Annotated in this window: 57 protein-coding genes and 4 tRNA genes (2 of these 61 only partly in view); 27 read left to right on the top strand and 34 right to left on the bottom strand. The window is 67.1% G+C overall.

Annotation, left to right across the window (positions count from 1 at the left end):
• The 3 genes in view from A5784_RS03325 to A5784_RS03315 are tightly spaced (at most 57 nt apart) and all read right to left on the bottom strand, a layout consistent with a single transcriptional unit that may run on beyond the window.
• A protein-coding gene (locus A5784_RS03325) for a universal stress protein (RefSeq protein ID WP_064942279.1) crosses the window boundary here: on the bottom strand, window positions 1-479 show its 5' portion. The gene continues 424 nt to the left of window position 1, outside the view; only the first 479 of its 903 coding nucleotides appear in the window; it begins with the start codon at window positions 477-479; the stop codon falls past the left edge of the window.
• 25 nt (window positions 480-504) lie between these two features.
• On the bottom strand, window positions 505-1,395 hold the full coding sequence (locus A5784_RS03320) for a universal stress protein (protein ID WP_064942277.1): 891 nt from the start codon (window positions 1,393-1,395) through the stop codon (window positions 505-507).
• A gap of 57 nt (window positions 1,396-1,452) precedes the next feature.
• A complete protein-coding gene (locus A5784_RS03315; protein WP_064942275.1) occupies window positions 1,453-2,535 on the bottom strand; it encodes a CaiB/BaiF CoA transferase family protein in 1,083 nt (360 codons plus the stop codon).
• Between the two features lie 18 nt (window positions 2,536-2,553).
• On the opposite strand from A5784_RS03315, the gene A5784_RS03310 reads away from it, so the two are divergent.
• Window positions 2,554-4,230, top strand: a complete 1,677-nt coding sequence (locus tag A5784_RS03310; RefSeq protein ID WP_064942273.1) for an alpha-keto acid decarboxylase family protein — start codon at window positions 2,554-2,556, stop codon at window positions 4,228-4,230.
• Window positions 4,231-4,315: 85 nt separating this feature from the next.
• Window positions 4,316-4,801: a carboxymuconolactone decarboxylase family protein gene (locus A5784_RS03305; RefSeq protein WP_064942271.1), complete on the top strand. Its 486-nt coding sequence runs from the start codon at window positions 4,316-4,318 to the stop codon at window positions 4,799-4,801.
• On the opposite strand, the gene A5784_RS03300 is transcribed toward A5784_RS03305, so the two are convergent.
• Window positions 4,802-5,245 (bottom strand): SRPBCC family protein, encoded by a 444-nt coding sequence (locus A5784_RS03300; protein WP_064942269.1) that lies wholly within the window; start codon window positions 5,243-5,245, stop codon window positions 4,802-4,804.
• Window positions 5,246-5,277: 32 nt separating this feature from the next.
• Here A5784_RS03300 and A5784_RS03295 point away from each other — a divergent pair, with 32 nt between their 5' ends.
• The gene (locus A5784_RS03295) at window positions 5,278-5,625 is read left to right on the top strand and encodes a UBP-type zinc finger domain-containing protein (RefSeq protein ID WP_064942266.1); all 348 of its coding nucleotides are present in this window, start codon (window positions 5,278-5,280) and stop codon (window positions 5,623-5,625) included.
• Window positions 5,626-5,861: 236 nt separating this feature from the next.
• The gene (locus A5784_RS03290) at window positions 5,862-9,131 is read left to right on the top strand and encodes a protein kinase domain-containing protein (RefSeq protein ID WP_064942264.1); all 3,270 of its coding nucleotides are present in this window, start codon (window positions 5,862-5,864) and stop codon (window positions 9,129-9,131) included.
• 3 nt (window positions 9,132-9,134) lie between these two features.
• Here the strand turns inward: A5784_RS03290 and A5784_RS03285 are convergent, their stop codons facing one another.
• Genes A5784_RS03285 through A5784_RS03275 form a run of 3 tightly spaced genes read right to left on the bottom strand, consistent with a single transcriptional unit; the run spans window position 9,135 to window position 12,389 of the window.
• A complete protein-coding gene (locus A5784_RS03285; protein ID WP_064942262.1) occupies window positions 9,135-10,112 on the bottom strand; it encodes a cytochrome c oxidase assembly protein in 978 nt (325 codons plus the stop codon).
• 48 nt (window positions 10,113-10,160) lie between these two features.
• Window positions 10,161-11,723 carry a phytoene desaturase family protein gene (locus A5784_RS03280; RefSeq protein WP_064942260.1) on the bottom strand — a complete coding sequence of 521 codons (1,563 nt, stop codon included), beginning with the start codon at window positions 11,721-11,723 and terminating at the stop codon, window positions 10,161-10,163.
• A gap of 48 nt (window positions 11,724-11,771) precedes the next feature.
• A complete protein-coding gene (locus A5784_RS03275; RefSeq protein ID WP_064942258.1) occupies window positions 11,772-12,389 on the bottom strand; it encodes a TetR/AcrR family transcriptional regulator in 618 nt (205 codons plus the stop codon).
• A 69-nt stretch (window positions 12,390-12,458) separates the two neighbouring features.
• On the opposite strand from A5784_RS03275, the gene A5784_RS03270 reads away from it, so the two are divergent.
• The 5 genes from A5784_RS03270 to A5784_RS03250 all read left to right on the top strand — a co-directional run bounded on the left by A5784_RS03270 (window position 12,459) and on the right by A5784_RS03250 (window position 17,383).
• Window positions 12,459-12,929: a DUF2834 domain-containing protein gene (locus A5784_RS03270; protein ID WP_064942256.1), complete on the top strand. Its 471-nt coding sequence runs from the start codon at window positions 12,459-12,461 to the stop codon at window positions 12,927-12,929.
• A 128-nt stretch (window positions 12,930-13,057) separates the two neighbouring features.
• The gene (locus tag A5784_RS03265) at window positions 13,058-14,395 is read left to right on the top strand and encodes an MFS transporter (RefSeq protein WP_064942394.1); all 1,338 of its coding nucleotides are present in this window, start codon (window positions 13,058-13,060) and stop codon (window positions 14,393-14,395) included.
• 10 nt (window positions 14,396-14,405) lie between these two features.
• Window positions 14,406-15,071: a response regulator transcription factor gene (locus tag A5784_RS03260; RefSeq protein WP_064942254.1), complete on the top strand. Its 666-nt coding sequence runs from the start codon at window positions 14,406-14,408 to the stop codon at window positions 15,069-15,071.
• A complete protein-coding gene (locus tag A5784_RS03255) occupies window positions 15,072-16,451 on the top strand; it encodes a sensor histidine kinase (protein ID WP_064942252.1) in 1,380 nt (459 codons plus the stop codon). It begins immediately after the preceding gene.
• On the top strand, window positions 16,448-17,383 hold the full coding sequence (locus A5784_RS03250; protein WP_064942250.1) for a TAXI family TRAP transporter solute-binding subunit: 936 nt from the start codon (window positions 16,448-16,450) through the stop codon (window positions 17,381-17,383). Before A5784_RS03255 ends, A5784_RS03250 begins: the two co-directional genes overlap by 4 nt.
• A 3-nt stretch (window positions 17,384-17,386) precedes the next feature.
• Here A5784_RS03250 and A5784_RS03245 read toward each other — a convergent pair whose 3' ends face one another.
• The 4 genes from A5784_RS03245 to A5784_RS03230 form a co-directional block, all read right to left on the bottom strand.
• Window positions 17,387-18,241 (bottom strand): SDR family NAD(P)-dependent oxidoreductase, encoded by an 855-nt coding sequence (locus tag A5784_RS03245; RefSeq protein ID WP_064942248.1) that lies wholly within the window; start codon window positions 18,239-18,241, stop codon window positions 17,387-17,389.
• A complete protein-coding gene (locus tag A5784_RS03240) occupies window positions 18,238-19,122 on the bottom strand; it encodes an alpha/beta fold hydrolase (protein ID WP_064942246.1) in 885 nt (294 codons plus the stop codon). Before A5784_RS03240 ends, A5784_RS03245 begins: the two co-directional genes overlap by 4 nt.
• Complete coding sequence (locus tag A5784_RS03235; protein ID WP_064942244.1) at window positions 19,119-20,471, bottom strand: cytochrome P450; 1,353 nt, start codon at window positions 20,469-20,471, stop codon at window positions 19,119-19,121. Before A5784_RS03235 ends, A5784_RS03240 begins: the two co-directional genes overlap by 4 nt.
• A 167-nt stretch (window positions 20,472-20,638) precedes the next feature.
• Window positions 20,639-21,424 carry an IclR family transcriptional regulator gene (locus A5784_RS03230; RefSeq protein ID WP_232005922.1) on the bottom strand — a complete coding sequence of 262 codons (786 nt, stop codon included), beginning with the start codon at window positions 21,422-21,424 and terminating at the stop codon, window positions 20,639-20,641.
• A gap of 153 nt (window positions 21,425-21,577) precedes the next feature.
• Between A5784_RS03230 and A5784_RS03225 the strand changes: the two genes are divergently transcribed.
• From A5784_RS03225 to hxlB, 5 genes are read left to right on the top strand one after another with little or no spacing between them, the layout of a single operon-like run.
• Complete coding sequence (locus A5784_RS03225) at window positions 21,578-22,882, top strand: MFS transporter (protein WP_064942242.1); 1,305 nt, start codon at window positions 21,578-21,580, stop codon at window positions 22,880-22,882.
• A complete protein-coding gene (locus tag A5784_RS03220; RefSeq protein ID WP_064942240.1) occupies window positions 22,879-23,649 on the top strand; it encodes a fumarylacetoacetate hydrolase family protein in 771 nt (256 codons plus the stop codon). The genes A5784_RS03225 and A5784_RS03220 overlap by 4 nt, the downstream gene beginning before the upstream one ends.
• Window positions 23,649-24,650, top strand: coding sequence for a sugar kinase (locus A5784_RS03215; RefSeq protein WP_082944636.1), 1,002 nt, complete (start codon window positions 23,649-23,651; stop codon window positions 24,648-24,650). The genes A5784_RS03220 and A5784_RS03215 overlap by 1 nt, the downstream gene beginning before the upstream one ends.
• Window positions 24,635-25,264: an orotidine 5'-phosphate decarboxylase / HUMPS family protein gene (locus tag A5784_RS03210; RefSeq protein ID WP_064942238.1), complete on the top strand. Its 630-nt coding sequence runs from the start codon at window positions 24,635-24,637 to the stop codon at window positions 25,262-25,264. Before A5784_RS03215 ends, A5784_RS03210 begins: the two co-directional genes overlap by 16 nt.
• Window positions 25,261-25,818 carry a 6-phospho-3-hexuloisomerase gene (gene hxlB / locus A5784_RS03205; protein ID WP_064942236.1) on the top strand — a complete coding sequence of 186 codons (558 nt, stop codon included), beginning with the start codon at window positions 25,261-25,263 and terminating at the stop codon, window positions 25,816-25,818. Before A5784_RS03210 ends, hxlB begins: the two co-directional genes overlap by 4 nt.
• Window positions 25,819-25,830: 12 nt before the next feature.
• On the opposite strand, the gene A5784_RS03200 is transcribed toward hxlB, so the two are convergent.
• From A5784_RS03200 to A5784_RS03190, 3 genes are read right to left on the bottom strand one after another with little or no spacing between them, the layout of a single operon-like run.
• Window positions 25,831-26,418, bottom strand: a complete 588-nt coding sequence (locus tag A5784_RS03200; RefSeq protein WP_064942235.1) for a TetR/AcrR family transcriptional regulator — start codon at window positions 26,416-26,418, stop codon at window positions 25,831-25,833.
• Window positions 26,419-26,451: 33 nt separating this feature from the next.
• Window positions 26,452-26,715, bottom strand: coding sequence for a hypothetical protein (locus tag A5784_RS03195; protein WP_232005921.1), 264 nt, complete (start codon window positions 26,713-26,715; stop codon window positions 26,452-26,454).
• 46 nt (window positions 26,716-26,761) lie between these two features.
• Window positions 26,762-27,340, bottom strand: a complete 579-nt coding sequence (locus A5784_RS03190) for a YdcF family protein (RefSeq protein WP_064942233.1) — start codon at window positions 27,338-27,340, stop codon at window positions 26,762-26,764.
• Window positions 27,341-27,444: 104 nt separating this feature from the next.
• On the opposite strand from A5784_RS03190, the gene A5784_RS03185 reads away from it, so the two are divergent.
• From A5784_RS03185 to A5784_RS03175, 3 genes are all read left to right on the top strand, one after another.
• The gene (locus A5784_RS03185; protein WP_064942386.1) at window positions 27,445-28,686 is read left to right on the top strand and encodes an MgtC/SapB family protein; all 1,242 of its coding nucleotides are present in this window, start codon (window positions 27,445-27,447) and stop codon (window positions 28,684-28,686) included.
• A 117-nt stretch (window positions 28,687-28,803) separates the two neighbouring features.
• Complete coding sequence (locus tag A5784_RS03180; RefSeq protein ID WP_064942231.1) at window positions 28,804-29,196, top strand: hypothetical protein; 393 nt, start codon at window positions 28,804-28,806, stop codon at window positions 29,194-29,196.
• A 227-nt stretch (window positions 29,197-29,423) separates the two neighbouring features.
• The gene (locus A5784_RS03175; RefSeq protein WP_156750347.1) at window positions 29,424-30,059 is read left to right on the top strand and encodes a hypothetical protein; all 636 of its coding nucleotides are present in this window, start codon (window positions 29,424-29,426) and stop codon (window positions 30,057-30,059) included.
• Here the strand turns inward: A5784_RS03175 and A5784_RS03170 are convergent.
• Window positions 30,043-30,972: an NADP-dependent oxidoreductase gene (locus A5784_RS03170; RefSeq protein WP_064942384.1), complete on the bottom strand. Its 930-nt coding sequence runs from the start codon at window positions 30,970-30,972 to the stop codon at window positions 30,043-30,045. The genes A5784_RS03175 and A5784_RS03170 overlap by 17 nt on opposite strands.
• 11 nt (window positions 30,973-30,983) lie before the next feature.
• Entirely contained in the window at window positions 30,984-31,394 is a 411-nt protein-coding gene (locus tag A5784_RS03165; RefSeq protein ID WP_064942227.1) for a cupin domain-containing protein, read from the bottom strand.
• A gap of 96 nt (window positions 31,395-31,490) precedes the next feature.
• On the opposite strand from A5784_RS03165, the gene A5784_RS03160 reads away from it, so the two are divergent.
• Window positions 31,491-32,378 carry a LysR substrate-binding domain-containing protein gene (locus A5784_RS03160; RefSeq protein ID WP_064942225.1) on the top strand — a complete coding sequence of 296 codons (888 nt, stop codon included), beginning with the start codon at window positions 31,491-31,493 and terminating at the stop codon, window positions 32,376-32,378.
• Window positions 32,379-32,460: 82 nt separating this feature from the next.
• On the opposite strand, the gene A5784_RS03155 is transcribed toward A5784_RS03160, so the two are convergent.
• From A5784_RS03155 to A5784_RS03135, 5 genes are all read right to left on the bottom strand, one after another.
• Entirely contained in the window at window positions 32,461-32,844 is a 384-nt protein-coding gene (locus A5784_RS03155) for a VOC family protein (RefSeq protein WP_064942382.1), read from the bottom strand.
• Between the two features lie 79 nt (window positions 32,845-32,923).
• The gene (locus A5784_RS03150; RefSeq protein WP_064942223.1) at window positions 32,924-33,298 is read right to left on the bottom strand and encodes a hypothetical protein; all 375 of its coding nucleotides are present in this window, start codon (window positions 33,296-33,298) and stop codon (window positions 32,924-32,926) included.
• 175 nt (window positions 33,299-33,473) lie between these two features.
• Window positions 33,474-33,547 (bottom strand) — tRNA-Phe (locus tag A5784_RS03145).
• Between the two features lie 40 nt (window positions 33,548-33,587).
• Window positions 33,588-33,664, bottom strand: a tRNA-Asp gene (locus A5784_RS03140).
• Window positions 33,665-33,700: 36 nt separating this feature from the next.
• Window positions 33,701-33,773 (bottom strand) — tRNA-Glu (locus tag A5784_RS03135).
• A 156-nt stretch (window positions 33,774-33,929) separates the two neighbouring features.
• Between A5784_RS03135 and A5784_RS03130 the strand changes: the two genes are divergently transcribed.
• Window positions 33,930-34,002: transfer RNA gene (locus A5784_RS03130), tRNA-Lys, on the top strand.
• Between the two features lie 180 nt (window positions 34,003-34,182).
• On the top strand, window positions 34,183-35,781 hold the full coding sequence (locus tag A5784_RS03125) for a class I SAM-dependent methyltransferase (protein WP_064942221.1): 1,599 nt from the start codon (window positions 34,183-34,185) through the stop codon (window positions 35,779-35,781).
• Between the two features lie 18 nt (window positions 35,782-35,799).
• Here the strand turns inward: A5784_RS03125 and A5784_RS03120 are convergent, their stop codons facing one another.
• From A5784_RS03120 to A5784_RS03100, 5 genes are all read right to left on the bottom strand, one after another.
• Entirely contained in the window at window positions 35,800-37,407 is a 1,608-nt protein-coding gene (locus A5784_RS03120; RefSeq protein WP_064942219.1) for a gamma-glutamyltransferase family protein, read from the bottom strand.
• A gap of 39 nt (window positions 37,408-37,446) precedes the next feature.
• Entirely contained in the window at window positions 37,447-38,232 is a 786-nt protein-coding gene (locus A5784_RS03115; protein ID WP_064942217.1) for an amino acid ABC transporter ATP-binding protein, read from the bottom strand.
• A gap of 13 nt (window positions 38,233-38,245) precedes the next feature.
• Complete coding sequence (locus A5784_RS03110; RefSeq protein WP_064942215.1) at window positions 38,246-39,025, bottom strand: amino acid ABC transporter permease; 780 nt, start codon at window positions 39,023-39,025, stop codon at window positions 38,246-38,248.
• A 14-nt stretch (window positions 39,026-39,039) separates the two neighbouring features.
• Complete coding sequence (locus tag A5784_RS03105; RefSeq protein WP_064942213.1) at window positions 39,040-39,882, bottom strand: ABC transporter substrate-binding protein; 843 nt, start codon at window positions 39,880-39,882, stop codon at window positions 39,040-39,042.
• A gap of 151 nt (window positions 39,883-40,033) precedes the next feature.
• A complete protein-coding gene (locus A5784_RS03100; RefSeq protein ID WP_064942211.1) occupies window positions 40,034-40,711 on the bottom strand; it encodes a TetR/AcrR family transcriptional regulator in 678 nt (225 codons plus the stop codon).
• Between the two features lie 107 nt (window positions 40,712-40,818).
• Between A5784_RS03100 and A5784_RS03095 the strand changes: the two genes are divergently transcribed.
• Window positions 40,819-41,163: a DUF732 domain-containing protein gene (locus tag A5784_RS03095; protein WP_064942208.1), complete on the top strand. Its 345-nt coding sequence runs from the start codon at window positions 40,819-40,821 to the stop codon at window positions 41,161-41,163.
• 15 nt (window positions 41,164-41,178) lie between these two features.
• On the opposite strand, the gene A5784_RS03090 is transcribed toward A5784_RS03095, so the two are convergent.
• Window positions 41,179-42,189, bottom strand: a complete 1,011-nt coding sequence (locus tag A5784_RS03090) for an oxygenase MpaB family protein (RefSeq protein WP_064942206.1) — start codon at window positions 42,187-42,189, stop codon at window positions 41,179-41,181.
• Between the two features lie 81 nt (window positions 42,190-42,270).
• Between A5784_RS03090 and A5784_RS03085 the strand changes: the two genes are divergently transcribed.
• Window positions 42,271-42,855: a TetR/AcrR family transcriptional regulator gene (locus A5784_RS03085; protein WP_064942205.1), complete on the top strand. Its 585-nt coding sequence runs from the start codon at window positions 42,271-42,273 to the stop codon at window positions 42,853-42,855.
• 5 nt (window positions 42,856-42,860) lie between these two features.
• On the opposite strand, the gene A5784_RS03080 is transcribed toward A5784_RS03085, so the two are convergent.
• Window positions 42,861-43,325, bottom strand: a complete 465-nt coding sequence (locus A5784_RS03080) for a hypothetical protein (RefSeq protein WP_064942203.1) — start codon at window positions 43,323-43,325, stop codon at window positions 42,861-42,863.
• Window positions 43,326-43,507: 182 nt separating this feature from the next.
• Between A5784_RS03080 and A5784_RS03075 the strand changes: the two genes are divergently transcribed.
• The 4 genes from A5784_RS03075 to phoU all read left to right on the top strand — a co-directional run bounded on the left by A5784_RS03075 (window position 43,508) and on the right by phoU (window position 48,860).
• On the top strand, window positions 43,508-44,509 hold the full coding sequence (locus A5784_RS03075) for an acyl-ACP desaturase (protein WP_064942201.1): 1,002 nt from the start codon (window positions 43,508-43,510) through the stop codon (window positions 44,507-44,509).
• Window positions 44,506-45,681, top strand: a complete 1,176-nt coding sequence (dusB, locus tag A5784_RS03070; protein ID WP_156750346.1) for a tRNA dihydrouridine synthase DusB — start codon at window positions 44,506-44,508, stop codon at window positions 45,679-45,681. Before A5784_RS03075 ends, dusB begins: the two co-directional genes overlap by 4 nt.
• 209 nt (window positions 45,682-45,890) lie before the next feature.
• Window positions 45,891-48,119 (top strand): LCP family protein, encoded by a 2,229-nt coding sequence (locus A5784_RS03065; RefSeq protein WP_064942199.1) that lies wholly within the window; start codon window positions 45,891-45,893, stop codon window positions 48,117-48,119.
• A 72-nt stretch (window positions 48,120-48,191) separates the two neighbouring features.
• On the top strand, window positions 48,192-48,860 hold the full coding sequence (gene phoU / locus A5784_RS03060; RefSeq protein ID WP_064942197.1) for a phosphate signaling complex protein PhoU: 669 nt from the start codon (window positions 48,192-48,194) through the stop codon (window positions 48,858-48,860).
• Between the two features lie 6 nt (window positions 48,861-48,866).
• On the opposite strand, the gene A5784_RS03055 is transcribed toward phoU, so the two are convergent.
• Entirely contained in the window at window positions 48,867-49,373 is a 507-nt protein-coding gene (locus A5784_RS03055; protein ID WP_064942196.1) for a MarR family winged helix-turn-helix transcriptional regulator, read from the bottom strand.
• An 80-nt stretch (window positions 49,374-49,453) separates the two neighbouring features.
• On the opposite strand from A5784_RS03055, the gene A5784_RS03050 reads away from it, so the two are divergent.
• Window positions 49,454-50,428 carry a quinone oxidoreductase family protein gene (locus A5784_RS03050; RefSeq protein ID WP_064942194.1) on the top strand — a complete coding sequence of 325 codons (975 nt, stop codon included), beginning with the start codon at window positions 49,454-49,456 and terminating at the stop codon, window positions 50,426-50,428.
• Window positions 50,429-50,449: 21 nt separating this feature from the next.
• On the opposite strand, the gene pstB is transcribed toward A5784_RS03050, so the two are convergent.
• The 5 genes from pstB to mshD form a co-directional block, all read right to left on the bottom strand.
• Window positions 50,450-51,226 carry a phosphate ABC transporter ATP-binding protein PstB gene (pstB, locus tag A5784_RS03045; RefSeq protein WP_064942192.1) on the bottom strand — a complete coding sequence of 259 codons (777 nt, stop codon included), beginning with the start codon at window positions 51,224-51,226 and terminating at the stop codon, window positions 50,450-50,452.
• Between the two features lie 9 nt (window positions 51,227-51,235).
• The gene (pstA, locus tag A5784_RS03040; protein WP_064942378.1) at window positions 51,236-52,150 is read right to left on the bottom strand and encodes a phosphate ABC transporter permease PstA; all 915 of its coding nucleotides are present in this window, start codon (window positions 52,148-52,150) and stop codon (window positions 51,236-51,238) included.
• Window positions 52,151-52,178: 28 nt separating this feature from the next.
• Window positions 52,179-53,237: a phosphate ABC transporter permease subunit PstC gene (gene pstC, locus A5784_RS03035; protein WP_064942190.1), complete on the bottom strand. Its 1,059-nt coding sequence runs from the start codon at window positions 53,235-53,237 to the stop codon at window positions 52,179-52,181.
• Window positions 53,238-53,280: 43 nt separating this feature from the next.
• Entirely contained in the window at window positions 53,281-54,420 is a 1,140-nt protein-coding gene (gene pstS / locus A5784_RS03030; protein WP_064942188.1) for a phosphate ABC transporter substrate-binding protein PstS, read from the bottom strand.
• A gap of 112 nt (window positions 54,421-54,532) precedes the next feature.
• Window positions 54,533-55,370: the 3' portion of a mycothiol synthase gene (gene mshD, locus A5784_RS03025; protein ID WP_064942186.1), read on the bottom strand. It continues 107 nt past the right edge of the window; only the last 838 of its 945 coding nucleotides appear in the window; the start codon falls outside the window, past its right edge — the gene reads right to left on this strand; its stop codon occupies window positions 54,533-54,535.

Below are 55,370 nucleotides of genomic sequence, written 5' to 3'. Positions count from 1 at the left end.
ACGACGACCGGTGCGTCGTCCGCGGGCTGGGAGTCACCGTGGATGACCGCGACGGGGCACTCCGCGTGCCGGACGAGGCTCGCGCTGACCGAGCCGAGCACCCGCCGGCTCCACTTGCCCAGACCGCGGCTGCCGACGACCAGCAGATCGGCGCCGCGCGATCGGTCGATCAGCGTGCTCACCGTGTTGCCGGACACCACGTCGGCGTTCAGCTGCAGGCGTTCTTGCCCGGCTGTGGCCTTGTTGGCGATGTCGCGGGCCAACGCCACGATCTCGTGTCCACGCTTTTGCTGCCAACCCCAGTAATCGTCCGGCAATCCCATGTCGAGGTACGCGGGCCCGGCGGCCATGGGCAGCACATGGATGAAGGTCAGTGGCACCCGACGCAGTGCGGCGTCGCGGGCAGCCCATGCCACGGCAACATCGGACGACGGCGACCCGTCGACACCGACCACGATGCCGTGCCGCTCCTCAGACATCCGAATCTCCTTCCCTCGCAGCTGTTTACGACTCGGAACTGCGGCAGATGAGCACCGGCACCGGGCTGTGGTGCAGCATGTTCAGGCTCGTCGATCCGAGCAGTGTGCCGACCACGGCGCCCCGGCCCCTGGTTCCTACCACGATCAGTTGAGCATCGGAAGCGTGCCCTAGGAGCGCTTTTCCCGGGGATTGCAGTTCGACGAAGCACTTCGCCTCGACCGACGGGTGCTTGGTGTTCTCGGCGTCGACGGCTGCGGCCAGTGACACCAGCTCGGCGGCTTGCAGCCCCTCCCAGTCGATCAGGAACGGAATCGTGACACCGGCTTCGGCCGGCGGCGTCAACGACAGTGATCGCACCGCCGTGATGCTCGCGCCGAACCGGTCCGCGAACGCGAAGGCCGCGGCCAGCGCCGCAGCCGCCGCAGGGCCGTCGTCGACTCCCACCACGACACGCCCATCCCCCGGTGCGACCGTGTCCCCGCGGAATGCGACGACGGGGCACTCGGCCCGCGTCGCCACCGCCAGCGACACCGAACCCAGCAACAACGCCGCCGCAGGCGTGACCGATTTGCCGCCCAGCACCACCAACTGCGCCGTTCGGCTGGCTGCGATGAGCGCGGTGTCGGCGGGTTCGTTCACCGAAGCCGTCGTGACCGCCAGTCCTGGCCGGTCGGACCGGACCGCGTCGGCGGCGGCCTTGAGGTACAGATCGGCGCTGTCGCGCTGGTAGGACATCACCGCCGCGGTCATCGCCGCCGCCGTCTGCGTCAGGTTTGCGCCGAGGGTCGGCAACGCATAGACGATGTGCAGGGGCGCGCCGAACTTGTCGGCTACGCCACCTGCCCAGCGGGCGGCGTTGATCGCCGAGTCACTGCCGTCGATTCCAACTACTACCGGCTTGTCCGAGGAAGTCATACCTCGATACTGGCCGGTGATCGACAGGTTCTACAGGGCCGAAAGTCCTCGGGCCGATCAGGTCCAGCCGATGTCCTCGATCGCCGTGGTGCCCTTCGGCGGTGTGCCCGGGGTGCCCGCCGGTGTTCGGGAGAACCGCGGTGCGGGTGCGGCCTGGTCGACGCCGTCGACCGACAGCAGCGTCGAACGGGCCCGCAGGTGCTCGTTGTCCGCGGCCTCACCCCAGGTCAGCACGGGCGTCACGCAGGCGTCGGTGCCCGCGAAGATCTCGGTCCACTCGGTGCGCGTCTTGGTCGCGAACCGTTCGGTGAGGATCGCCCGCATCTCGTCGTACCGGGCCAGCTCGAACTGTCCGGGGATCTCGTCGGCGGACAGCCCGAGCCCGGCCAGCAGCTGCGCGAAGAACTGCGGCTCGATCGATCCCACCGCCATGTAGCCGCCGTCGGAGGTCTCGTAGGTCCGGTAGTACGGCGCACCACCGTCGAGCAGGAACGACTCCCGTTCATCGCGCAGTGAACCGGTGGCCCGCATGGTCCACATCATCTGCGCCAGCATGCTGACGCCATCGACCATCGCCGCGTCGATCACCTGCCCCTTGCCGGACTTCTCCCGCTCATACAGCGCGGTGACGATGCCGATGACCACGAGCATCGATCCGCCGCCGAAGTCGGCGACCAGGTTCAGCGGCGCGACCGGCGGGCGGTCGCGGTAGCCGATGGCGCTGAGCGCACCGGTCTGCGACAAATAGTTGATGTCGTGTCCGGCCGTCTGTGCCAGCGGACCGTCCTGACCCCAGCCGGTGATGCGGGCGAAGATCAGTCGTGGGTTGACCGCGGCGCATTCCTGCGGGCCGATGCCCAGCCGCTCGCAGGTGCCCGGCCGGAAACAGTCCAGCAGCACATCGGCTTTGGCGGCCAGCTCAAGCAACTTGTCCGGTTGCGCCTTGACGTCCAGATCCACGATGCGCTTGCCCCGGTGCAGCAGATCCACGTCCTCGGCGGGCATGGTCAGCCCGCCCGGGCGGCGCACCCGCACCACGTCGGCACCCAGATCGGAGAGCATCATCGCCGCGTGCGGGCCGGGGCCGATACCACCGAGTTCGACAACTCTCACGCCATCCAAGGGGCCGGTTTGGGTCATGCGAGGCACACTAGCGGCATGTCCGAAAACGCCTACACGGTCGGTGACTATCTACTGGACCGCCTCGCCGAGCTGGGGGTGACCGAGATCTTCGGCGTACCCGGCGATTACCAGCTGGAGTTCCTCGACCACATCCTGGCCCACCCCCGTGTGCGGTGGGTGGGTGGCGCGAACGAACTCAACGCCGGGTACGCCGCCGACGGGTACGGGCGGTTGCGCGGCATGGCGGCGCTGGTAACGACATTCGGTGTTGGCGAACTGTCGGCCGCCAACGCCGTGGCGGGCAGCTACGCCGAACACGTACCGGTCGTGCACATCGTCGGCGCCCCGTCCAAAGACGCCCAGGGCGCCCGCCGCATCGTGCACCACACGCTGGGCGACGGCGACTTCGACCACTTCCTGCGGATCAGTCGCGAAATTACCTGCGCCCAGGCCAATCTGGTACCTGCCACGGCGACGCGGGAGATCGACCGAGTGCTCTCGGAGGTGCGCGAGCAGAAGCGTCCGGGCTATCTGCTGATCGCCACCGACGTGGCCCGCTTCCCCACCGAGCCGCCCGCCGCAGCGCTGCCCCGCTACACCGCGGGCACCAGCCCGCGGGCACTGGCACTGTTCACGGCGGCCGCGGCCGAACTCATCGGAACCCACCGCCTCGCGGTGCTCGCCGACTTCCTGGTGCACCGGTTGGGCTGCGTCAAGGAACTCAATGCGCTGCTGGCCGCCGACACCGTGCCGCACGCCACCCTGATGTGGGGCAAGAGCCTGGTGGACGAGAGTTCGCCGAACTACGTCGGCATCTATGCCGGTGCGGCCAGCGAGGATTCGGTGCGCGAGGTGATCGAGGATGCGCCGGTGCTGGTGACCGCGGGGGTACTGTTCACCGACATGGTCAGCGGGTTTTTCAGCCAGCGCCTGGACCCGGCCCGCACCATCGACATCGGCGCCAACCAGAGCGTGATCGCCGGGCAGGTGTACGCGCCACTGGACATGTCGGCCGCCCTGGAGGCGGTCACGGCGATCCTGTCCGAACGCGGCGTCAGCTCACCGGAGCTTGCGCCCGCACCGCCGGGGACCCCGGCCCAAACCCCGGGCAGGGACGCCGCATTGACCCAGGAGGCGTTGTGGGACAGGCTTTCTCAAGCGCTGACGCCGGGCAACGTGGTCCTGGCCGATCAGGGCACGTCGTTCTACGGCATGGCGGGGCACCGGCTTCCGTCAGGCGTGACGTTCATCGGCCAACCACTGTGGGGCTCTATCGGCTACACCCTGCCCGCCGCGCTGGGGGCCGGGCTGGCCGACCGCAGCAGGCGCACAGTGCTGCTGATCGGTGACGGCGCAGCACAATTGACGATCCAGGAACTCGGCACCTTCGGCCGCGAAGGCCTGGCGCCCGTCGTCGTGGTCGTCAACAACGACGGCTACACGGTGGAGCGCGCGATCCACGGCGCGACCGCGGAGTATAACGACATCACCGCTTGGCACTGGTCGGATCTGCCCGCCGCGCTGGGCGTGGCCGACGCCCTGACCTTCCGGGTGTCCACGTGCGGCGAGCTCGACGACGCACTCACCGCGGCAGCCGCCACCGGTGATCGCATGGTGTTCATCGAGGCCGTGCTGGCCCGGATGGACATCCCGCCGCTGCTGACCGAACTCGCACAGTCGGCGTCAGAGGCCAATTCCCGTGGGGCGTCGTAGCGACTGCCACTATGCCGACGCGATGTCACATTCCGTCGATTCGCGGTGTCTAGAGGGCGTAACCCGATCGACGAAGGAGCGCACCATGGATGCCCGACTGAACATCTTCGCCAACCCGACCGCCGCCAAGATGCTCAAGCACGTCACCTCGGCAGGCAAAGTCGTTACGACCTCGACTTTGCCTGCGGCAACACAACAATTGGTGGCCTCGCGGATCAGCCAGATCAACGGCTGCGCGTTCTGCACCGACATGCACACCAAGGACGCCACGCTCGCCGGGGAGACCCCGACCCGGCTTCACCTGGTGGCGGTCTGGCGCGAGGCCACCGTGTTCACCGAAGCCGAACGTGCCGCATTGGAATTGGCCGAGCAGGGCACTCGCATCGCCGACGCAGCAGGCGGCGTGTCCGATGAGGTCTGGGAGAATGCCGTCAAACACTACGACGAGGACCAACTCGTCGCGTTGGTGTGCCTCATCGCGTTCATGAACACCGTGAACCGGCTCAACGTCATCATCCAGCAGCCGGCAGGCGACTACCAGCCCGGACAGTTCGACGCACAGGCGTCCTAGCTAGCCGCCTTTCTTGACCTTCAACACCTGCTTGCGCAGGCCGTCGGTGGCGGTTTCGGTGCCGCCCTTCATGGCCCGCTTGAGGATGAAGCCCGGCAGCGGCACGGCCAGATCGATGGTGATGTCGAACTTGACCCTGGTCTTGTCGCCGTCGGGCGTCAGGGTGTAGCTGGCGTCCTGTTTCTTGAGCTGCGTCGCCCTGATCAGCGTCCAGCTCACCTTGTTCTCGGCCCAGGTGTATTCGATCACCTGGGTGTCGGTGATCCCGGCGGCCTTGATGGTCATCTTCACCCGACGTGGTCTGCCGTCCTCGTAGGTGTCCATGACCTCAGCGCTCTGGTACTGCGGGGACCATGACGGGGTCGCGTCGATGTCGGCCACGACGTCGAGGATCTCCTGCGGGGTCGCTTCGATCACTACTTCGCGGGAATCGCTGGTTGCCATGCGGGGAGGGTACTCGGACTACGCTCGCCGACATGACAAGTGCCGTCGATCCGACCGTGCCCCCAAGTGGCTCCGGATGTGTGGAATGCGATGCAGCGGGCGGTTGGTGGGTGCACCTGCGTCGGTGCACGGCCTGCGGGCACATCGGATGCTGCGACGATTCCCTGTCGCGCCACGCGTCGGCGCACTGGCAGGAGACCGGTCATCCCATCATCCGCTCGTTCGAGCCGGGCGAAGACTGGTTCTGGGACTACTCGTCCAACCAGTACTACGACGGTCCGGAACTCGCCCCGCCCGAACACCACCCCACCGATCAGCCCGTGCCCGGGCCCGCGGAACGGGTGCCTGCGGACTGGGTGCACCAGCTGCGGGCCCGCTAGCCCCTACGTCCCCGAAATCGCTTGCCCCACAGGCATTTCACAGCCGATGGTGAACGCTCGTCGAGTCCGGCGGGCAGCTCGGCCAAATCGGCTCGACGCAGTGCGTCAACGGTTATGGTGCGGAGGGTTTGCCCACGCTGCCGGAGATATGCTTAGGCGTAGATCCATCGCGGATCCATCGCGATATTTGCTGATGTTGCAGCTGGGCCCGGTGTCTCGGATGAATCGAGGTAACGATGGCCGATGTCGATCCGTTCGCGACGCAGCACGACGTTTCGGGCTCCGTCACGGCGGATTTGGCAGCGGCCGGCTTCGAAGACGCCGTCGAGATCGGCCGCGGTGGTTTCGGCGTCGTCTACCGCTGCACCCAGCCCTCGCTCGACCGCACCGTGGCGGTCAAGGTCCTCACGGCCGACCTGGATGAAGAGAACTGTGCGCGGTTCTACCGCGAGCAGCGTGCGGTAGGCCGCATGACAGGACATCCCAACATCGTCTACGTCCTCGAAGTAGGCACCACCGACAACGGCCATCCGTACCTCGTCATGCCGTACCACCCCCAGGATTCGCTGCACTCGCGGATCCGTGGTCACGGTCCGCTTCCGCTGAAAGACGTGCTGCGGCTCGGGGTGAAACTGGCAGGCGCCCTGGAAACCGCGCACCGGCTGGGCATCGTGCACCGCGACGTCAAGCCGGGGAACGTCCTGCTCACCGATTACGGCGAGCCGGCGCTGACCGACTTCGGCATCGCCCACGTCGCGGGAGGTTTCGAGACCGCCAGCGGTGTCGTGACGGGCTCTCCGGCCTTCGCCGCACCCGAGACCATCTTGGGCCATCCGCCCACCCCGGCCGCCGACGTCTACGGCCTCGGCGCGACCTTGTTCGCGGCGCTCACCGGTCACGCCGCCTACGAACGGCGTAGCGGAGAACAAGTGGTGGCCCAGTTCATGAGGATCACCAACGAGCCCGTCCCGAACCTCCGGGACCACGGCATTCCCGAGGACGTCAGCGCGATCATCGAACACGCGATGTCCACCGACCCGCAGCGCCGGCCATCGGCTGCGGAACTGGGCCACGAGCTGCGTGAGGCCCAACGCCACCACGGCTTCAGCGTCGACGAGATGCCCGTGCAGGCCGAACTGGGGGCGGCCGGGCAGGACACGATGTGGAAAGCCGAGTCGCCGTCGGGTGCCCGCCCGAAAGGCAACCTTCCCGCCGAACTGACCAATTTCATCGGACGTCGACGTGCGATCGCCAAGATCAAGCGGCTGCTCTCGACGTCGCGGCTGGTCACCCTCACCGGGGTCGGCGGCGCAGGCAAGACCAGGCTGTCTCAGCGGGTCGCCGCGGATCTGCAACGCACATTTCCCGACGGCGTGTGGTTTGTCGAGCTGGCAGAACTCAAGGACGAGGCTCTGCTCGCCCAGACCATCGCGAGCACGCTCGGGCTGCACAACCGCAGCGGGCGATTGCCGACACCCGCCCTGGTGGAGTACCTCTCGGACAGAAACCTGCTGCTCGTGTTGGACAACTGCGAGCACTTGCGCGACGCCTGCGCCGCGATCGCCGAGGCGGTGCTGCACGGCGCGGCCGGGGTCCGCATCCTCGCCACCAGCAGGCAGGCCCTGGGACTGACCGGGGAACACATCTTCCAGATTCCGACGATGTCCATGCCCGACGAGGTGCGGCTGCCACCGGAAGCGCTCGGCCAATACGAGTCGGTGACCCTGTTTGTCGACCGGGCAACCGCGGTGCAGCCGGAATTCGCGCTCACCGAGGACAACGCCGAGACGATCTCGCGCATCTGCCAGCGGCTGGACGGCATTCCGCTGGCGATCGAACTGACGGCGGTGCGGCTGCGCGCCCTCTCGCCCACCGAGATCCTGCATCGGCTCGAGGACCGCTTCCGCCTGCTCACCGGGGGCAGCCCCAGGGTGCTGCCGCGGCATCAGACGCTGCGGGCGTCGCTCGAATGGAGCCATGCGCTGTGCTCGGAGCAGGAGAGGCTGCTGTGGGCGCGGCTGTCGGTGTTCGCGGGCGGATTCAGCCTGTCCGCAGCCGAGGCGATCTGCTCGAGCGACGAGCTCGACGAGTGGGACGTGCTCGGTGTGCTGGAAACGCTGGTGGACAAGTCGATCGTGATCGCCGAACAGGTCGGCGATCACCAGCGGTACCGATTGCTGGACACCATCCGCCAGTACGGACTGGAACGGCTGCGTGCCGGCGACGGCGAACCAGCGCAGCGCCGACGCCACCGCGACTACTTCGCCGGCCTCGTCGAACAGGCCCACACGCACTGGCTGGGCCCCGATCAGGCGATACGGCTCAGCGCGCTGCAGCACGAACACGGCAACCTCCGCGCTGCGCTCGAATTCTGCTTCACCGACCCGGACGAGGCCGCCGCCGGTCTGCAGATGGCCAGCGCGTTGTGGTTCTTCTGGATCGCGACAGGGCTGACCAGCGAGGGACGCCGCTGGCTGGAACGCGGGCTCGCGCTGGACAAGCAGCCCACGAGTATTCGCGCCCGCGCGCTGTGGGTGGCCGGATATCTGTCCACACTCGAAGAGAACATGGTCGCGGCCAGAACGATGCTCGACGAGTGCGCGCCGCTCGCCGCGCAGCTCGGCGACGCCGACGCTGCCGCGTGGGCAGTGCAACTGGACGGTATGACGAAGATGTCCGAGGGAGACCTGCCTGCGGCGCGACGCCTGCTCGCCGAGGCGCTGGACCTGCATCGCGCCACCGGCAGCAGGCTCGGCATCCTCGACACCAGCTTCTACCTGGTCGGCGTCACCGCATTGCTCGGCGACACCGAGACAGCCATGCAGGTCTGCGCGGACGCAGTCGAACTGTGCGACACGCTCGGCGAGCGTTGGCTGAAGTCCTACATGCTGTGGGACCGCGCGCTGGTCGCGTGGCTGCACGGCGACGTCGCTGGGGCCGCCGACTCGGCGCGCGACAGCCTGCGACGGGCCCGGGAGTTCAGTGAGCAGTGGGTGATCGCCTTCTGCCTGGAGATCCTGGCCTGGGCGGCCGGTGGCGAGCCGGCGCCCGGGCGCGCGGCCCGCCTGCTCGGCGCCGCCGACCGGCTGTGGCGGCGGACCGGCGCACCCCTGTTCGGCATACACCACCTTGTCTCGGTGCACGAACAGCAGCAGCAGCGGGTGCGGGAAGCGCTCGGGAGCAAGGCGTTCGACGCGGAGTTCGGGCGCGGGCACCAGATGCAGACCGACGGCGCGATCCGGTACGCACTCGACGAACGCGCGCCGTCACCGGCCGCGACTACCTCACCGCGGCCGGACAGTGCGCTGACCCGACGGGAAAACGAGGTCGCCGCCCTGATCGCCGAAGGCAAGACGAACAAGGAGATCGCCGCCAAGCTGTTGATCGCGCGCCGCACCGTGGAGGCCCACATCGAGCACATTCTCGACAAGCTGGGCTTCATCTCCCGGACCCAGATCGCCGTATGGGTCGTCGAGCAGCGCGAACAGAGTCTCAGGACGCCCTGACCGTCAGCGACGCCGGAACCGTTGCGCCAGTTGCTCGTCGGCTTCCCACCACAGCGCGGGCCGAGCCGGCTTCTCGGCAGGCTTGGGTTCCCCGGGTTCGTCGGCCTTGTCGGCTTCCTCGACTCCCTCGGCTTCGACGGCTTCGGCCCGGTCCAGCTCGGCGTCCACCTCGGCAGCGTGCGCCTTCTCGTCCGCCGACAGTGCCCGCATCAACACGATGAGGAACGGCACCCCCAGCACGTCACCGAGGATCCACAGCACACCAGCGCCGATCACCTGGTCCATCCGCGCACTCGGGCCCCAATCCCGTTGCAGCGCGGCGTAGTACGCGGGGGCGATCAACGGCCCGAGCCACAGCACGATGCCGAGCACGCCGTCGCCGATCGACTCCACCACGCTGATCAGCAGCGAGATCAGCTGGGAGTACCGCCGCGGCACCGGATCGGCCTGCAGGCGGGCATAGAAGTAGCCGAATCCGATGAGCACCAACAGTATTCGAGTGCCCGCTGCCACCGCGGGCTGCTGCAACGCGGCGGTGTACCACGGAGTCAGGTACAGCAGCCAGGGCGTGCCGAGCATGGCGATCGACGTGGTGGCCGGGTGCAGCAGCACCCGCGCCAACCGTCCCGCCAGCAACCGGTCCAGCCTGTCTCGTCCTGCGGAGGGCAGGGCGGCACGCAGGGCGGTGACCGGCGTCGCCGAGGCCAGGAAAAACGGGACCACCAGCAGCAGGAGCACCACTTGCAGAGCGCGTACCCAGAACAGCACGTAGGCATAGACCCCGATCATGCTGACCGTGGCCAGGAGCCAGAGCACCATGGAGACGCCGAAACACCACACGGGCCTGCCGCGCAGACCGCTGCGCCGCACACACCACCCGTAACCGACCGCCAATGCCAGAACCACGACCACCGACACCGCGTCGAACTGCCACGACGTCAGGACGGCCTGCAACGTCAGGGGTCCGACCTCGGTTCGCATGGGCGACAGTATGCGACCGGTACCTGTCAGTCGGCCGTGTGTCGACTGTCAGGCGGTGTCGGCGAGAACAGCTTTGGCGGCGTTGTAGCCGGGGATGAACGTGATGCCCGGCCCACCGTGGCAACCGGCGCTGCCCAAGTAGAGGCCGGCGACGGGAATCGGCTGATCGACGTGGCCACGCGGGCCTGGGCGGTTGCGGCCCATCTGTTCGGGATGGATCAGGCCGTGGCAGTAGTCCCCGCCCGGTGCGCCGAACATGGTGCCCATGTGGCGGGGCGTGAAGGTGGTGTGCAGCATGATGCGGCTTTCGAAATCGGGGGCCAGCCGGGTGATCTTGTCGATGACCCGCTTACCCATCTCCGCCTTCATCTCGCCGTAGCTCGACGCGGATTCCTCGACCGGGAACCACAGGGCGAACGCCGACGCCGCGTGCTTGCCGGCCGGCGCCAGGGCCGGGTCATGCGCGGACGGAATCTGGAAGGCGATGGCCGGATCCTCGGGGACGATGCCCTTCCTGGCGTTCTGCCACTGCTGCTGCAGATCCTCCGGTGTGCTGAAAATGCCGATGGCCGCCTGCATTTCGGGATCGTTGAGCAACTCGTACGGCGCGGCGAAAGTGGGTGCCCCGTCGAGCGCGAAGTGCATCTGCAGGTAGCTGCCGCGATGGTCGATACGGGCGAACCGGTCCCGCATCTCGCTGGGTACGGACTCGGAGGGCAGCAGTCGGTTGATGGTGAGATCCGGGGCGACGGCGGAGACCACCACGGGTGCGGTCAGCGTCGACCCGTCCGCCATACGTACGCCGGTGACGCGACCGGCGTCGACGAGGATCTCCGCGACCGAGGCATTGAGCCGCACTTCACCGCCACCGTCGGTGAGCAGCCCGTGCAGATGTTCGGTGAGCGCACCGATACCGCCCGCGAGTTTCTTCATCAGCATGGCGTTCTCGTCGGGTACCGCGAGCCCGTACGCCAGTGCCGCTGCACTGCCCGGAGTTTCAGGGCCCCGGTAGGTGGTGTTGACGGCCAGGAAGGCCAGCATGCCGCGCAGCGCGCCGTGTTTCTCACGGTCGGGCAGGTAGCGGTCCAGCACATCGCTGACCGACCCGAACAGCAGATCGTCGATGGCCGACCGTTCGAGTTCGGTTGTGGCGCAGGCATACATCTCGTCGACACTGCGCGGCGGACGGGCGGCGTCGAAGCGACCCAACGCGCGCGTCGGGGCCTGGCTCCACGCCATCAGCCCGGCCATACCCATGACCGCGTCGGCGCCGTGCACCTCGCCGAGGTGGGTGAGCATCCTCATCGGGTCGGCGTAGTAGATGACCGGGGGATCTCCGGTGCCGCGCAGCGACACCGACATCACTTCGAGGTCGACGGTCGGCAGCGTGTCCAGGCCCAGTTCGCGGCTCACCACCGCCGAGGTGGGGAATTGCAGCGAGCCGGCGATCTCGAACCGGTAGCCGTCGAACAATTCCACCGTGGACGCCATCCCGCCGGCGTAGCGCTTGGCCTCCAGGCACACGGTGTGCAGCCCGGCGCGTTGTAGCAGCGCCGCGGCCGTCAGCCCGTTGTGTCCGGAGCCGATGACGATCGCGTCGAAGTCCGCCATCGGCTGAGGCTGACATGGTCACAATGTTTTGTCAATAATGACAAAACATCAGCCGGAGGCGGGGATGACGCCGTTCCGCAACGACTCCAATGCAGCCCGGCACAGCCGCGCCAGCTCGGGCAGCGACCGCTCCCCCGACTCGTCACCGAGCATCCAGAACTCCATCGCCCCGAACACCGCTGCGGCGATGCACCGCGCGGCGACCGTGAGCCGCAGCTGATCGTCCACACCCGGGCCCGGCGGATCGTCGCGCGCGAGCCGCTCACGGACCGCCTCGGCGAAATCCACCTCGACCTGCCGGATGTGCCGCACGATCCGGCCTGGGTCCAGCTCGGCCGCCCGCATCGCGGCGATCTTGGTCACCGCGTCAACGTCGTAGGGAAAAGCCAGGATTGCCGATTGCACGGAGTCGATCACCGATTCGCCGGGCGGACGGTCGGCCAGCGCGGCGCGAAACCAGTGCAGGCCGGCGTCGTAGTCGGCGAACAGGAGATCGTGCTTGGAGGTGAAGTGCCGGTAGAACGTCCGCAGCGATACCCCGGCGTCGGCGGCGATCTGCTCGGCCGAGGTCTCCTCGACGCCCTGGGCCAAAAACCGCACCAGCGCAGCCTGGCGCAGCGCCTCACGGGTACGTTCGCTGCGCGCGGTCTGTGCCGGGCGGACCATGCGGGTAACCTACCGCATCCCAGTAATGTCAATATTGACAAAACTTTCCTGCCGTGGTGACACTCGGCTATGGTCTCGCTGATCGTCCACGCGGTTTTGGGCATCGTCACCATCGTGCTGATCGTGCGGCTGAACCCGGCGGTCTTCAGCCGCGTCCCCATCGGCCCGAAAGTGTCGACGCTGGAGGCCGTGTTCTACGTCGTCGGCATCGCGTCACTCCCGCTGACCTGGTACTTCAACATTCGCTACGTCTACGAATACGCCGCCAACCCCTTCTTGGGGCAGGGCTCCTGGGGCGAATTCCTGCGCCTCGGGTACGCCAACCCAGCCGCCGGCTCGGCAAGCTCCGACTACACCGTCGGCAACGTGATCCTGCTTCCGCTGTTCACCATCATCGACGGCCGCAGGCGTGGAATCCGTTATCCCTGGCTGTATTTCATGTCGAGCCTGTTCACCAACTTCGCCTTCGCCTGGGCGTTCTACCTGGCCACCGCCGAACGGCAACGCCGCCACCAGGAATCGGGCGTTTCCGTCCGCTGAGCAGTCCGGCACCCTGCCAATCTGTGGATCGTGCAAGGAAACGCCGGGATCCGGGCCTTGCCCCTTCACCCGCAGGTGATCGCCCTCACATCATGGGCAGCACCAACAACCGGCGGGGAGGCCCGACAATGACGTCAAGATCTGTAGCAGGCAACGTGATTCGCGGATCACTCGGCAATCTCATCGAGTGGTACGACTGGTACGCCTATGCGGCGTTCAGCATTTACTTCGCCAGCGTGTTCTTTCCGTCGGGTAATCCGACGGCACAGCTGTTGAACACCGCGGGCATCTTCGCCGTCGGCTTCCTGGTCCGCCCGCTCGGGGGCTGGATGTTCGGCCGCTACGCCGACCGATTCGGCCGGCGCGCCGCGCTGACCCTGTCCGTGACCCTGATGGGCGCAGGCTCGCTGGGCATCGCGTTCCTGCCCGGATACGCCCAGATCGGCGCGCTCGCGCCGATCCTGCTCGTGGTCGCCCGGCTGCTGCAGGGCCTGTCACTCGGCGGCGAATACGGGACGTCGGCGACCTACCTCAGCGAGGTCGCCACGCCGCACCGGCGCGGCTTCTACTCGTCGTTTCAATACGTCACGCTGACCAGCGGCCAGCTGCTCGCGCTCGGGGTGCAGATCATCCTGCAGCAGGTGCTCACGGCTGAGCAGCTGCACTCGTGGGGCTGGCGGATCGCGTTCGTCATCGGCGCCGTGGCGGCGGTGACCGTCATGTGGCTGCGCCGCACCATGGACGAATCGCCGAACTACGAATTGGCCGTGCGAGAGAACGCCGCGGGCGCTGAGCGCGGCAGCTTGCGCGTGCTGCTGCAGTATCCGCGGGAATGCCTGACCGTGGTGGGTCTGACGCTGGGCGGCACCATCGCGTTCTACACGTTCACGACCTACATGCAGAAGTTCATGATCAACACCGCGGGACTGCCGAAAGAGGAGGTCACCTTGATCAATTTCGTCGCGCTGCTGATCTTCGTGGCACTGCAGCCGCTGGTGGGCGCGCTGTCGGACCGCATCGGCCGTCGCCCCCTACTCATCGCGTTCGGGGTGGGTGCCACGCTGGGCACCGTTCCCCTGCTCACCGCGGTGGCCCACGTGGAATCGGCAGTGGCGGCGTTCGGCCTGATGATGGTCGGCCTGGTCATCGTGTCGGGGTACACGTCGATCAATGCCGTGGTCAAAGCCGAAATGTTCCCGGCTCGCATCCGCGCGCTCGGCGTCGGCCTGCCCTACGCGCTGACCGTCGCGATCTTCGGCGGCACCACCGAATACGTGGCATTGGGGCTCAAGAACATTGGCCACGAGAACTGGTTCTTCGTCTACGTCGCCGCAGCCGCGCTGGTGTCGCTGCTGGTGTACGTCTTCATGGGCGAGTCGTCGCGGCGTTCGCAGCTGGAACGCGAAACCCGCGAATTGAACACCGGCATCGGCGAATCCGTCGCGGTTTCGCCTACGGGTTCATAGCATCAGCGTCATGCAAGTCCTGCTCGTCGAGGACGACGACGGTGTCGCGTCGGCGCTGGCCGAGCTGCTCGGCCAGACCGGCGCGACCGTGGTGCGCGCCGGGCGCGGCGCTGACGCGCTCAACCGGGTCAAGGGTTGCGATCTGGTGCTGCTGGACCTGGGGCTCCCGGACATGGACGGCCTCGACGTACTGCGTACGCTCCGGCGGGCCTCGATGGTTCCCGTCATCATCATGACCGCCCGTGACGGCGACGGCGCGGTGGTGCTCGGCTTACGCGCAGGCGCCGACGATTATCTGGTGAAACCCGTTCGAAAGGCTGTGCTGCTGGCCCGGATTCAAGCGGTCATGCGCCGGGTGCAGCGGGTCGGCGGCGCTGCGGCAGCACCCGCCGAACCGGTCATGGCCGGGCCCGTGCTGATCGACCGCGAACGCAGGGAAGTCAGCGTGGCAGGCACGCCACAGTCCTTGACCAAGACCGAGTTCCAGATCCTGGCGACGCTGGCCGCTCAGCAGGGCGAGGCCGTCAGCCGCGAAGAGCTCATGCTCGAGGTGTGGGGCACCGCGGTGGTCGGGCGGTCGAGGTCGCTGGACTTCTTCATCGGGCAGATCCGGGCCAAACTCGCGGGGTTGCCGCTACATACCGTGCGCGGCTTCGGTTTTCGGCTGGACAGCTAGATGGGTATCCGGGTCCGGGTCATCCTCGTCGTGCTGTCGCTGCTGGCGATCGCGGCACTGGCCGTACCCTTGGCCCTGAGTCTGGCCGACCGACGCTCGGCAGCGCTGGCGGCCGAACGGGGACGGCAACTGGCCGCCCTGGCCGACGCCGCGGCGATGCCGAATGTGCCACTGGATCGGCTCGTCGACCGCTACCACGACCTCTACGGGGAAGGTCTGCTCGTCGTCGATGCGAACGGCCAGGCTCTCGGTGCGCGTGGACTCACCACGGCCGATCCGGATGTCGCGACGGCCGTGGACCATGCCCTGGTCGACGCGCCGGGGCCGCGCTGGGCCCGGATCATGCCGTGGGACCGTCAGCACCGGCTGGACACCGCGGGCATCCGGCGCGACGGCGAACTGGTCGGCGCCGTGGTGATCGCCGTCGACATCTCTACTGCCGCGCGCGATATCGGGATCGGGTGGTTGTGGGTGACGGTCGGGTGCCTGGCCCTGCTGGTGCTCGCCGCGCTCGTCGGCCGCGGCCTGACCCGCTGGGTGCTGCGCCCGCTGACCGGGCTGGAACGCGCCGTCGCCGAGATGACCGAGGGCGTGTCCGGTCCACCGGCCGATGTCGCGGGGCCGCCTGAGCTGCGCCACTTCACCTCCGCGTTCAACACCATGGCTCAGGTGGTGCGGGCATCGCTGGACCGGCAGCGTCGCCTCATCGCCGATGCTTCCCATCAGTTGCGGAATCCCCTTGCCGCCGTGCGGCTTCGCGCGGACAGCCTGGAAGATTATGTGGCCGAGGATGGCCGGGCGACCTACGGGTCGATGTCGGCAGAACTGGACCGGCTCGAAAACCTGCTGCAGCAGTTGCTGCGGCTGGCCCGGGCGGAGGAGGTCAGCGGTAGCCGCCGGGTGGGCCTGTCCACCACAGCCGAAGAGTCGACCGATCTGACCGATGTGATCGACGAACGGCTGGCGTTCTGGAAGCCCGTGGCCGACAGCCAGAACCAACACCTGACGCAGCTCGCCGACCATGCCGCTCCCCACGTTCAGCTCGCCAGACACGATGTGGAACAGCTGCTCGACGTCGCGATCGACAACGCTCTGCGCTACGCCGGGCCCGGCACCACGGTGACGGTGTCGGTCCTGTCAAGCGATCAGACGGTGGATCTCACCGTCAGCGACGATGGTGTCGGCCTGCCCGAGGACGACTTGGCAAGGGCCACATCGCGGTTCTGGCGCGGGCGCGACGACCGGTCTGGCACCGGGCTCGGGCTGGCCATCGCCGCCGAGATCGCGGCGGGGCATGGCGGGACGCTGACGGTGGACAAGGCTGCCGAGGGCGGTCTGCGGGTGTGTTTCAGACTCCCCGTGGCGGGACCGCCGGCATGACAGTTTCAGTGACCAGGCGGGCTTTCGTGATCGGCGCTGCGAGCCTGCTGGCGGCGGGCTGCATGCGCAACGGACCGACCGCGCGTGTGCGGCTGGCCGCGGGCGAATCCGGCGGCCTGTATTTGGCGTTCGCCGAACTGCTGGCCGCGCGCATCCACGCCCGCTACCCGCATGTGCAGGTCGATGTCATCGCCACCGAGGGCAGCGTCGACAACCTCGCGCGGCTACGCTCCGGCGAGGCCGACATGGGACTCGCACTGGCCGATGTCGCCGAACACGACCTGGCCGGCGGACCTCGCGAGACCGCACCGCAGGCGCTCGCCCGGGTGTACGAGAACTACCTGCAGGTCGTGGTGCGGGATATCGCTGCGGCGCAGCAACTTTCCGATCTCAGAGGTGGCCGCGTCTCGATAGGCCCCGGCGGCTCGGGCGCGGCGGCGACCAGCGTGGTGATGCTCGACGCGGCCGGGCTGCGAAACCGGGTGACGCTGGTGAACTACCGCCTGCGCGACGGCCTGACCGGGCTCGCGAACGGCGAGCTGCAGGCCGTGGTGTGGTCCGGCGGAGTCCCGACACCCGCGATCGCCGACCTGGATGCCCGCCAGCCGCTGCGCATGCTCGACATCGGCAACCTCGCGGCACCGATGACCCAGCTCTCGGGCTACCCGTACCTGGTACGCAGCGTGCCCACCGGCGCCTACGCCCCACCTGGCCTCAAGACGATCGGTGTCCCGAATTTGTTGCTGGTCGGGCGCGCCGTCGCCGACGACGTGGTGGCCGCGACCGTGGACGTACTCACCTCGGACGCACCGCAATTGGTGCCGGCGCATGTGCGTGGCCTGCAGTACCTGGCCCCGGCGTCGATGATCCAGACCGGGCTGGTGCCGTTGCATCCCGGCGCGGCGCAGGCCTATCGCCGGCTGCACGGCTGACCGCTACCGCGCCGCCTGGGCCCGGGCCCGGCCACGCAACCGGGACTGCGCGAAACCGATCACGTCGTAGTAGTGCGTGGGAGCGATGCGGGCCAGTGCGTCGAACACGTAAGCGTCCGGCCCCACCAGGATTCGCGCCTTGCCTGCCTCGACGCCTCGGTGGATGATCTCGGCGGCCTTGTCCGGCTGCGTCATGGTGATCGCGGCGAACTCGTCGGCCATCTGAGACTGGTTGCGGCCCCGGCCTTCCGGGTCCTTGCGGAAGCGGGCGTTCCGCACGATGTTGGTGTTGATGCCACCCGGATGCACATTGACCGCCGACACGCCGGTGCCCCGCAGCTCCTGACGCAACGCGTCGGTGAACCCGCGGACCGCGAATTTGGCCGAGCAGTATGCACTTTGACTCGGCATCCCGACCAGCCCGAACACGCTGGAGGTATTGACGATCACGCCTTCGTCCTGCTTGACGAGAATCGGCAGGAAAGCCCGTGTCCCGTTGACCACGCCGTGGAAGTTGATGTCCCACAACCACTGATCGTCCTCGGGCACGGCGTCGAGCACATTCGACGCGACCGCGACGCCTGCGTTGTTGAACACCGCCCCCAAGGGTTGCGGCGCCCAGTCGGCCACCTCGTCGGCGAACGAACGCTGATCGGCTGCGTCGCGCACGTCGAGCACCCGGGTGAGCACCGGGCCGGGCAGGCTCGCTTCGGTCTCCTTGAGGCCCACCTCGTCGACGTCGGCGATGGCGACCGGGCAGGAATGCGCCGAAAGACGTTGGGCCAAGGCTCGTCCGATGCCGGAGGCCGCTCCGGTGATGACGACCGTGCGGCCGCTGATGGTTCGACGCTTGCTCACAGGTGCTCCTTGGTGTGTTTGGTGATGAGGTCCGCCAACTGGTTCCAGGCCCCACGCGGCAGATCGTGGCCCATGCCGACGATGGTCTCCAGCCGGGCTCCCGGGATCGCCCGCGCGGTGGCCGCGCCACCGGTGGGGTTGACCATGCGGTCGCGGTCACCGTGGATCACCAATGTCGGAACGTCGATCTGAGCCAGTTCGGCGGTGCGGTCCCCGGAGGCGAAGATGCCCGCGAGTTGACGCGGCGTACCCGCGGCCGAACGGTCGCGATCCCAGTCGGCGCCGGCCTTCTCGCGCACCCAGTCCTCATCGAACGGGAATCCGTGCGAGCCGATGTGCCGAAAAATCTTGACCGCGGCGTCAACCGCCTCGGCACGGGTCCGGGCAGGCCGTCGGGTGGCCATCCGGAACCAGGTCGACGGCGCAGGCCTGCCGATGCGGGGTGCGCCGGTGTTCGACATGATCGAGGTCAGGGTCCTCACCCGACCCGGATAGTGCGCGGTGACGGTCTGGGCGATCATGCCGCCCATCGACACGCCGACCAGATGCACGTCCGAGAAGTCCAGGGCATCCAGCAAGCCCACGGTGTCCCGCGCCATGTCGCCGAGGTGGTACTGCCGGGGATCGTTGCCGCCCCTGACGATGGACAAGGGGCCCGGCGGCCGGAACGACATGTGGGTGGACCGCCCGACGTCGCGGTTGTCGAAGCGCGTCACGTGGTAGCCCCGCGCGACCAGCTCGTCCACCAAACCGTCTGGCCAGGAGTGCAACTGCTGCCCCAGCCCGGCGATCAGCACGATGGGCGGGTCGGCCCGGTCACCGAACTGCTCGTAGCACAAGGAGATTCCGCGACCGACGTCGACGATCTGCTGCTCGGTCATGCCGACACCTGCTCAGCCGCGACGGGCGCACGCACCACCGGCGTTCGCGGATACACCACGGCCCGTCCGCCGCCACCGGGTGCGATGGCCACGCCCCGGGAATGGCGCCGCTCCCCGGCGGAATAGGTGGTGCCGAACTCGAATTCGCGCAGCAGCGTGGCCAGTGTCACGTTCATCTCCATGTTGGCGAAGGCGGCGCCGATGCACCGCCGGATCCCACCGCCGTACGGAATCCAGGTGTAGGTGTCCGGCGTGGCGCCCAGGAACCGGTCGGGATCGAACAGTGCCGGATCGGCGAAGTTGCGCTCAGATTCGTGCGATGCCGCAATGCCGACAATGATGGTCGTTCCTTCAGGAATCACCCAGTCTCCCAACTTGATCCGGGCCTGCGTCACACGCACGGTGGCCTCGATGACAGGGCGGGTGCGCTGCACCTCCCAGATGGTGGCCTGCCGCAGCTCCGAACCGCCGGCGTCGACTTCCGCGGTCAGCCGCGACAACAACCGCGGGTGACGACGCAGCCGCTCGATGGTCCAGGCCAGCGTGGTGGCCGTGGTCTCGTGGCCCGCCGTCAGCAGGGTCAGCAGTTCGTCGGCGATATGACTGTCGGTGATCGCCGAACCGTCCTCATAGCGGGCGTGCAGCATGAGCGCCAATACGTCATTGCGGTCGGCGAAATCCGGGTCGGAGCGGGCCTCGGCGATGAGGTCGGCGATGATCTCGTTGTAGCGGCGTCGGGATCGTTCCACCCGCCCCCACGGACTCCACGGCCCGAGGTCGCGGCGTAACCGCGCGGGCATCACCACCATGCGCGAGGCCAGCGGGACCATCGGCGGAAGCAATTCACGCAGTTGGTCCAGCGCTGCACCGCGGGCGCCGAACACAGCACGCAGGATCGCGTTGAGCGTGATCCGCATCATCGGCTCCAGCGTCTCGAACTCGATGCCGATGGGCCAGCCGGCGATCTCGCGGCGTACCTCTTCCTCGACGATGGCCTCGTATCCGCCCATCCGCTTGCCGTGGAAGGCAGGCACCAGCAGCTTGCGGCGTTGCAGATGCGCCGGGCCGTCCAGGCTGAACGTCGAGCCGGGGCCCAGCACCGTCCCGAGGTTCGATGCCCGGTGCACCAGATCGCCGCTCGTGGTGAACAGGTCCTTGACCAGAGCCCGGTCGCTGATCACCACGGTCCTGCCGAAAATCGGCAAGTCGATGGTGTAGGCACCGTCGTATCGGCGGCCCAGGACGGTGATCACCCGGTGCCGCAGCGCCAGGAACGCCATACCGAGCGCCATCTTGGGGATCCGCGGACCCGGCGGCAACCGCACCGGATCCGAGGTCGCTTCCGCCATGCCGAACCTCCTTGGTACTGCGAAGTACCGACTACGGTACGCGTCGGTACCGGGTCAGGCAAGATGCGGGCGACACCTTCCACCCGCGAGCAGGCGGAGAGTCGCACGTTTTGCAGGTCAAACGTGCGATTCCGCGTCTGCTCGGCGGGGGACTGCTCGGCAGGGAACTAGCGGGCGGGCAACTTCAGGGCCAGCTCATGGGCGGCCGCGGTCAACGCGGGCACCATGGCGACCAGGTCGTCGTGCGAGAGCCGAAATGACGGGCCGGCCACCGAGATCGAAGCGATGGCAACGCCGTCGGCGCCGAGAACCGGGACACCCACCGCCCCGATGCCCTGCTCATGCTCTTCGTCGGCGACGGCGTAACCGCCGGCATGCACGCGGGCGATCTCCGCGGCGAAGGCGTCCCGATCGGTGATGGTGTTGGGCCCGAGCTTGGGCAGCTCCAACGTCGCCACCAACTCCGCGGACTGCGCACGCGGCGCATAGGCCACCAGCACCTTGCCCATGGCCGTGCAATGCAGTGGGCCGCGCGTGCCCGGCTCACCGATCACGTTGATCTGCCGTGGCCCGTGGATGTGGTGCAGGTACAACTGGTTCGTGCCGTCGAGCACCGACATCAGCGTCGACTCCTTGGTCTCGGCGGCGAGGCGCCGCAGGACAGGAAGCGCCACCCCGTCATAGCCGCGTGCCGCTGAAACACGTTGCGCCAGAGCGAAGATCGTCAACCCAACACGGTATCGCCTGGACTGCTCGTCGCATTCCACATAGCCTTCGCGGGCCAGCGTGGCGACCAGGCGGTGCACCGTGGAGAGCGGAAAGCCCGTCTCGCGGGCCAGTTCGGTCAACGTCCGACCCTCGAGCGGACCGTCCCCGATCGCCCGCATGACGCACAGCGCCTTGCCCACCATGTCGGTGCGGCTGACGGGTTGATCGTTGGCGGCGCTGGTCACGTCGCCACTGTAACACCAATGCTTCCGTATTACGGAAGCGCCATCCATATTTCGGAAGACATACTTGACGTGGGTCACAGCCGTCTGTCAGTGTGTTCTATGTTATGGAAGCTACTTCCATATAGCGGAAGACATCATGGAAAGGAGCCCGCGGTGGCCGAAACCTCCAGCACGCCCGCCTCCAGCGGAGCAGTCATCGGCACCCAGCGCTGGTCGCGGCTGCTGCCGATCGTGTTCATCACCTACTCCCTGGCCTACCTCGACCGATCGAACTTCTCCGTCGGCATCGCCGGCGGCATGAAGGAAGACCTGGCGATCTCCAGCGGCATCTCGGCACTCATCGGCGCCGCGTTCTTCCTGGGCTACTTCCTGTTCCAGATTCCCGGTGCGATCTACGCCGAGCGCCGCAGCGTCAAGAACCTGATCTTCTGGTCACTGATCCTGTGGGGCGTGCTCGCCACCGTGCAGGGCCTGCTGCACAGCGCGGCCCTGCTTATCATCGTGCGGTTCATGATCGGTGTCGTCGAGGCCGCGGTCCTGCCCGCGATGGTGATCTTCCTGTCGCACTGGTTCACCAAAGCCGAACGCGGGCGCGCCAATACCTATCTGATCCTCGGCAATCCGGTGACCGTCCTGTGGCTCACCGCGGTGTCGGGCTACCTGATCGAGGCGACGTCATGGCGCGGCATGTTCATCGTCGAAGGGCTCCCCGCGATCCTGTGGGCCTTTGTGTTCCGCAAGCTGGTCCAAGACCGCCCCGAACAGGCCACCTGGCTCGACGACACCGAGAAGCGCACCCTGCTCGACACCCTCGACGCCGAACAGCGCGGCTTCCAGAAGTCGACGGGCAGCTATCTGCAGGCTCTGCGCTCACGCAACGTGGTGCTGCTGAGCATTCAGTACTTCCTGTGGAGCCTCGGCATCTACGGCTTCGTGTTCTGGCTGCCCTCGATCGTCAAGAACGGCACCGGGCAGGGCATCGGTTCGACGGGTCTGATCGCCGCGGTCCCCTATGCGTTCGCGGTAATCGCCATGCTGCTCAACGGCCGGATCTCCGACAAGACCGGACGCCGCGCCCGCTGCGTGTGGCCGTGGCTGCTGGTGGGCGGGCTCGCGTTCTACGGCTCCTACGTCGCCGGTGACCACTTCTGGGTGGCCTTCGCGCTCCTGGCGGTCGCGGGTGCCTGCATGTACGCCCCGTACGGTCCCTACTTCGCGCACATCCCCGAACTTCTCCCCCGCGAGCAGGCCGCGCCGTCCATCGCATTGGTCAACTCGCTGGGCGCGGTCGGCGGATTCGCGGGCAGCTACCTGGTCGGCTGGCTCAACGGGCTCACCAACTCCACCGACGCCTCGTTCCTGTTGATGGCGGCCTGCCTGCTGGTGGCGGCGGGCATCATGTTCCTGGTCAAGGCCCCGAAGCCCACCGCCGCCGCCAATCAGCGGATTGCCGCATGACCGCCCGCAGGATCGCCCGCATCGCCCACCCCGGCGGTATCCACCACGCCACGGTCGAATCCGACGGGTACGCGCTCATCGCTGACCCGTTCGCAAAACGCTTGCACCACAACGGAACCGTGGTGCCGGCCCGTGACGCTCGGCTGCTGGCACCGGTCACACCGCGCACCGTGGTCGGCATGGCACACAACACCGGGCCGGCCGATCGGCAGCTGCCGCCGCAGGCGTTCCTCAAGCCGGTCACCACGGTCACGGGGCCCGGAGCGCCCATCCCGCTGCCCTCCGGGATCGGCCGGGTCGACGCCGAAGCCGAGCTGGCGGTCGTGATCGGCCGCACCGCAACGCATCTGACCTTGTTCAACGCCGCCGAGCACATCCTCGGCGTCACCGTCGCCAACGACGTCACCGCTCGCGATCTGCAGCAGAGCGACCCACTGTGGTTCGCCGCCAAGGGTTTTGACGGCTGGACACCCCTCGGGCCGTGGATCGCCGTCGGCGTCGACCCAGCCGATCTGACGATCAGCCTCCAGGTGGACGGCATCGACCTGATGGCCGCGAGTACCGCCGACTTGGCCCGCTCGGTGCTCGAATGCCTGGTCTACGCCACCAGCGTGCTGACGCTGCACCCCGGCGACGTGGTACTGACGGGAGCACCCGGCGGCACCGGTGCCATCACGGCCGGTTCGACGGTCACCGCCGCCATCGCGGGCGTGGGCGAACTGCGCAACCCGGTCTGCGCGGCCGATTTTCAGCGGGAGGTGGCCTGATGAGGCTGCACGCGCTTGACGCGGTCACGTTCGGCGAGATGATGGGCATGTTCATGGCCACTTCGCCCGGCCCGTTGCATGCGGTGCGCGGCTACGAGCTGGCGCTGGCCGGCGCGGAAGCCAACGTCGCGACCGGGCTGGCCCGGCTCGGGCACCGGGTCGGCTGGGTCGGGCGCGTCGGGGCCGACCCGATCGGCCAGTTCGCCGTCGAGCAGCTCACAGCCGAAGGCGTCGACGTGTCACTGGTCGGCACCGACGACACCGCACCCACGGGGTTTCAACTGAAAAGCATGGCGCAGGGCGGCGATCCGGAAGTGGTGTACTTCCGGAAGAACTCGGCTGGCAGCCGGCTTGCCCCGACCGAGGCTGCCGACACCTATCTGGCAGGTGCCCGGCACCTGCACCTCACGGGTATTCCACTGGCGCTTTCCGAAACCACCCGGGCGTTCGCGTTCCACGCCGTCGACGTGGCCCGCAGCGCGGGGGCGACCATCTCGTTCGATCCCAATCTCCGTCCCGCACTGTGGAATTCGAAGAACGAGATGACGACAGTCATCAACGACCTGGCCCGCCGCTGCGACTGGGTGATGCCGGGGCTCACCGAAGGGGCACTGCTCACCGGGGCCGCAACCGCGGCCGGGGTTGCCGAACATTATCTGCGGCAAGGTGTTTCCCGCGTCGTCATCAAGGACGGCAGCCGCGGATCGGCCATCCACACCTGCGACGGCGTGTGGCGTCGCCCCGTGTTTCCGGTCACCGTGGTCGACACGGTCGGCGCCGGTGACGGTTTCGCGGCCGGGTTGATCAGTGCGCACCTCGACGGCGTGGGCCCCGAAGCGGCGCTCGCGCGGGCCAGCGCTGTCGGCGCGTTGGCCACCACTTCTCCCGGCGACAAGGACGGGTTGCCGACCCGTGCCGCCCTTGAGGCGTTTCTCGCCGCCGCCCGTCCGCACTGCGCCACCCTACGAAAAGGAACCGCATCCGCATGGAACTTCAGATAGCCCTGGACCGCATGCCCGCCGCGACGGCGCTCGGCATCGCCGCCGCGGTGGCACCGCACGTCGACTGGATCGAAGTCGGCACCTCGATGATCAAGCGCGAGGGCGCGGCGTTTCTGACCGCGGTGGCCGCCGCAGCTGGTGACACCCCGGTGCTGGCAGATCTCAAGACCGCTGACGACGCGCGATGGGAACTGACGATGGCCTACGACGCGGGTGCCCGGTCGGCGACCGTGCTGGGACTGGCGCCGGCCACCACCATCGACACCGCTGTGCAGGTCGCCCACGAACGCGGCCGCGAACTCGTCGTCGATCTGATGGGCCTCGACGCCGCCGCGCGTGCCGCGTTGGCCGATCGGTTGCCGTCCGACATCGTGCTGGCGGCGCACGTCAGCAAGGACGCGCAAGGCGGCGACGCCAGCCCGCTGCAGCAATTGGGGCCGTGGGCCGAAGGCCGCAGGATCGCCGTGGCAGGCGGTCTCGGCGTCGCCGACATACCTGCGTTGGCGGGCAGCGACATCCGCGTGATCGTGGGTTCGGCGGTGACCTCCAGCCCCGACCCGCTGGCCGCGGTGCAGGCGTTGCGCGCGGCGGCCGCGGCGGAGGTGCTGCAATGACGAGTGCGGAACTGGTATCCACGATCCTCGGTGAAATACGCGGTGTACTGGACACTTTCGACTACCCCCCGCTCGACGCCGTCGCCGACGAGCTCAACGCGGCAAGCCATGTCGTGGTGGCAGGCGAGGGCCGCTCGGGCTTCATGGCCAAGGCTTTCGCGATGCGGCTCATGCATCTCGGCGTGCCGGTTCACGTCGTCGGCGAGACCACCACGCCCGCGCTGGGCGGCGCTGATCTACTCGTCGCAGTGTCCGGATCGGGGACCACCGCGAGCACGGTTCGCGCGGCCGAGCAGGCCAACAAAGTCGGCGGCCGGGTGATCGCGGTGACCACCGATCCCGGCTCGCCGTTGGCGGCCGCCGCCGCGACGGTCGTACACATCCCCGCCGCCACCAAATACCGGAAACCCGGTGAGGCGGCCACTATCCAGCCACTGTCGAGCCTGTTCGACCAGGTCTGCCACATCGTGTTCGATGCGGTGTGCCTGCGGCTGGCGATGTTGCGCGAGGTGGACAACGCAGCAGCCCGGGCTGCCCACGCCAACACCGAGTAGCTCGGGGCGCCTTCAACCGCGAGCAGACGGCGTCAGCAGAGCGATGGAGGCGTTGACGGCCTCCTCGGCGATATCGCTCATCGATCCACCGTTCTCGACGGTGTTCGCGGTCAGCTCGCGCAGGCCACCGAGCAGCATGATGGCCCGCGGCCGCGAAACCTCGACACCCGCGCTGTGAAACTCCTCTGTGTCGGTCATCGTTTGCACCATGACCACGAAGTTCTCCAGGACGTCGCGCTGCAGCTCCCGTGCCGTCGCGCCCAGCGCCGGTACGTCGCGGATCCAGCTCAGCATCAGCTCCGGCCGCGACTCACCTGAGGCGATCCACGCTTCGACAGCCTGGCGAACCTGATCTCGCCATGGCGCGTGCGGGTCCGCCGCGGCGGCGATCATCTGCACCTGCTCGGCGTTGGCGGCGGTCAGCAGCGCCACAAAGCACTCCTCGCGGCTGGCGAAGTGCTCGTAGAAGGTCCGCCGCGAGGTACGCGCCCGGCGCACGATGTCGGCGACCGTCGTCTTCTGGTACCCGTCGGTGCTTATCGACTCGTCGAGCGCATCCAGCAGGCGCGCACGGAAGTCGGTCTTGTCAGCGTCACTCATCCCGGGCAGCCATGGTACTGATCGGGGCACCGCTCAGCGGCGCACTGTCGGGCTGTGCCCCACGCCGGAACGCGGCACTACCGGATCGGTGCCGGGCGGGTTGTTCTGCAGGAATCCCAGGCACGTCCCCAGATGCCCGGCCACACAGGGCACGCCGTTGACCGTGGGCACCGGGCCGCCCGAACGCACCTCGGTGCTGTCGGTGTCTGACGGATCGGCGACGGCACTCGGAGCGACGGCGAGCGCGACGGCCCAGCAACCCAGCACCACCCGGAGCAACCCGCCGCGGTCGGCCATCTCGTCACGCTTTCATCGGCACGTATCCGCAGCGTATCGCCTCGTGTCAGCCGATGGCCGTCATCGGGCTCAGCACATCCCTGACGAACTGAGCGATGTTCACAGACGGGTTGCCGTCAGGGAAGCTCACCGTGGCCAGCACGTTTGCGCCGGCGTCGGCGAAATTCTGGTCGGCACGGCCCTGATGCGTGGACGACGTCACCAGGATGATGCCCGACGTGCCTGCCGCCTTGGCCAGCGGAACCGAGAACTGCGCGTTCTGCACCGTACTGCCCGCCTTGTCCTCGACGATGATCCGATTGTCCGGAAAGCCAAGGGTGAGAAGAAGATTACGCATCTGAGATGCCTCGGTCCGACCGTTCTGCGGGTTACCACCGGTGACGATGACAGGCGACTGCGGAAAGGCCTGTGCGATCGCCAGACCGGTGAGAACCCGGTGGTAGAGGATGGTGCGCATCGAGCCGTCGGGCTTGAGGCCGTAACCGAGGATGACGATGGCCGGCTTCGAGAAGTCCTTCCCGGCGGGCGGCGGTGCCGCCGATCCGATGCTCGGGACGAACCCTCCGCAAGCGACGGCGACCACGAAAACTGCCGTTGCGACACCGATTTTCAGGCGACGTGTCATCTGATTCCCCCAAACAGCTGCGACCCCTGTGCTTGTCGTTACCGGTGAGCCCGATGTTACCGATCTGACAGATGAGGTGGAGCTGACCGCTTAGGGTGAGCGTCGTGAGCTGGCTGCACTTCGTGCCGTTCCTGGTGGCACTGGCCATCGGGCTGCTGCTCGGCTTCGAGCGGGAACGCAGCCACACCCGCAACCTGCCTGCCGGCTCGCGCTCATTCGCTCTGCTGGCGCTGGCCGGAGCAGTCGCGGCCGCGATCGACCCGTGGGCTGTCGCGGCCGGTGCGATCGGTGTCGCCGCGTTGATGACGGCCGCCTATGTGCGCACCAGCACCGACGATCCGGGAACCACCACGGAGATCGCCGGTGTTGTCGCTTATCTGCTCGGCGCCCTCGCGTATAGCCGCCCGGCCGAGGCCGTGGCGCTCGCCGTCGTCGTCGCCGGTCTGCTGGTGTCCAAGGCCCGCATCCACCGCTTCGTCCGCGAGATCGTCAGCGAGATCGAACTCGAGGATGCGATCAAGTTCTTCGTCGTCGCGTTCGTGATCCTGCCGCTCCTGCCCGACCGGCCGCTCGGTCCCTACGGCGTGCTCAACCCGGCGAAGGTGTGGCTGCTCGTCGTCCTGCTCACCGGCATCGGATGGGTGGGCTACATCGGAGTGCGCGCGCTCGGTCCGCAACGCGGTCTGCTGGTCACCGGCATGGCCGGTGGTTTCGTGTCGGCAAGCGCCACGACCGCGTCGATGGGCAGGCTCAGCCGGACCCAAGCCGGCCTGCGTGCTCCGCTGGCCAGCGCGCTGGTGGCGAGCCTGGCCACGTTCGTGCAGCTGCTCATGGTGATCGGCGTGGTCGACATCGATGTCCTGCGGCGCCTGTGGCCCCCAGTCGTCGCCGGGGCACTGGTGCTGGTGGCCATCGCCGCCTTTGTCTACCGGGGCTCGGGCGGAGCCAACCGCGACGCCGACGAACCGAATCAACCCACGAGCCGCCCGTTCGCGTTGCGGCCGGCGCTCGTGCTGGCCGCGGTGCTGACCTTGGCACTGCTCGTCAGCCGGTGGGCGGCCGACGTGCTGGGCCCCAACGGGCTGGTGCTCACCGCGTTCGCCGCGGGCCTGGCCGACGCACACGCCGGTGCGGTAGCCGCCGCCAGCCTGGCCGCCTCCGGCGCGGTCACGGTCGACGCCGCGCTGATCGCGATCGGCGCAGCCCTCGGCTCCAATCTGCTCGTCAAGGCGATACTGGCCTTCACCGCGGGTGGGCGCCGCTTCGGCCTGGCGTTTTTGGCCGGAATGGCCGCTCCCACAATCGTATTCGGCGTAGCACTGACCCTGGCCGTGGCCCTGGCCTGAACGGTCCGGCTGGCCAGACGAATTCCCGTCGATATTGAACGCCAAACCCTCTCGCGCCGTGTCACTTAGGTAAGGGCGTGCGAAAGAGCACGTCCCCGACACAGGCAGGTGATAACGATGCGCACGCTGTTGGCAGCAGGTTGCATGGCGGGCATCGCCCTGATCGGCACCGCGGCGCCGGCATACGCGGACAACACGACTCACAACAACAGTTGTCAGAGCATCGAGGCCAACGGCGGTGGCACACCTGGCAACTCGGCCACGTCTCCAGGTTCGGTGTTCAACGAGGGCGGCATCAACAGTCCGCTCGGCGGGAAGGGCGGCCAGGCCTACAACAGCGCCCGGCAGGGCGCGGGTGCGCCGTCGCAGTACGACACGGCATGCGCCAAGACGTCCGCGAACGGCACGGCCACGCCGATGCAGACCAACATGTCGCCGACGCAGATCAAGAACAATTCGATCACCACCCGTAATGCCACCGGGGTGATGTCCCACACAGGCAAAGGCTGACCTGGGTTGCTGGTGACCGCTGCGAGCGCATTGGTGTGATGCTGCGCTGATCGCGATGGCAGTTGCCGGCCGTTGACACACGGCGCTTTTCAAGGAAACTGACAGGGTACCGACAGCGAGCAATTCGCTTTCTGTTCAGCATATTTCGAAGGACCGGATCGCTCGAAGGGGTCGCAACAACACCGAGGCACCCCACCCGCTGGAGGTGTCCCCGCGGCCGTGCTACGTTGCCGTGGGGGCCGATTGCAACTGTTTGCCAGGGGTGGGTTATGAGTGTTGCGGTACGACTGATCGCCGTCTTGTTGATTCCATTGGCCGTACTCATGAGTGGGTGCGGAGCCAAACACAACGCCGCGACGGGCGGTACAGGCAGTGATTCCCAGTCGATCCCGGCGGACCCGTCCGGCGATGCCGGCGACGCGGCCGGCATCACCGAGTCCTGCCCGGCACAACCGACCACGTCGTTCGCCAAGACGAAATTCGTCATGCACAGCGGCCTGGCTTTCGGCGTCTTCCATCGGTGGCTGTGGAAGCCTTATCAGGCAGGCACATTCAAGTCAGGCGCGAACGGCCGGATTACCGCATTCATCAAAGGCGGCCTGGCGGCCCTCTTCATCAAGCGGGAAATCCGCCTGGCCAGCAACGATGTTCAGGCCGACCCCAAGTTGTGCAGCGCGCTCATCAAGCCGCTGGCCAAAGTCGGAGACACCGTCAAAGCCGCGTTCGACAAGCTCAAGGGCGGCGATGCCAGCGGCGTCACCGACCTGAACTCCACCATCGGTTCGATCGAATCGACCTCACAGACCGACGGCGTGCCGATCCAGGAAGACGAGAACGCCGATATCACTAAGCGTCCGGCGTAGCCGCCACGGCGATGACAGTCTTGCCCGGACGCCGATAGGCCGGATCGAACGCCTTCGGCGCGTCGGACAGCGGAAGGACCGTGCCGACGTTCGGGGACAGCCGGCCGTCGCGCACCAGGCGCTCCAGTGCAGCCAACTGCGTACGGTCTGGTTCGACGACGAAGAACACCGCCCGCGCCTTGTCGGGGTACACCCGCGGTGGTTCGGCGATGGTGACGAGCGTGCCCCCGGCACGCACCAATTCGGCTGAGCGATCGAGTATCTCGCCACCGATGACGTCGAACACGACGTCGACCTCGCCGACGTCCTTGAGGTGGTCGGCCGCCAGGTCCACGAAGGTATCGGCGCCGATCTCCAGCACGGCATCGCGTTGTCCGGCTCGCCCGGTGCCGATCACCTGCACCCCGGCATCGTGCGCGAGTTGCACCGCGAGGGAGCCGACGGCACCCGCAGCGCCGTGGATCAGCACCGTCTGGCCGGCTTCGACTCGGGCATGCTCGAACAGCCCCTGCCATGCCGTCAAACCGGAGATCGGCAGTGCTGCCGCGACGGTGTGGTCGATTCCGGCGGACAGCGGGGCAAGGTTGCGCGCTTCTACCGCAACGTATTCGGCGAGTGTGCCGTTACGGGCCCAGTCGGTGATGCCGAAGACACGTTGCCCGATGGTCAAACCGGTTGTACCGTAACCCAACTCGACGACAACACCGGATACCTCATGTCCGGGGACGGTCGGCGTGCGGTCCCGTCCGGCCCGGTCGGTCCAAGTGCCGGGCCAGTCGAGCTCCCCCGGCGTGAACGAGGCCGCATGCACGCGGACGACGACGTCGTTCTCGGCGGCATGCGGATAGGGCATGTCGGCCAGGGAAAGACCCGACGTCCCGGCGGAGCGGTCTTGCGTGACGATCGCTTGCATCATTCCTCCAGTCAGTTGGCGTGTTGACGGGCGCTGGGGTGCCGCAGGTGGTCTCGGGCCGCAATCTCCGACGGCGTGAGCATCGTGATCATGTCGACGCCGGGAGCGCACAGGCAGACCGCGAGGAACCGGCACCATCGGTCCGGCTCGAGGTTGACCATCTGATAGTGCACGACCTCACCGCCCGGCTCCCAGAACGCCTCGCCCGCGACGATTTCCCGGGGTTCCTCGCCTTCGAGCTCGAACAACATGCGGCCCTCCAGCAGGTAGCCGAACACCGGCCCGGAATGGCGGTGCGGCTCCACGCCGAGATCGGCGGGCGGCAGTTCGACCAGTTGTGTCATCGCGTGGGCACCCTCGGGGATCCGGGGCGGTGTGACCATCAGCAGGTCGGTGATCTTGGTGTTTCCGGCAGCCAGCACGGTCGGTCCTTTCTTTCGATGCTTACATCACATCGCCCCCGTGTCATCAAGTCCAACGAATGCTTTTGATACTTCTTATCTGCATCATTGATAGGTATGGAACTGCGTCAGCTCGAACACTTCGTCGCCGTTGCCGGCGAGCTGAGCTTCTCTCGAGCCGCCCACCGCGCCCACGTCGTCCAGTCCGCACTGTCCACGTCGGTCGGCAAGCTGGAGAAGGAGCTCGGCGTCGAGCTGTTCGACCGGTCCCGCCAGCAGATCAAGCTGACCCCGGCGGGCGAACTGTTCCGGGAGCACGCCGGACGCGTTCTGCAAACCGCGCGCATCGCCAAGGACTCCGTCGGCGACTTCCGGGGCCAACTGACCGGAACGGTGGATCTCGGAGCCCTCATCACGTCAGGAGCGCTCGACGTTCCGAAAGTGCTGGGTCAGTTCCACCGCGACTATCCCTTTGTCCAGATCCGGTTGCGACAGAGCCAAACCGGCTCCAGCGCGTACCTCTCGGCGATCGCCGACGGATCGCTGGACCTCGCGCTCGTGTCGGCACCGGACCGGTTTCCCGGGCGTATCCAGATGCACCTGCTGCGCCAGGAGCCCATGGTGTTCGTCTGCCGCCCCGACCATCCGCTCGCCGCGCAGAGCGAGGTCGCGATCACCGAACTCACCGGCGAGGATCTCATCGGATTTCCACCGCAGTTCGGGCTCCGACGCCTCGTCGACGATGCGTTCGCCGCGGCGGGCGTCATCGCCCACACGCCGCACGAAGTCGCGCTTGAGTACTCGATCGCGGCCGAGCTGGTGCGCCACGGCCTCGGCACCATCTTCATGCCGGCCAGCGAGGCGGCCCGCTTTCGCGACCTGCGTGCGGTGCACGTGCTCCCCGCGGTGATGTGGAAGATCTATCTGGCCTCGGCCGAGCAGACCAAGCTCGGCCCCGCCACGGCCAAGCTGGCCGAGATGCTGCTCGCCCTCGCGGTCGACTGACGCGCGGTGCGCCGAGATTGACGCCAGGGTCGCTGCCGAGCGTTGGCAGCAGCCCTGGTGTCAATCTCGGCGTGGCCGACCGCTACGACAGCGGCTCGAGCGGGGCCCGCAGCAGACAGAACACATTGCCTTCGGGGTCGGCCAGCACGTGCCACGCCTCCTGCCCGGTCTGGCCGACGTCGGCAGGGCGCGCACCGAGTTTCAATAGGCGTTCGAGTTCGGCGTCCTGATCGCGATCAGTGGGGTTGACGTCGATGTGCAGTCGTGGCTTTCCGTGGCTCGGCTCGGCATTGGGGCTGAGGATGATGGTCGGCTGCAGACCGCCGAAACCTTCGCGCGGTCCGATCTCCATCGAGCCGTCGTCGACGCGATCGAGCACCACGAAGTCCAGCACCTCGCACCAGAACCGCGCCAGCACCTCGGGGTCACGGCATTCGAGCACGAGCTCACTGATCCGACATGCCATCCACGCCACCTGTTCTCCGCCCCGATGCGACGGTATCGAACGCGGCGGGCAGCGGCGAACGATATTCAGCGCAGTGCGATCACGGGCACCAGGGCGGGATCGGGCAGAAGTTGAGGCCCGGCGGTGGTGGCGGCGGCGCAGGCGGGCTATCGCCCTCGAAGATGTTCTGCGCGACGTTGCCCTGCCCCGGCGTGACATACCAGTAGGTGTGGCAGACAGTGTTGTCCCAGACCACCGGGTTCACGCGGAGATTGCCGGTCTGCACCGGCGGATCACCCGGACACCAGTGACACGGCCCGGCGGGGTTGCTGTCCGGGCAGCCGGGCCAGGCATGGTTGTCGAGCGGGACCGGGCCGGGCTGGGCCTCAGCGATACCTGGGGTTATACCGACCACGCCTGCGACGCTGCCCCACACCAGCACAGCCGCTGACAGTCCGACGATCAGTCGCTTCACTACGCACCTCCCGGAGAGGGAGCAGGGGGCCGTACGGTTCCCTTGCTTACTGGCGGCCGTATTCGACCGTGCTGCAAGTGGACGCCGTCGGGGCTACTACCGATCCCAACATCATGCGGGATCGAGCGTCCCCAGAAAGCAGAAAAACCCACCGTCACCGGTGGGATCTCTGAAGTGGCCAGGGCCGGGATCGAACCGGCGACCTTCCGCTTTTCAGGCGGACGCTCATACCAACTGAGCTACCTGGCCGGAAGGCGTCGGTCATTCCAACCGAAATGCCTCGCCGTGATGGCGACCCTGACGGGACTTGAACCCGCGACCTCCGCCGTGACAGGGCGGCGCGCTAACCAACTGCGCCACAGGGCCTTGCTTTCCTGCGTTGCTCCGCATTACTGCGTAGCGTACCCCCAACGGGATTCGAACCCGTGCTACCGCCGTGAAAGGGCGGCGTCCTAGGCCACTAGACGATGGGGGCCTAAATCCGAATCTCTCCGGGGTACTCACTACGTTGTCCGTTGGGAGCTTCGATAGCTTAGGGTACGGATGCCCAAATCCTCAAACCCAATGGTAGGAGGCCTAAAGCGGGCGGCCGCAGACATCGTCGCGCGCACCAAGTATCCTTTCACTCCGCGCCCCTATAGCTCAGTTGGTAGAGCTACGGACTTTTAATCCGCAGGTCGTAGGTTCGAGCCCTACTGGGGGCACTGGCAAGGCCGGTACCTGGAGTTTCCGTACCGGCCTCATCTTTTGCCCGGCCGGTCGACGCCGCGTTAACCCCGTCTGAACAGCCGGCAAAGCCCAGCTTTCCGCCTGCTGCCCGCGTATCGGCGTCGGCATCGGCGTGTTCGAATGGTGCGGATCAGGCCCGACCAGAGGAAGCGCCGTTGACTGCACCAGACCTTCACGCAGCCACCGACGCGCTGCGCGCGGATTACGACGCGACGCCCTACAAGTCGTATGCGATCCCCCAGTCCGCACCAGGCCTGTTGGCGGCGATCGCGCACCTGTTCGGGTTGGAGACCGCCGACGTCGCGACGGCTCGGGTCCTGGAGATCGGCTGCGCCGCGGCCGGGAACATCATCCCGTTCGCCGCCGCGCATCCCGCGGCCCGTGTGGTGGGCATCGATCTGTCGCCGGTCCAGATCGAGCAGGGACGGGCGTACGTGGCCGCCCTGGGACTGGGCAACGTGGAACTGACGGTGGGTGATATCGCCACGACGGATCTCGCGACTCTCGGGCAGTTCGACTTCATCATCTGCCACGGCGTCTACAGCTGGGTGCCGGACAACGTGCAGGACGCGATCCTCGCGGCGTTTCGCCGGCTCCTGGCGCCGCAGGGGGTGGCGTATCTCAGCTACAACACCTATCCGGGCTGGAAGTCCAAAGAGGTGATGCGCGACGCGATGCTGCTCGCCGGTGGCGCCAGCGGCACGCCCGAACAACGGGTCGCCGACGCCCGCGACATGGTCGGCTTTCTGGAGGAGGTCGCACCGGCCGACGGTGTGCTGGCCCGGGTGCTCGCCGAATTCCGTTCGCGCGACGAGGCTTTCGGGGATTTCTTCCTTCTGCACGACGAACTCGAATCGTTCAACGCACCCTGCTACTTCTACGAGATGGTGGGCCGCGCCGCCGAGAAGGGACTGGTCTATCTCGGGGAGGCCCGCCCGGAGACCATGGTGCCTGCGAACCACGGGCCCAAAGTGGCCGAGTTCCTCGCCGAGAAGTGCGCGGGTGTCCAGGTACTCGTCGAGCAGTACATCGATTTCGCGATCAACCGGTCGTTCCGAGAGTCGCTGTTCGTCCACGCCGAGCGGGCCCGGCAGATCGCCTATCAACCAGACCCGCGCCGCTACCAGGGGATGCACTTCGCGGCGTGGACTCCCCCAGCCGACGACGAGACCAGGATGGACCAGTCGCGCCAGGAGTATGTCGAGGCGGATGGGGCGACCCTGTTCACCAACGACCCGGGCATCAAGGCGGCGCTCGAGGCCCTCAACGACCGGTGGCCGTGGACGCTGTCCCGGCAGGAGCTGATCGACACCGTCACAGCCCGGCTGATCGCTGCGGGCTTCACTCCCAGTGCCACCATCGCCGACACCGTCGACAATCTGATGGGTGTGCTGATCGGGCAGGGGCACGCCCGATTCCGGCTCGACCCCGTGCTACCGGAGCCGACGACCGCGTCGTTGCGCGTCGACGAATCCGCCCGACGCATGGCAGGACTGACGGGCGGCGGCGAATCGTCGACGTTCAATCTGTGGCATGAGCCGTTGATCCTTTCGCCGGTGGACCGGCACCTTGTGCCGCTACTCGACGGCACCCGGGACCGTGACGCGCTCGTCGACGCGCTCGTCGCGATCGACGCCGAGAACCCGATCGACATCGACGACGCCGGTGGTCGACCGCGGCGTGACGTGTTCGCCGAGCAGGTCGACACGCTCGTGCAACGGCTCGCCGAGATGAAACTGATTCGGGTCGGCTGAGGACACCCGACTTTCGCGTCACCCCGGCGTGTCGGATGGCTGGCGATGCCGCGGGTACTGCACCACCATGGCCGCGCCGTCGGCACGTGGGTCGGAGGCTGTGGTGAACTGCCTGCGTCGATCGATCTCGATGACGTTGGCCTGACCGAGTTCCTCACTGTGCTGAGGCGCTTCGACGATGGTCAGGCCGGACGCGGCCAGGCTCGCGGCGGCGTCGATGTCGATGTCCGCCTCGACGAGGACGGAATCGGCTGTGCCGCCGCATCCCTGGGGCCCGACGATCGCACGCGGCGCGGCGACCGCATCGGCGGCAGTGGCTCCATCCAGCATCCGGAGCAGCACCTGGGTGAGGATCTGGGGTTGCCCCTGGCCGCCCATCGTCGCCAATACGTGACGGACCGAACCGTTTTCGGTCGTCAGCACCGGCATCAAGGTGTGCATCGGACGTTTCCTGGGCGCCAACAGATTCGGGGAGCCGGCATCCAGAGAGAAGCTGGTTCCACGGTCGTGGAACAGGATGCCGGTCCGCGGGTCGATGAGTCCGGACCCGAACGCGTGAAACACGCTCTGGATCAACGACACCGCGACACCGTCGCTGTCAGCCGCAGCGATCCCGACGGTGTCCCCGCGCGGCACCGAATGTGCGGGGCCCGCGGTATCGAGCACCGGAGCGTCGGCGCTCAGGTCACCATCGATCAGAGCCGCGTAATCCACCGGCGCCAAGCGGGGATCCGCCAGATACGATGACCTCAACCGGTTTCCGTGATGGAAGACTCGCATCAGGCAGCCGATGTCCGCCGCGACGGGTGCATCCAGGCCCAGCTCGTCGATCGCCCGTAAGGCGCGCAGCATCAGGAAGCCATGGGTGTTCGGCGGGCTGGACAGCACGGTCAGCCCACGAAAGCTCACCGCCAAGGGGTCGATCACCTCGGGCCGGAACTCGGCGAAGTCGTCCGCGTCCAGCACAGATCCGCGCTCCCGCAGGAATTGCACTGTCCGCGCGGCCAACCCACCGGTGTACAACTCGGCCGCACCGCTGTCACGCAACGCGGCGAAGGTGTCCGCCAGCGCGGGTTGCCGGAAATTCTCGCCCACAGCCAGCACTCGTCCGCCAGGCCGAAATACCCGTTCGAAGTCCTCCATACCGATCAGATCCCCGTTCTCGGGGTCCGTCAGGTTCATGGCCAGCGACCGGGCGACGGGGACCCCGTTGCGGGCCGCCTCTTCCGCGGGGGCCAGCAGCCGGCCCCAGCACAGTCGACTTCCGAAGCTGCGCAACGTCTCCCAACCCAGGACCCCACCCGGCACGGTGATCGTGTCAGCACCCCGAACCGGCAGTCGCACACCGTGTTCGGCGCGCATCGCCGTCGGGTCGGCAGCCGCGCCGGCCCACCCCGAGGCATTGACACAGGTGACCGCACCATCCGGGGTACGCACCAAGGCGATCAGATCGCCGCCCAGCGCGACGTTGTGCGGGTAGACCACCGTCAGTACAGCGGCCGCTGCGATCGCTGCGTCGACGGCGGTACCCCCGTCGCGGTACACGTCGATCGCCGCCTCGGTGGCCAGGACGTGCGGTGTGGCGATAGCGCCGGTGAAGGATTGAGGTCTGGAGGTTTCGGGCACGGTTGGGCTACCCCCTGTATCGGTGGTGGATGGGTCGTGTCAGTGAATCGTCGACAGGAAAGCCTTGGTGCGCTCGTTCTTCGGACTCGCGAACAGTTCCGCGGGCGGCGCGTCCTCGATGATGCGTCCCGCATCCATGACGATGATGCGGTCGGCGACGTCGCGGGCGAAGCGCATCTCGTGGGTCACCACGACCATGGTCATCTGTTCGCGCGCGAGTTCGCGCATCACTTCGAGCACCTCGCCGATCATCTCGACGTCGAGCGCACTCGTCGGTTCGTCGAACAGCATCACCTTGGGCCGCATGGCCAACGCCCGCGCGATCGCGACCCGCTGCTGTTGACCGCCCGAGAGTTGGCTCGGGCGCGATTCGGCCTTGTCCCTCAACCCGACCCGCGCGAGGAGCGCCAGGGCGTCCTCGCGGGCGTCGTCCTTGGGCCGCCCGAGGACCCGGACCGGGGCGTTCCATACGTTCTCCAGCACCGTCATGTGCGGGAACAGGTTGAAATGCTGGAACACGAAACCGATCTCGCGACGGCGACGCGCCAGCTCGGTCTTCCCGATCTTGCGGCCACCCGATCCGTGCGCGATCGACTCGCCTGCGATGAGCACCTCACCGCTCTGCAGCTCCTCGAGGTGATTGAGCGATCGCAGCAGCGTGGTCTTGCCCGCGCCGGACGGACCGATCAGGACGACGACCTGGCCACGGTCGACGTCGAGGTTCACATCGTCGAGCACGCGACGGCCGCCGAGGACACAGCACGCGTTGCGCACCGACACGATGGGTCCGCCTGCCGGCCGGACGTTTTCGGGGTGGGATCTCATGCGTCTCCTTCACTTACCCGTGGGGTTGCAGCGTCGCCGCGCGGCGGGCGCCCAGCAGCCGCTGGGTGATCGGGACGCGCTGTTCGATACCGAGCTGCCGGGACAGCCTGTTCTCGATCCAGGCCTGGATGAACGTCCAGATCGTGGTCAGCGCAAGGTAGTAGACGGCCGCCACGATGAAGATCTCGAACGTGTGGAACGTGTACGAGCTGATCGACTGGGTGACCAAGAACATCTCGCTGACACCGATCACCGAGAGCACGGAGGTGGTCTTCATCATGCCGTTGAACGAGTTGCCCAGCGGCGGCACCATGACCCGCAGCGACTGCGGCACGATGATCCAGCGCATCAGCTTGGCCGGGGTCATACCAAGTGAGGCAGCCGCCTCGAACTGCCCCTTTGCCACGGAATCCAGCCCGGCCCTGATGATTTCGGCAATATAGGCGCTCTCGTTGATCATCAGGCCGATGATGGCGGCCTGCACGGCCGCTTTCACCGAGAACCCGACGAGCGATACGTCGTGGAACCGATAGATGCCCACTGCGGCCAGACCCGTGTAGATGATGACCAACTGCACCAACAGTGGAGTACCGCGGATCACCCAGATATAGACGCTCGCACACCACCGCACCGCGGCGTACGGAGAGCGCCGCATGAGCGCGAGGGCCAGGCCCAACAGGGTCGCGAGGACCATCGCGACGATCGAGATGACGATCGTCAGTACCAGGCCCTGCAGGAACGGTTCGCTGGGTGTGAAGAGCGACTTCCAGAAGAACGGCCAATCGAAGTTCATGGGTGCGTACCGAACTACTTCTCGATGCTCAGATCGGTCATGCCCCACTCATCGAGGATCTTCTTGTACGTGCCCTTGCTCTCCAGTGCGGCCAGGGCCGTGGCAAGTGCGTCATGAAGTTCCTTGTTGCCCTTGAGCGTTGCGGCGCCGATCTTGATGGTGCCGAAGGGCGCCCCCGCCATCTGGATCTTGGCGCCGGTCTTGGTCGCGTAGTAGCCCAGCGTTTCCGCGGTGTCGATGTAAGCGTCGACCTGACCGTTCTGCACCTGTTGCAGCGATACGTCGGCATGGTTGTTGCGGTTGATGTCGATGGCGGGTTTGCCTGCGGCACTGCACTTGTCGGATTGCTCCTGCGCGAGCGACTCCGCGGTCGTGCCGACGGCGACCATGACCTTCTTGCCGCAGAGGCTGTCATCCATGCCGGTAATGCCGCTCTGCTTGTCCTCCGCCACCGATATCCCGGTACCTGAGTAGACGTACGGCACGAAGTCGACCACCTGAGCGCGCTCGGGCTTGATGTAGAGCTGCGCCATGATCACGTCGCACTGCTTGGCCTGCAGCGTGGGGATGACTGCCGCGAACGCGGACTGCACGAAGTCGGCCTTGAGGCCCATCTCGGAAGCCAGCGCCTTGCCGAGGTCCACCTCGGCGCCGACCAGCGCACCCGACTCGTCGTGGTAGACGTTGGGCGGCGTGCCGTCGTTGGGCGCGCAGATCTTCAGCGTGCCTGCCTGCAGGATTGCCGGCGGCGCAACCTTCGCGGGACCGCTCGGGGCGGGGTCCGCCGACTCCGACGAACACGATGCGGCAGCCAGGACTGCCACGCCGGCGAGCCCGGCGATGAGCGCACGCTTCAACGTTCCTCCAAGATCAGTTCCGGGGCGTAAGCCAGATCACATCTGCGATCTATCGAACGATAGGCCGCTATCGATCGATAGGGAACTGTTTGGCGAGATTTTTTACCCAGTTGTCACGACCGGCCGATGCGGGCAGCGCGCCCGCCGAGGCTCAGTTGACCTTGGCGAGTTCCATTTCCCGGAGTCTGCCGCTCGTGGTTTCTCGAATACCCACCAGCCGCGACTGGTCCACGAGCAGGGAGCGCAGGACGAAGTCGGCAGCCTGCAGGGGACGCTCGTGTCGCATCCGCCCCGACGGACCGCCCTGTTCGCGCAACGTCTCGAAGAGCACGCCGTTGATGGCCCGCAGCACGAAACTCGGTTCGCACGAGACGAATTCACCCGACCGCCGACCGCCGTCGATCACCCGCTCGACCTGATCGTGAAACAGCGCGATGCCCTCCCGCTCGGCCTCGAAGTCGTCGAGGGCGAGCACGGCGTCCTGATACAGGCCCCGAGCGTCGAACGGCTGCAACAGGATCTCCCGCACATCGCAGGCGATGGCAAGGTGCAGCTTCTCGGCCCAGCTCGATTGCTCGCTGAGCCTTTGGTTCATCCGGTCGATCGATGGCCCCAGATCGAGTTCGATCAACGCGCGGAAGATCTCGTGCTTGGCCTGAAAGTGGTGAAAGAGCGAGGGCTGCCGGATCTGGACGGCCTCGGCAATGTCACGCGTCGACGTGCCGAAGTACCCGCGCTGAGCGAACAAGACGGACGCCGCCAACAGGATTCGGCCGCGCGTCGAGGTCCAATCGACCGTCTTCGGTTGCCAGCCCTGCCCGTACTTCACCGGTCAACTGTGACACACCCATCCAGCTGTCAGGCGCTACGCGCGTCCGCGGGCAGCTAACGTAGGGTTTGTCCCGGGGTCGGCAGTCGAAATCGGAGGAGCGCCCTATGTTGTCCCGGCGGGGTTCGCGGCACCTGGCCACCGCAGGTGTGCTCATCGCAGCCATGGCCATCGGAATCGCCCCGGCACACGCCGACCCGGCCGACGACGCCAGGTTCCTCGACATCGTCAAACAGCTCAACGTTCCGATGGAATCCCCCGAACAGGCCGTGCAGGCCGGTCACGGAATCTGCGACAAGGTCGCCGCGGGCAAGATCGAACCCGCGCGCACGGTGCGCAGCATTCTCGGTCAGCTCACCGCGAGCGGTCTGCAGAAAGGCGTTGCCGTCAACCTCATCTGGGGCGCGGTCGACGTCTACTGCCCGCAGTACCGCTCCCTCGTCGGCCGCTGACGCAGCCGGGAGCCGTCACACGGCCGGGCTGTAATGCATCCCGTTGTCGCGGTGGCCGACCGGCGGCAGGTTCCGGGCCGGGGTGTGCACCAGCGGCGCGTCGGCCGGGATCCGGCCTGCGGCGCGGTCCCAACCGGCGCGGGCCCGCGGATGATGGTGATAGCGCTTGGGCACCAACTTGAACACGTGGCCGATCACCTTGCCCAGCAAGCGGTGTCGACGCTCGTCGCGGTCGGTCCAGGTGTAGCCCATCAGATCCCGCACGGCAGGGTCGTACAGGCCGACGGTGAACCAGACGAACAGCGGGTGCACGATGTAGCGCCGCTGCAGCGCCCACAGCCAGTCGGGCATCTTCGCCGCGAACGGCGGCTTGGGTAGCTCGGAGAGGTCCAGTACGTCACGGGCGGCCTTGTTGTTCTCCAACACGTTGCGGCACATGTGATCCCAGTAGGCCTGGAAATCCTCCCAGGTTTCCGGGACAGGCCGCATGCTCATGCCGTACATCGAGTACCACTGCTTGTGCTCATCGAACAACTGCCGCTTGTCGGCCTCCGAGATACCGCCGGCCAGCCGGTCGGCCACGATGATGGTGCCGACGAAGAACGTCGCATGCGCCCAGTAGAAGACCTCGGGGTTCAGCGCGTGGTAGCGGCGGCCTTGCGCGTCGACCCCCTTGATGTTGACGTGATAGTCGCGCACCTCGGCGCCGGTGAGCGGCGCGCGGTCGCCGTCGAACACGACCCCGCCGATCGGGTACAGCGAGCGCAGCAGCCGCGGCCACCGCTCCTGGAAGAAGATCGAGTGCTCCCCGACAGCCGCGCCCAGCTGCGGATGCATGTTCTGCATCGAGCCGGCCCACGGGCCTTGCAGCATGCCGCGCCAGTCGCCGAAGTACTTCCACGTCAGCGAATCGGGACCGAGCGGCACGGGCGGCGCGTCGTACCCTCCCGGGGCCATCGGGCACCCCGTCGCCACGGCGGGCGGGGCGCTGGTCACCGGGCATGTCTCAGACGTATCTTGAGTCACAAGTGCACTTTCTGCCAGCAGAAACGGTCGTCTCACACGATTTTGACTACGCATGTTGTCAGCCAGAGTTTAGGAGCATATGTGCCGTCCGGTCAACGCTCGCGCCGATGGGCGGGTGTCCCGTTGCGGGAGCGCGCCGAATTGCGGCGCGACGAACTGATCGCCGCCGGGGTGAAGTTGCTGGGCGGCGCCAAAGGACCCGCCCTGACCGTACGGGCCGTATGCCGGGAGGCCGAGCTCACCGAACGCTACTTCTACGAGAGCTTCAACGACCGCGACGAGTTCGTGCGCGCGGTCTACGACGACGTCTGTGCTGGCGCGATGACAGCCCTGACCAGTGCCACCACCCCGCGCGAGGCGGTGGAGCGGTTCGTCGCCCTGATGGTCGACGACCCCACCCGCGGCCGCGTACTGCTGCTGGCACCGGAATCGGAGCCCGTCCTGACGCGCTCCGGGGCCGAGTGGATGCCGAGCTTCATCGATCTGCTGCAGCAGAAACTCACCCGGGTCGCCGATCCCGTTCGGCAGGCCATGATGGCGACCAGCCTGATCGGCGCCCTGACCGCGCTGTTCACCGCCTATCTCAATGACAGGCTGCCGGTGACGCGCGATCAGTTCATCGACTACTGCGTCGACATGCTGGTCGGACGCGTAGTCAGTTTCTGACCGAGTTACCGGTTGGGCGTGCTGGTGTCGATGATCGCCTGCTCCTCGGACGTATCCGCGGCAGCCTGCGCTTCGGCCTCGGCCTTCGCCGCCTCGGCGTCGGCGGCGGATTTGGCCTGCCGACCTTCGGGGCTGGCCACCGAGGCTCCGGGCTTGGTGGCCGACGCGTACGCACCGGCGCAGTTCAGATAGAACTGCACCTCATCGCTGCGGTGCGCGCCGTCGTTGGCGCTGGTGAAAGGCGAGGTCTGTGAGCGCGTCACGATGCATTCGTCGTCCGGCAATGTGTCACCCACCCGCGCCGCGATCTTGACCGTCTGTCCGGCATCCCCGGCCGCCGACGACGCGTCGGCATAGGTCTGCCCGGCGTAGCTGTCAGCGGCGGCGACACCGGCCCCGAACAGGACAGTTGTCATTGCCGCCGTTACCGCGATGGCCGAGCCTGCCCCGACGACGAAAAGCTTCTTCACCTGTGCCGTACCTCCGAGTCCGCTGTGAAGTATTGACGGATGCTACCGCCATCCCGGGCGTGGCGCAGGCCACTCGCGCGGAAGGAGGGGTAACTTGAATGTCACCGGGATACACAGATATATTGAGTGCAACCAACGGGTACAGATAACTCGGACACATGGTTACGAGAAAGCGAGCACCCATGTCGAAGGAAATGACCGACCTGCAGCTGCTGCAGGAACTCGAGCCTGTCGTCGAGAAGAGCATGAACCGGCACATGCAGATGCGGAAGGACTGGAATCCGCACGACTTCATCCCCTGGTCTGACGGCAAGAACTACTACGCGCTCGGCGGACAGGACTGGGAGCCCGGTCAATCCAAGCTTTCCGAGGTCGCCCAGACCGCGATGGTGCAGAACCTGCTGACCGAGGACAACCTCCCGTCCTATCACCGCGAGATCGCGATGAACATGGGCATGGACGGCGCCTGGGGCCAGTGGGTCAACCGCTGGACCGCCGAGGAGAACCGGCACGGTATCGCCCTGCGCGACTACCTCGTCGTCACCCGCGCCATCGATCCCGTGGAGCTCGAAGAACTGCGGGTCGAGCAGGTCACGCGCGGCTTCTCCCCGGGCCAGAACCAGCAGGGCGACCTGTTCGCCGAGAGCCTGTTCGACTCGGTCATCTACGTGACGTTCCAGGAGCTCGCCACCCGCGTGTCGCACCGCAACACCGGCAAGGCCTGCGACGAGCCGATCGCCGACCAGCTGCTGCAGCGCATCTCGGGCGACGAGAACCTGCACATGATCTTCTACCGCGACGTCAGCGCCGCCGGCCTGGACATCGCCCCCAACCAGGCGATGGCCTCGCTGCACCGGGTGCTCGACAACTTCAAGATGCCGGGCTACACCGTGCCGGACTTCCGCCGCAAGGCCGTGGTCATCGCCGTCGGCGGCGTCTACGACCCGCGGATCCACCTCGACGACGTGGTGATGCCGGTGCTCAAGAAGTGGCGGATCTTCGAGCGTGAGGACTTCACCGGTGAGGGCGCGCGCCTGCGTGACGACCTCGGCCGCCTGGTCAAGGAGCTGGAAGACGCCTGCGAGAAGTTCGAGGTCGCCAAGGAGCGTCGCCTGGAGCGTGAGCGCAAGATGGCCGAGAAGAAGGCCATGAAGAACCTGTTGGTGTCGTCTTCGTCTTCATGACATCGCCACCCACGACTGCGACGTCGACCCGGTCTGCACTGCAGATCGGGTCGATCGCATTGCGCAGCCCGGTCGTGCTGGCTCCCATGGCCGGTGTGACCAATGTCGCGTTCCGCACGCTGTGCCGCGAACTGGAAGTCGCCCGCGCCGGCACGGTCAGCGGCCTGTACGTGTGCGAGATGGTCACGGCGCGCGCGCTTGTCGAGCGCCATCCCGTCACCATGCACATGACCACGTTCGCTCCTGACGAATCACCCCGGTCGCTGCAGCTCTACACGGTTGATCCGGAGACCACCTACCGGGCGGCCAAGATGATCGCCGACGAGGGCATGGCCGACCACATCGACATGAACTTCGGCTGCCCGGTGCCCAAGGTCACCAAGCGTGGTGGCGGCTCCGCGTTGCCGTACAAGCGGCGGCTGTTCGGCCAGATCGTGGCGGCCGCGGTGCGCGGTGTCGCGGGCACCGATATACCGGTCACGGTCAAGTTCCGCATCGGCATCGACGACGCCCACCACACCCACCTCGACGCCGGCCGCATCGCCGCCGAGGAGGGCGCAGCCGCCGTCGCACTGCACGCCCGTACCGCGGCGCAGCGCTACTCCGGCACCGCCGACTGGGAGCAGATCGCCGCCCTCAAGGCGCACGTCACCAGCGTTCCGGTGCTCGGCAACGGAGACATCTTCGAGGCCGACGACGCGCTGGCCATGATGGCGGCCACCGGCTGCGACGGCGTCGTCATCGGCCGCGGATGCCTGGGCCGGCCCTGGCTGTTCGCGGAGCTGTCGGCCGCGTTCACCGGACGTCCCGCCCCCACCCCCCCGACGCTCGGCGAGGTCGCGGACATCGTCCGCCGCCACGGCGAGTTGCTCAGCGCCCACTTCGGCGAGGACAAGGGCATGCGGGACATCCGCAAACACGTGGCGTGGTATCTGCACGGCTTCCCGGCCGGCGCCGAGTTGCGCCGCGGCCTGGCGCTGGTCAAGACCCGCGCCGAACTCGACGAACTGCTCCGCGAACTGGATGGTGAAACGGCGTTCCCGGAGGCCGCGACCGGCCCGCGGGGCCGTCAGGGCTCAGCGGCGTCGGTCTCGCTGCCGGAAGGCTGGCTGGACGATCCCGACGACTGTGCGGTGCCGTTCGGCGCGGACGTGATGCACTCGGGGGGCTGATCGGTGGCCGTTCCGACCCGGTTTCGAGATGACTCCGTCATCTGCTCTGGCTGGCCCACACCCCGGCCTTCTCGTTACGATGGGGGCTCGGTCGTGGCCGGTGCCGGGGCCCGGAACCACACTTACTGCAGCTAGAGACGCTTATCGCGTCGCGAAACGTTTGATGCGCACCGACGCGCAAGCCCACAGAGTCGGAGGCCGGTAGGGACATGAGTGACGGTGACAACGCCACTCCCGGCCGTCGGCGACGTGCAGAAGACGCCGACAACCAATGGCTTACCCGATCTCCGCAACCATTGCCAGGCGCCGCGCCGTGGGAACGCGCAGATCATCTGACCGGCACTGATCCGGCTCCCGACGAGCCGACCGGCAGTCACGCCGACGGCGTCACCGTGGCTGACCTCATCGCACGGATGACCCGCACGGGCGACGCCCCCGTCCCGCGCCGCTCGCGCCACCGCGCCGAGCCGGACCCCGAGCCCGAGGCCGAACCCGAGTACGAACCTCTTCCCGAGCCCGAGGCCGAGCCTGAGCGGCCCGACCCCACCGAGGTGATCGAGGCCGTCCGCGACGTCCCGGAGGACCCGGTGTACGCCGGCGATCTGGGATATGTCGACGGCTCGGGATATGCCGAGGAGTCCGGCTACGTCGAAGAGCCTGCGGACCACGAGGACATGACGGAGACCACGGTCATCCCCGTGGTGACCGACGAGGAACCGCACGACGATCCGGAATCGCCCGAGTCCGGCCATCGTTCTTGGCGGCCATCGCGCATGTTGCCCGCCCGCGCAGTCGGTCGGCCTCTCGATTCCGACCCATTGACCGAGATCATCGAGCCCGTACCGGGGCGCCACCACGGGGTGAAGCTCGCCGGCCGCGCCGTCGCGGCGCTGTTGGCCGTACTCGCGCTGGTGCTGACCGGCGGTGCGTGGCAGTGGCAGTCCTCGAAGAACAACATGCTCAACAAGGTGTCGGCACTCGACCCGAATTCGCGCGACATCCTCGACCCCAATGCTCAGTTCGGCGACGAGAACTTCCTCATCGTCGGCATCGACAGCCGGTTCGGCGACAACGCCCAGATGGGCGCAGGCGACACGCAGGATGCCGGCGGTGCCCGGTCGGACACGATCATGCTGGTGAACATCCCGGCCAGCCGCAAGCGTGTGGTGGCCGTGTCGTTCCCCCGGGACCTCGCCATCACGCCGACCCAGTGCGAGCCCTGGAACCCCGAAACCTCGACGTACGGCCCGCTGTATGACAAGGACACCGGAACCTACGGCCCAGACGAGGTCTACACCGAGACCAAGCTGAACTCGGCCTTCGCATTCGGCGGGCCGAAGTGCCTGGTGAAGGTGATCCAGAAGCTGTCCGGCCTCTCTATCAACCGCTTCATGGCCGTCGACTTCGCCGGTTTCTCCAAGATGGTCGACGCCCTCGGTGGCGTGGAGGTGTGCAGCACCACCCCGCTGGAGGACTACGAACTGGGCACGGTGCTGCCCAACGCCGGACGCCAGATCGTCGACGGCCACACCGCGCTCAACTACGTGCGGGCCCGCCAGGTCACCACCGAGTTCAACGGCGATTACGGCCGCATCAAACGCCAACAGCTGTTCCTGTCCTCGCTGCTGCGGTCGCTGATCTCCCAGAACACGTTCTTCTCGCTGAGCAAGCTCAACAACGTCGTCAACATGTTCATCAACGACAGCTACGTCGACAACATCAAGACCAAGGACCTCGTCGACCTGGGGCAGTCAGTGCAGGGCGTCAACGCAGGCCGCATCAGCTTCGTCACCGTGCCCACCGTCGGATACGCCGACGAAAGCGGCAACGAGACGCCGCGGACCGACGACATGCGCGCCCTGTTCGACGCGATCATCAACGACGATCCGCTGCCGGGCGAGAAGAATCCCGACAACACTCCGGTGCCGGGCAGCACCCCGTCGAGCACCTCGGCCGCGCGGTCGGAAGCACCCCAGACGGCGACCCCGACCCCCGCCCCGGCCGACCCGGCGCCCGCCGAAATGGTCAACGCCGTCACCACCGACCCGCAAGACGTCACCGTCCGGGTGTCGAACTCGACCGGCGCCGACGGGCTGGCTGCCACGGCGGCCCAGGAACTGCAGCAACACGGCTTCAACGTGTCCAGCCCGGATGACTATCCGGAGGCACTACCGTCCACCACGGTGTTCTTCTCCCCCGGGAACGAGCAGGCGGCGGCCACGGTCGCATCGTCGTTCGCCAACCCCACGATCGAGCGCGTGAGCGGCATGGGCAGCGTGGTGCGGGTGGTGCTGGGCGCTGATTTCCACAACGTGAATGCGCCCACCCCGAGCGGTTCGGAGGTGCAGGTCAACGTGGTGCACGGCACCAGCACCGCACACACCGAGCTGCCCCAGGACCTGACAGTCACCAACGCCGCAGACACCACTTGCGAATAATCGGGGGGCATTCACCCTCCGTTCACCGGTAGCGTCGTGACTACCTGGCGACCGACGGCCTAATGTTGTCGCATGCGTACCCAGTACCACGAACAATTGGATTCCCTCACAGACCAGCTCGGCACGATGTGCGAGCTGGCGGGTACCGCGATGGAACGCGCCACCCAGGCTTTGTTGCAGGCCGATCTGGTGCTGGCCGAGCAGGTCATCACCGACCACGACCAGATAAGCGCGCTGAGCACCCGGGCCGAGGAATCCGCATTCGTGTTGCTGGCCCTGCAGGCCCCGGTCGCAGGCGATCTGCGTTCGGTGGTCGGCTCGATCCAGATCGTGGCCGACGTCGACCGGATGGGCGCGCTGGCGCTGCACGTCGCCAAGATCGCCCGCCGTCGCCACCCGCAGCACGCCCTGCCCGAGGAGGTCAACGGCTACTTCGCCGAAATGGGCCGCGTGGCAGTCGAACTGGGCCACGCCGCGCGTGAGGTGCTGATCACGCGCGATCCCGAGAAGGCCGCCAGAATCCAGGAGGAAGACGATGCGATGGACGACCTGCATCGTCATCTGTTCACCGTGCTGATGGACCGGGACTGGAAATACGGCGTGACCGCCGCGGTCGACGTTACGTTGCTGAGCCGGTTCTACGAGCGCTTCGCCGACCACGCCGTCGAGGTGGCCCGCCGGGTGATCTTCCAGGTCACCGGTGTCTACCCGGACGGCGAGACCATTCCGCAGCAGCAGTAACCGGATCTAGTCCGGCACCAGCCGCACGCCGACCTTACGGGCGGCCGCCAGGTCGCCGAGCACCTTGGTGATCACCTGCAGTTCTGCGCTGCTGTAGCGCAGCAGGAAATCGCGCCAGCCGGAATCCATCTCGGCGTGCATCTGACGGTGCACGCCGACGACAAGCTCCCCGTCGGCGGTGAGGCTGAGTTCGATCTCCTTGCGGTTGCCGGGAATTGACTCCCGCGTCACCAATCCCGCGGCCACCAGGCGCTGAACGTGTTTGGACACCGTGCCTTTGAGCCTGCCCGACCGCGCGGCCAACCCGACCACGCTGACCGGACCGTCGGCGATGTCGGCCAGCAGGTGCAGGCTCAGTGTGGGCAGATCGCGCAGCGCCCGCTCCAACCGGGCGGGGCACCGGCCGACCATGAAATCCCGTTCGGCGTCGCCGTCGTCGCCATCGTCGAACCTGTCGCCGACCACGGCGATCAGCGTGGTGATGTCATCAACCAGCGCGAGCTTGGTTTTCATGGAAACCATATTGCCATCCCGACCTGACGCCGTATATGGTTTCCATAGAAACGATATCCAGAGAAACCAAAGGAGCAGGCATGAAAGCCGCCGTCGTCAACCAATGGGGCCAGGTGCCCACCTACACCGACGTGCCCGAACCGCAGCCCCGCGAGGCTGCCGAGGTCGTCACCGTCGAGGCCTCAGCTCTTACCAACCTCACCCGTGCCCTGGTATCGGGAAAGCACTACGCCAGCAAGGAAATACAGCTTCCCGCCATCCCTGGCGTGGATGGTGTGGCGCGACTGGAGGACGGGCGTCGCGTCTACACCGGCGCGCTCGCGCCCTACGGCATGATGGCCGAACGCACCCTGATCGACCCGCACAGCGGCATCGAGATCCCCGAGGCATTGGATTCCGTGACTGCCGCCGCCCTCCCCAACCCGGGCATCTCCGCGTGGACCGCGCTGGCCGACGCAGGCGCAGTCAGCACCGGTGACCACGTGCTGGTGCTCGGCGCCACCGGGGTCACCGGCGCCACGGCCGTGCAACTCGCGAAGTCTGTGTTCGGTGCGGGCCGGGTGGTGGTCGCCGGCCGCGACGCCGACCGGCTGCAGTGGCTGCGTTCGGTCGGTGCCGACGACGTGATCGCCCTCGGCACAGAGGATCTCGCCGCGCGCATCGAGACCCTGCACGCCGAGCAACCGTTCGACGCGGTGCTCGACTATCTCTGGGGCGATCCGGCGGCACAGGCGCTACGGGCGTTGGCCGCGAGCCATCCCTCGGCGCACTACCACGCCACGCGATTCGTGCAGATCGGCTCGATGGCGGGCCCCACGCTCGAACTCGATGCCGGGGTGCTGCGCGGCAACGGCATCACCCTGTGCGGCGTGGGCATCGGCAGCATATCGCCCGAGGCGCTTCTGCGGGCCCGCACCGAAGGGCTGACCCAGATGTTCGCCATGGTCGCCGCAGGCGAATTGCAGTTGCACACCGAGGCCCGGCCGCTGGCCGACGTCGAGCAGGTGTGGGCCGCCCGCGAACGGTCGGGAACCCGGGTGGTGTTGACGCCCTAAGCCCGCCGAGCGGGCGAACCGTCAGCCGAACCGGCCCGAGATGTAATCCTCGGTGGCCTTCTTGTTCGGATTAGAGAAGATCTTCTCGGTGTCGTCGATCTCGATGAGCCTGCCGGGTTTGCCGGTGGCCTCGAGATTGAAGAACGCCGTCTGATCGCTCACTCGGGCGGCCTGCTGCATGTTGTGCGTGACGATGACGATCGTGTAGTCCAGCTTCAGCGTCGAGATCAGGTCTTCGATGGCCAGCGTGGAGATGGGATCGAGAGCCGAGCACGGCTCGTCCATCAACAACACATCGGGTTGCACCGCAATGGCTCTCGCGATGCACAACCGCTGCTGCTGGCCGCCGGACAGGCCACCGCCGGGCTTGTCGAGCCGGTCCTTGACCTCGTTCCACAGGTTCGCACCCTTGAGCGAGCGCTCGGCGACCTCGTCCAGGGTCTTCTTGTTGCGCACGCCCTGGAGCTTCAGGCCAGCGACCACGTTGTCACGAATCGACATGGTGGGGAACGGATTCGGCCGCTGGAACACCATGCCGATGGTCTTGCGCACGCCGACCGGGTCGACACCGGCACCGTAGATGTCCTCGCCGTCGAGCAACACCGAGCCCTCGACGCGGGCGCCCGGGATGACCTCGTGCATGCGGTTGAGCGTGCGCAGCACGGTCGACTTGCCGCAGCCGGACGGGCCGATGAACGCGGTAACGCTGCGTGGCTGCACCGACAGCGCGACATCGGCGACAGCGTGGAATGCGCCGTAATAGATGTTGACGTCTTTGAGATCAAGCCGTTTGGCCATGGTGTGCTCCTAGAACTTCTTGGGGGCAAAGAGTTTGGCGACCAACCGGGCCGCAATGTTGAGCACCGCGACCAGCAGGATCAGCGTCAGCGCCGCGCCCCACAGCCGGTCGGTCGGCACCGGGTTGGCACCCGCACCTGCCGAGATCTGGTCGTACATCATGCCCGGCAGCGAGCCCATAAACCCGCTGAACATGTCGAAGTTGATGGCCTGGGCGTAGCCGACCAGGATCAGCAGCGGTGCCGTCTCCCCCATGACACGGGCCAGAGCCAGCATGACGCCGGTGACGATGCCCGACAGCGCTGTCGGGATCACGATGCGCACGATGGTCTTCCACTTCGGCACGCCGAGCGCGTAGCTGGCCTCCCGCAGGTCCATCGGAACGATCCGCAGCATCTCCTCCGTCGCTCGCACGATCACCGGAATCATCAACAGCACCAAGGACAGTGACACCGCGAAGCCGGACCGGCCGAAGCCCAGGGTGGCCACCCAGAGTGCATAGATGAACAGTGCCGCCACGATCGAGGGCACGCCGGTGAGGATGTCGACCATGAAGGTGGTGACCCGGCCCAGCCGGGTGCCACCGCCGTACTCGACGAGATACACCGCGACCATGACGCCGATCGGAATGGAGATGATCGAGCACACGAGGCCTTGCAGCAACGTACCGATCAACGCGTGATACACCCCGCCGCCGGGGGCGAACGCGGTCATCCCCGCCTGGGAGTTGGTGAACCATACCGGGGAGGTAATCGCTTTGAATCCCTTGGCGACCGCCGACCACAGCACCCACAGCAGTGGTACGAGTGCGATCAGCATGGACGCCGAAACAAGCACGGTGGCAAGGTGATTGGTCAGCTTGCGACGAAGGCTGACGCCCTGGAAGGTCGGCGACTTGACCGGCTGGTCCAATGTGGCGGTCATCGCAGCATTCTCCTCTTCGCGCAAGCGCTCATCGGGCACCCTTTCCGGCAACGACAGCGCGCGCCAGCGAGTTCACCACGAACGTCAGGATGAACAGCACCAGACCGGCAGCAATGTAGGCGCCCGCCTTGTACTGATCGTTGAATTCGCTTGCCGTGGCAGCGATCTTGCTGGCGAAGGTGTAACCACCGTCGAACAGCGACCAGCCGAACGCAGTCTGGGTGCCACGCAGGATGATCAGGAGGGCGATGGTCTCACCGAGCGCGCGCCCGAGGCCGAGCATCGCGCCGCTGATGTAGCCCGACAACCCGAATGGCAGCACCGTCGTGCGGACAACCTCCCAGCGGGTGGCGCCGAGGGCCAATGCGGCCTCGATCTGCCCACGCGGAGTTTGGACGAACACTTCCCGCGTCACCGCGGTGATGATCGGCAGGATCATCACGGCCAGGACGATGCCCGCAGTGAAAATGGTGCCGCCGCCGGCCAGCGACACGTTGCCTGTCTTGAACAGGAACAGCCAGCCCAGGTTGTGGTTGAGCCATACCGCCACGGGCCGCAGCACGGGCGCCAGGACGTACAGGCCCCACACGCCGTAGACGATCGACGGCACCGCGGCCAGCAGATCAACCATGTACGCCAGCGGGCTGGACAAGCGCCTCGGCGCGTACTGAGTCAGGAAGACTGCGATGCCCAGTGCGACGGGCATCGCCAGGATCAGCGAGAACATTGACACGAACACGGTCACCTGGATCAAGTCGAGGATGCCGAAATGCATCGCCGAGGTGTCGGTGGTGATCCAGGTCCCGCCGTAGAGGAAGAAGTTCTCTTGGTTGCGGGCCAACGCCGGGATGGCCCGCCAGAGCAGGAACACCCCGATCGCCGCGATGAGCGCGACGATCAGGATGCCCGAGCCTTCGGCCAGACCGTGGAAAATGCGGTCGCCCAGCCGTACTTTCGCCGCCCCACGCGACGGATCGGTGGAGATGGGTTCCGGCGCGGGGTGGGGCGCGGCCAGCGACTCGCCCGACCCCGCCTTGGCAGGATCAGGTGTTGTCACAGTTGTCCCGTCCGGGTTCCTGTCGGTCATGTGATCGAAAATCCATCCTCACCAGAATAATTGCGCCGCTGAACTAGGCGATCGCGTTGACCGAAGTCAACAGGCGCTGCTTGAAGGCGTCCGGAAGCGGAACGTAACCGGCGTCGCCCAGGCCCGACTGGCCCTGGTTGGCAGCCACCGTCAGGAACGACTTGACAGCTGCGGAGGTGTCGGCGTCATAGCCCTTGGAGCAGACGATGTTGTAGGTCGCCAGCACCAGCGGGTACACGCCGGCTTCCTTCGAGCCGTACAGCGAGTTCAGGTCGAGCTTGAGGTCGTTGCCCTCGGCGGCGAACTTGGCGGCGTCGATCGCCTTGGCCGCCGACTCGTTGCTCAACGCGACCGGGCCCGCACCGCTGTCGATCTGCGCGGCCGACAGCTTGGCCTGGTCGGCGAAGCCCTTCTCCACGTAGCCGATCGCTCCCGGGGTGCTCTGCACGGCCTGCACCACGCCCGAGGACTTCTGCGCACCCTCACCGGCGCCGCCCTGGAACTCGCTGCCCGCGCCCTTGGTCCACGCCTGCGGCGCGGCGGCAGCCAGGTACTTCTGGAAGTTGTCGGTGGTGCCCGAGGAGTCCGAGCGGTAGACCGGCTTGATGTCGACGTCCGGCAGGTTGGCGCCGGCGTTCAGCGCAGCGATGGCCGGGTCGTTCCACTTCTTGATCTGGCCCTGGAAGATCTTGGCCAGCACGTCACCGTTGACGACGAGCTTGTCGACGCCCTCGAGGTTGTAGGCCAGCGCGACGGGACCGAACACCAGCGGCAGGTTCCACGCCGGATTGCCGCCGCAGCGGTCCGCGGCGGCCTTGACCTGATCGCCGCTCAGCGCCGAGTCGGAGCCTGCGAAGTCAACCTGCTTGGCGATGAACTGCGTGCGACCCGCGCCCGATCCGGTCGGGTTGTACGACAGGTTCTTGCCCGGGCAGGCCTGGCCCCACGCCTGGTTGAACAGCGCGATGGCGTTCTGCTGGGCCGTCGAGCCTTCCGCGGTCAGCGCATTCTTGCCACCGCACTCTGCGGACGCCGCAGCGGTGCCCGATGCGGCGGAGGTCGTCTTGGTGCCGGCGTTGTTGTCGCTACCGCAGGCGGTCAGCGTCAGCGCGGCGACGGCCGTCGCAGACAAGAACACTCCGAGCGGAGTGCCGACCCTCTTACCAATGCTGTTGAGCTTCACTTATCCCACTTTCGTTTGACGGCGTCAGACTCCCCGGCAACGTATGCGGCCGCAGTGGACGGTGTGGTGATGGAATATGAACGGACGGTGAACAGGTTCAGCGTGTTCACTGCTAGTCGCGTTGCGAGGCCCCATAGGCCGCATCGACAACAGCCACCTCGAAACCGAGTTTTCGGTAAGTGTTCACCGCCGCCGAGTTATTTGCCTCGGCGTAAAGCATGACCACAGGCTGTGAAGTCCCTGACAGCGCCGCTGCGAGGTGGTGCAGCCCGGCCAAGGTCAACACCGACCCGAGTCCGCGGCCCTGCGCGGACGGATCGACGCCCACCACGTACACCTCACCGAGACCGGAGCCGTCCGGCAGGCCATCGGCGTGGACCTTCGTCCAGTGGAAGCCCACCAGCCGTCCGGATGTTTGTGGTTCCCCTTGCGAGCCGGTCCCGTCGTCGAACGCCAGGAACAGGCCCTTCGGGTCGAACCACGGTTCGTCGCGACGTTCGGCGATCTCCCGCTCGGTCCAGCCACCCTGCTCGGGGTGCCAAGAAAAGGCCGCGTTGTTGACCCGGAGCAATTCGGCGTCGTCCTGCGGCCCCGCATACGTCTTGATCGTCACGCCGGCGGCGTCCCGCTGGGGAGGCAGATCGGCCAGCGGACGACGCATCTGCAGCAGCTCCCGGACGATGACGAGCCCCAGCTTCGACGCGAGCGCCCGGGCGGGCTCGAGGTTGCCGTGCGCCCAGATCCTGGCGCCGGGCCCGCCCTCCGAGAGCCCCGCGCGAGCCAGCTCCGACCCGGTCCCGTGCCTTCTGGCATGTGGGTGCACCACCAGCTCGGCCATGGCCGGATCGTCTCCGTCGGCCGGGGCCAGGTTGAGGTAGCCGATCACCTCGTCGCTGTCGGTAGCGACCAGGTGACGGGTGCGGTCACGGCTGAGCTCGCGCAGAACCTGA

Origin of the sequence: Mycobacterium sp. 852013-50091_SCH5140682 (genome assembly GCF_001665685.1) — a bacterium.
Classification (GTDB): domain Bacteria; phylum Actinomycetota; class Actinomycetes; order Mycobacteriales; family Mycobacteriaceae; genus Mycobacterium.
Note: the sequence above shows the minus strand (reverse complement) of the source record. Positions and strands in the feature narration are given on the sequence as shown.

What these genes read in the sequence shown, in the direction of transcription:
- A5784_RS03320 (WP_064942277.1), bottom strand. Translation starts at nt 1,395, where the DNA reads ATGACTTCCTCGGACAAGCCGGTAGTAGTTGGAATCGACGGCAGTGAC.
- A5784_RS03315 (WP_064942275.1), bottom strand. Translation starts at nt 2,535, where the DNA reads ATGACCCAAACCGGCCCCTTGGATGGCGTGAGAGTTGTCGAACTCGGT.
- A5784_RS03310 (WP_064942273.1), top strand. Translation starts at nt 2,554, where the DNA reads ATGTCCGAAAACGCCTACACGGTCGGTGACTATCTACTGGACCGCCTC.
- A5784_RS03305 (WP_064942271.1), top strand. Translation starts at nt 4,316, where the DNA reads ATGGATGCCCGACTGAACATCTTCGCCAACCCGACCGCCGCCAAGATG.
- A5784_RS03300 (WP_064942269.1), bottom strand. Translation starts at nt 5,245, where the DNA reads ATGGCAACCAGCGATTCCCGCGAAGTAGTGATCGAAGCGACCCCGCAG.
- A5784_RS03295 (WP_064942266.1), top strand. Translation starts at nt 5,278, where the DNA reads ATGACAAGTGCCGTCGATCCGACCGTGCCCCCAAGTGGCTCCGGATGT.
- A5784_RS03290 (WP_064942264.1), top strand. Translation starts at nt 5,862, where the DNA reads ATGGCCGATGTCGATCCGTTCGCGACGCAGCACGACGTTTCGGGCTCC.
- A5784_RS03285 (WP_064942262.1), bottom strand. Translation starts at nt 10,112, where the DNA reads ATGCGAACCGAGGTCGGACCCCTGACGTTGCAGGCCGTCCTGACGTCG.
- A5784_RS03280 (WP_064942260.1), bottom strand. Translation starts at nt 11,723, where the DNA reads ATGGCGGACTTCGACGCGATCGTCATCGGCTCCGGACACAACGGGCTG.
- A5784_RS03275 (WP_064942258.1), bottom strand. Translation starts at nt 12,389, where the DNA reads ATGGTCCGCCCGGCACAGACCGCGCGCAGCGAACGTACCCGTGAGGCG.
- A5784_RS03270 (WP_064942256.1), top strand. Translation starts at nt 12,459, where the DNA reads ATGGTCTCGCTGATCGTCCACGCGGTTTTGGGCATCGTCACCATCGTG.
- A5784_RS03265 (WP_064942394.1), top strand. Translation starts at nt 13,058, where the DNA reads ATGACGTCAAGATCTGTAGCAGGCAACGTGATTCGCGGATCACTCGGC.
- A5784_RS03260 (WP_064942254.1), top strand. Translation starts at nt 14,406, where the DNA reads ATGCAAGTCCTGCTCGTCGAGGACGACGACGGTGTCGCGTCGGCGCTG.
- A5784_RS03255 (WP_064942252.1), top strand. Translation starts at nt 15,072, where the DNA reads ATGGGTATCCGGGTCCGGGTCATCCTCGTCGTGCTGTCGCTGCTGGCG.
- A5784_RS03250 (WP_064942250.1), top strand. Translation starts at nt 16,448, where the DNA reads ATGACAGTTTCAGTGACCAGGCGGGCTTTCGTGATCGGCGCTGCGAGC.
- A5784_RS03240 (WP_064942246.1), bottom strand. Translation starts at nt 19,122, where the DNA reads ATGACCGAGCAGCAGATCGTCGACGTCGGTCGCGGAATCTCCTTGTGC.
- A5784_RS03235 (WP_064942244.1), bottom strand. Translation starts at nt 20,471, where the DNA reads ATGGCGGAAGCGACCTCGGATCCGGTGCGGTTGCCGCCGGGTCCGCGG.
- A5784_RS03220 (WP_064942240.1), top strand. Translation starts at nt 22,879, where the DNA reads ATGACCGCCCGCAGGATCGCCCGCATCGCCCACCCCGGCGGTATCCAC.
- A5784_RS03215 (WP_082944636.1), top strand. Translation starts at nt 23,649, where the DNA reads ATGAGGCTGCACGCGCTTGACGCGGTCACGTTCGGCGAGATGATGGGC.
- A5784_RS03210 (WP_064942238.1), top strand. Translation starts at nt 24,635, where the DNA reads ATGGAACTTCAGATAGCCCTGGACCGCATGCCCGCCGCGACGGCGCTC.
- hxlB (WP_064942236.1), top strand. Translation starts at nt 25,261, where the DNA reads ATGACGAGTGCGGAACTGGTATCCACGATCCTCGGTGAAATACGCGGT.
- A5784_RS03200 (WP_064942235.1), bottom strand. Translation starts at nt 26,418, where the DNA reads ATGAGTGACGCTGACAAGACCGACTTCCGTGCGCGCCTGCTGGATGCG.
- A5784_RS03195 (WP_232005921.1), bottom strand. Translation starts at nt 26,715, where the DNA reads ATGGCCGACCGCGGCGGGTTGCTCCGGGTGGTGCTGGGTTGCTGGGCC.
- A5784_RS03190 (WP_064942233.1), bottom strand. Translation starts at nt 27,340, where the DNA reads ATGACACGTCGCCTGAAAATCGGTGTCGCAACGGCAGTTTTCGTGGTC.
- A5784_RS03180 (WP_064942231.1), top strand. Translation starts at nt 28,804, where the DNA reads ATGCGCACGCTGTTGGCAGCAGGTTGCATGGCGGGCATCGCCCTGATC.
- A5784_RS03170 (WP_064942384.1), bottom strand. Translation starts at nt 30,972, where the DNA reads ATGCAAGCGATCGTCACGCAAGACCGCTCCGCCGGGACGTCGGGTCTT.
- A5784_RS03160 (WP_064942225.1), top strand. Translation starts at nt 31,491, where the DNA reads ATGGAACTGCGTCAGCTCGAACACTTCGTCGCCGTTGCCGGCGAGCTG.
- A5784_RS03155 (WP_064942382.1), bottom strand. Translation starts at nt 32,844, where the DNA reads ATGGCATGTCGGATCAGTGAGCTCGTGCTCGAATGCCGTGACCCCGAG.
- A5784_RS03115 (WP_064942217.1), bottom strand. Translation starts at nt 38,232, where the DNA reads ATGAGATCCCACCCCGAAAACGTCCGGCCGGCAGGCGGACCCATCGTG.
- A5784_RS03110 (WP_064942215.1), bottom strand. Translation starts at nt 39,025, where the DNA reads ATGAACTTCGATTGGCCGTTCTTCTGGAAGTCGCTCTTCACACCCAGC.
- A5784_RS03095 (WP_064942208.1), top strand. Translation starts at nt 40,819, where the DNA reads ATGTTGTCCCGGCGGGGTTCGCGGCACCTGGCCACCGCAGGTGTGCTC.
- A5784_RS03075 (WP_064942201.1), top strand. Translation starts at nt 43,508, where the DNA reads ATGTCGAAGGAAATGACCGACCTGCAGCTGCTGCAGGAACTCGAGCCT.
- dusB (WP_156750346.1), top strand. Translation starts at nt 44,506, where the DNA reads ATGACATCGCCACCCACGACTGCGACGTCGACCCGGTCTGCACTGCAG.
- A5784_RS03065 (WP_064942199.1), top strand. Translation starts at nt 45,891, where the DNA reads ATGAGTGACGGTGACAACGCCACTCCCGGCCGTCGGCGACGTGCAGAA.
- phoU (WP_064942197.1), top strand. Translation starts at nt 48,192, where the DNA reads ATGCGTACCCAGTACCACGAACAATTGGATTCCCTCACAGACCAGCTC.
- A5784_RS03055 (WP_064942196.1), bottom strand. Translation starts at nt 49,373, where the DNA reads ATGAAAACCAAGCTCGCGCTGGTTGATGACATCACCACGCTGATCGCC.
- A5784_RS03050 (WP_064942194.1), top strand. Translation starts at nt 49,454, where the DNA reads ATGAAAGCCGCCGTCGTCAACCAATGGGGCCAGGTGCCCACCTACACC.
- pstB (WP_064942192.1), bottom strand. Translation starts at nt 51,226, where the DNA reads ATGGCCAAACGGCTTGATCTCAAAGACGTCAACATCTATTACGGCGCA.
- pstA (WP_064942378.1), bottom strand. Translation starts at nt 52,150, where the DNA reads ATGACCGCCACATTGGACCAGCCGGTCAAGTCGCCGACCTTCCAGGGC.
- pstC (WP_064942190.1), bottom strand. Translation starts at nt 53,237, where the DNA reads ATGACCGACAGGAACCCGGACGGGACAACTGTGACAACACCTGATCCT.